The following is a 57,671-nucleotide window of genomic DNA, read 5'->3' as shown; positions in this document are numbered from 1 at the left end:
ATTTTTGCCAGATCGCATTCAAAAAAGAAGAAGATAAGGAACTAAACAAGGCTTTAAGTTTGCTCGTAGATTTAGAAATGGATGTGGTGTATCCGCTATTATTGGAGCTTTATAGCGATTGTAAGGATGGCGTTTTATCCAAGCAGGATTTTATCCGTATTATCGCTTTAACAGAGAGCTATATTTGCAGAAGAGCGGTGTGTGGGCTTAGATCAAATGGTCTCAATAAACTCTTTGTCTCTTTTATAAAAAAGATTGACAAAAGTCAATACCTTAAAAGCGTGGAGGAGCGTTTTGGGTCGCTAACAGGAGATAAAAGATTTCCAAACGATTTGGAATTTAAAGAACTTTTTATCACGAGAGATTTTTATGAATTTAAAAAAATACATACTTTCTTGACAAGGTTAGAAAATTCTGACACAAAAGAGCCGGTCAATACTGAGGGATGCAGTGTAGAACATATAATGCCTCAAACCCTTACTTGGGAATGGGAAAGGGATTTGGGCGAAAATTTTAAGGAGATACATGAGAAATACCTCCACACAATAGGGAATCTCACTCTAACCGGTTATAACTCTGAATACAGAAACAGATCTTTCCAAGAAAAAAGAGATATGGAAAACGGCTTCAAACAAAGCCCGTTGAGACTCAATCAAAGTTTAAAGGATTTAGAATCTTTTGGCGAAAAAGAGATTGAAAAAAGAGCTAATGATTTAGCGGATTGGGCTTTAAAGATTTGGACTTACCCAATTCTAGAGGCAGAAACATTAGAGAAGTATAAACCCAAGAAAGAAAAAAAGGCTTATAATTTAAGCTCTTATAAGTTTGGTTCTCATTCAAGGGAATTATTTGATATTTTAAGCAAAGAGATTAAAGCTCTTGATGAAAGGATAACCGAAAAATTTAATCAACAATATATAGCTTATAAGTTTTTTAAAATAAATTTTGTGGATATTGTTGTGCAAAAAAATGGTTTAAAATTGTATTTAAATATGAAATTGAATGAATTGCAAGATGGAATAAAGGAAAAACTAAAGATCGAAGATGTTTCTAATATCGGTCGTCCATGCGTTGGAGGAATGAAAGTAGAGTTAGAATCAAAAGAAAATATCCCTTATTGTTTGGAATTAGTCAAACAGGCTTTAGAAAAGCAAAGGGGGTGGTAGAATAGGCAATAAAAACCCAACTTATTAAAATAAAGAGTATAATTACAAATTACTTAAAACTTAAAGGGGATATCATGAAGGTTCTATTACTAGAAGATGTGAAAAATTTAGGCAAAGCGGGTGAAGTGTGTGAGGTTAAAGATGGCTATGGGAATAACTTTTTAATCGCTAACCAAAAAGCCAAACTCGCCACTAACGAAGTGATCAACAAATACAAAGCCGAAGTCAAAAAGAAAGCGGAAAAAGAAGCCTTAGAAAAGGCACAAAAATTGCAAATGGTAGAAACTTTACAAACCATCACGCTGACTATCCATAAAAAAGTCGGCGCGAACGGCTCTTTATTTGGAGCGATCACTAAGGAAGAAATCACGGAGCGTTTGAAAGAACAGCATGCGAGTTTGAATTTAGATAAAAAAGACATTGAGCTCAAACACCCGATTAAAAGCACAGGGATTTATGAGATTGAAGTCAAGCTTGGATCGGGGATTGCGGGCGTGTTTAAAATTGATGTGGTGGCTGAGTAGAAAATGTTTGAAGCGACAACGATTTTGGGCTATAGAGGGGAGATGGGGGGCAAGAAGTTCGCGCTCATTGGAGGCGATGGGCAGGTAACTTTGGGTAATTGCGTAGTCAAAGCCAATGCGACAAAAATCAGAAGCTTGTATCACAACCAAGTTTTAAGCGGGTTTGCCGGAAGCACTGCGGACGCTTTTAGTTTGTTTGATATGTTTGAACGCATTTTAGAGAGCAAAAAAGGGGATTTGTTTAAAAGCGTGGTGGATTTCAGTAAAGAATGGCGCAAAGACAAGTATTTACGCCGACTGGAAGCGATGATGATCGTTTTAAATTTGGATCACATTTTTATTTTGAGCGGCATGGGCGATGTTTTAGAGGCTGAAGACAATAAGATCGCTGCTATTGGGAGTGGGGGGAATTACGCCTTGAGTGCGGCTAGGGCTTTAGATCATTTCGCTCATTTAGAGCCTAGAAAACTTGTAGAAGAGTCCTTAAAAATCGCAGGGGATCTTTGCATTTACACCAACACGAATATTAAAATTTTGGAGCTTTAATGTCTAAATTGAATATGACCCCACGAGAAATTGTCGCTTATTTGGATGAATACATCATTGGGCAAAAGGAAGCTAAAAAGTCTATCGCTATCGCTTTTAGGAATCGTTACAGGCGTTTGCAACTGGAAAAATCCTTACAAGAAGAAATCACGCCTAAAAACATTTTAATGATTGGTTCTACTGGCGTGGGTAAAACGGAAATTGCAAGAAGAATAGCAAAAATCATGGAGCTCCCCTTTGTGAAAGTGGAAGCGAGCAAATACACAGAAGTGGGTTTTGTGGGGCGCGATGTGGAGTCTATGGTGAGGGATTTAGTCAATAACAGCGTGCTTTTAGTGGAAAATGAGCATAAAGAAAGATTAAAAGACAAGATTGAAGAAGCGGTTATAGAAAAAATCGCTAAAAAACTCCTACCCCCCTTGCCTAGTGGCGTGAGCGAAGAAAAAAAACAAGAATACGCTAACAGCCTTTTAAAAATGCAACAAAGGATCGCGCAAGGCGAGTTGGATAGTAGAGAAATTGAAATTGAAGTGCGTAAAAAAAGCATAGAGATTGATTCTAATGTGCCGCCTGAAATTTTAAGGGTTCAAGAAAACTTGATTAAGGTTTTCCATAAAGAACAGGATAAAGTCAAAAAAACTTTAAGCGTTAAAGAGGCTAAAGAAGCCCTAAAAGCAGAAATCAGCGACACGCTTTTAGATGGCGAAGCCATTAAAATGGAGGGTTTGAAGCGTGCGGAAAGTTCAGGGGTGATTTTTATTGATGAAATTGATAAGATCGCTGTAAGCTCTAAAGAAGGAGGCCGTCAAGATCCCAGTAAAGAGGGGGTTCAAAGGGATTTGTTGCCGATTGTAGAGGGGAGTGTGGTGAATACGAAGTATGGCTCTATTAAAACAGAGCATATTTTATTCATTGCAGCCGGGGCTTTTCATCTTTCTAAACCAAGCGATTTGATCCCTGAATTGCAGGGCCGTTTCCCTTTAAGGGTGGAGTTAGAGAATTTAACTGAAGAAATCATGTATATGATTTTAACCCAAACTAAAAACTCTATCATCAAGCAATACCAAGCCCTTTTAAAAGTGGAAGGCGTAGGAATTGCGTTTGAAGACGATGCGATCAAAGAGTTAGCCAAACTTTCTTATAACGCCAATCAAAAAAGCGAAGATATAGGCGCTAGAAGGTTGCACACCACTATTGAAAAAGTGCTAGAAGACATTAGTTTTGAAGCGGAGGATTATTCGGGGCAAAAGGTTACTATCACTAAAGAATTGGTTCAATCCAAGCTAGGGGATTTAGTGGCTGATGAAAATTTGGTGAAGTATATTTTATAATGAAAACTAAGGCGGGCTTTGTAGCTCTCATAGGCAAACCAAATGCTGGAAAAAGCACTCTTTTAAACACTTTATTAAACGCTCATTTAGCTCTCGTTTCGCATAAGGCTAATGCGACCAGAAAATTGATGAAATGCATCGTGCCTTTCAAAGATAAAGAAGGGTATGAGAGCCAAATCATTTTTTTAGACACACCAGGGCTCCATCATCAAGAAAAATTACTCAACCAATGCATGCTCTCACAGGCTTTAAAAGCGATGGGCGATGCCGAATTGTGTGTTTTTTTAGCTTCTGTGCATGATGATTTAAAAGGCTATGAAGAGTTTTTAAATTTGTGCCAAAAACCCCATATCTTGGCTTTGAGTAAGATTGACACCGCCACGCACAAGCAGGTTTTACAAAAATTACAAGAGTATCAAAAATATTCATCGCAATTTTTAGCCCTAGTGCCTTTGAGCGCGAAAAAATCTCAAAATTTAAACGCGCTTTTAGAATGCATCAGCAAGCATTTAAGCCCTAGCGCATGGCTTTTTGAAAAGGATTTGATGAGCGATGAAAAAATGCGCGATATTTATAAGGAAATCATTAGGGAGAGTTTGTTTGATTTTTTGAGCGATGAAATCCCTTATGAAAGCGATGTGATGATTGATAAATTTATAGAAGAAGAACGCATAGACAAGGTGTATGCGCACATCATCGTAGAAAAAGAAAGCCAAAAAAAGATCGTGATAGGCAAAAACGGGGTGAATATCAAACGCATCGGGACTAGCGCACGATTGAAAATGCAAGAAGTGGGCGAAAAAAAGGTTTTTTTAAACTTGCAAGTGATCGCTCAAAAATCATGGAGTAAGGAAGAAAAGAGCTTGCAAAAACTGGGCTATATCCATAAAAGGGGTATGGATTGAAAAAAATATTACCGGCTTTGTTAATGGGGTTTGTGGGATTGAATGCTAGTGATCGTTTGTTAGAAATCATGCGCCTTTATCAAAAACAAGGCTTGGAAGTGGTGGGTCAAAAGCTGGATTCTTATTTAGCGGATAAATCTTTTTGGGCAGAAGAGCTTCAAAACAAGGACACGGATTTTGGCTATTATCAAAACAAGCAGTTTTTATTTGTGGCCAATAAATCCAAGCCTAGTTTAGAGTTTTATGAGATAGAAAATAACATGCTTAAAAAAATCAACAGCTCTAAAGCCCTTGTAGGCTCTAAAAAGGGCGATAAAACTTTAGAGGGCGATTTGGCCACGCCTATTGGGGTGTATCGTATCACGCAGAAATTGGAGCGCTTGGATCAATATTATGGCGTCTTGGCTTTTGTAACGAATTACCCTAATTTGTATGACACTTTGAAAAAACGCACTGGGCATGGCATTTGGGTGCATGGAATGCCTTTAAATGGCGATCGGAATGAATTGAACACCAAGGGCTGTATTGCGATTGAAAACCCGCTTTTAAGCTCTTATGATAAAGTGTTGAAAGGCGAAAAAGCGTTCCTTATCACTTATGAAGACAAGTTTTCCCCCAGCACTAAAGAGGAATTGAGCATGATTTTAAGCTCCCTTTTCCAATGGAAAGAAGCTTGGGCTAGGGGCGATTTTGAACGCTACATGCGTTTTTATAACCCCAATTTCACTCGCTATGACGGCATGAAATTCAACGCTTTTAAAGAGTATAAAAAAAGGGTGTTTGCGAAAAATGAAAAAAAGAATATCGCTTTTTCTTCTATCAATGTGATCCCTTACCCCAACTCTCAAAACAAACGCTTGTTTTATGTGGTGTTTGACCAAGATTACAAAGCCTACCAGCAAAACAAGCTCTCTTATAGCTCCAATTCTCAAAAAGAACTCTATGTAGAGATTGAAAACAATCAAGTGTCTATTATAATGGAAAAATAAGAAAAATAAGGCTCTGTTTTAATTAGGGTAATCTAAGCGGATTTTTCTAATCCTTAAAGCTTTGATACAAGTTTGATTAAAAACTACAGAGCTTCCATGGCTTTTTCATAGCCAAATTCTGCGGATTTTTGCAGGAATTTTTTAGCCCTACTTTTTTGTTTTCTGGTGCCAAGCCCTTCTTTATAAGCGATCCCAATTCTATAAAGGATTTCCCCCATTTGTTGTTTGAGTAAAATAATATTGCTTGAAATTTCAGCAATATCTTCCCAAAGAAGTGTCTTATCTTTGATTTGAGTGGATTTCTTAACAAGTATTCCAAATTTCTTTCCAAATTTTATAGGATTCGCGCTCAAACCTGAAAGATCAATGAATCGCGATCCAATAAGCATACTAGTGAACACAAGGTTTGGTAATCTAAAATTGTTAGCAAAATAATTTGTGCTTTTATTAGAAAACATGCGAACCACATGCCTGTAAGTCTTAAGCGCTTGTTTCAAATCCTTTTTCATCCCTAAGCCTTCTGCTTGCATGCGTCCTAAAATAAGAGCACCCCCTAACAACCCGCTCCCATACCCTTTGATAGCGTTTTGTGCATAGAATTGCGCTTTTTTGTAATCCACTTTCACGCCCTTTCCCTCCAAATACATTTTGGCTAAATAAACGCTGCCAAGCCCGATGCTGTATTCTTGCGCCAATTTAAAATCCTTAAAGGCTTGTTTGTATTGGCCTTGATTAAAATGGTCTAAACCATTTTCAAAATAATATGTCTTATGATTTCGCGCAATTTCATCCCATTGATTTCGCGCCCTTTCATCCCAATCATCACTGATGCTAATATATTCATCAGCTATACAAAGTGAAAACGGCAACAATAAAACTAGTAAAAGCAATAAAGGCTTTAAAAAAGAGAGGGTGGTGCGATAAAAATCTTTAAACATGTCAAGTCCTTTTACAATTTGAGCCATTCTTTAGCTTGTTTTTCTAGCCAGATCACATCGCCGCTCGCATGAAATTCCACTTTAGGGAATGCGTGTGCATTTTTTTTAAGGGCGTATTTTTGCTGCAAATATTCCACAATGGCATCGCCCGAATGGATGAGTAGGGGGGGCGTTAAAAGGGCAAAATGCTCCATAAAATAGCCCTCAATTTTTTGAGCGATCAAGGGAAAATGCGTGCAACCTAAAATAATCACTTCAGGTAAAATCTTTAATGGGGCGAAATAATAACGCATGCAAGTCTCTAACAATTCGCCCTCTAAAATACTTTCTTCAATCAAAGGCACAAAAAGGGAAGTGGCTAAATGCGAAACATTCAAATAGCCTTGTTGTTTCAGGGCGTTATCATAAGCGTTGGATTGAATCGTCGCTTTTGTCCCTAGCACTAAAATAGGGGCGTTTTTATCTTTTACTTGTTGCTTGATCGCTAAAATGCTTGGCTCAATCACGCCCACAATAGGGATTTTGGAATGCTTTTGCATCTCTTCTAAAGCCAGAGCGCTCGCTGTGTTGCATGCCACAATCAATAATTTAATCTGGTGCGGTTTGAAAAAATCCAAAGCCTCTAAGCCAAATTGCTTGATCGTGGTGGGGTCTTTAGTGCCATAAGGCACTCTAGCGCTATCGCCATAATAGATGATTTCATCAAATAGTTGCGCTTTTAAAAGGCTTTTTAAAACGCTAAACCCTCCCACACCGCTATCAAAAACGCCTATTTTCATGACACTTTTTTTAATTTAATGGGATTTAATGAGGATTTTTATTTTTCATTCATTAAATTTAAAAATTCTTCATTGTCCTTAGTTTGTTGCATTTTAGAATACACAAAGCTTAAGGCTTCTATGTCGTCCATTTGTTGCATCACATTCCTTAAAACCCACACTTTAGTCAAGCGGTCTTTGCCAAGCAAGATATTATCTTTTCGTGTGCCGGATTTTAAAATATCAAAGGCCGGATAAATGCGCCTGTCTGCAATATTTCTCGCTAAAACGATTTCGCTATTCCCGGTGCCTTTAAATTCTTCAAAAATCACCTCATCCATTCTAGATCCCGTTTCAATCAACGCCGTAGCGATAATCGTCAAGCTCCCGCCTTCTTCAATATTCCTTGCGGCTCCAAAAAAGCGCTTGGGTCTGTGCAAGGCGTTCGCATCCACGCCCCCACTTAAAACCTTACCGCTTGAAGGCGTTACAGCGTTATACGCTCTGGCTAAACGGGTGATAGAATCCAATAAAACCACCACATCTTTACCCATTTCCACTCGCCTTTTAGCCCTTTCTAAGACTAATTCAGCGATTCTTATGTGATTATTGGCGGGCAAATCAAAAGTGGAGCTAAAAACTTGACCTTTAACGCTTCGTTGCATATCCGTAACTTCTTCAGGGCGTTCATCCACTAAAAGGATAATCAATTCCACTTCAGGGTGGTTAGAAGTGATGCCTTGGGCGAGTTCTTTCATCAGCTCTGTTTTCCCGGTTCTTGGTGGCGCAACGATCAAAGCCCTTTGACCTTTCCCCACAGGGCTGAATAAATCCAGCATCCTGCCGGTAACTTTAGTGGGTTCGTATTCTAATTTGATTTGTTCATCAGGGAATAGGGGGGTTAGATTGTCAAATAAAGGGCGGTTTTTAATCTCATCTGAAGGCAAGTAATTGATGGCTTCTATTTTTAAAAGGGCGTAGTATTTTTCTTGATCCTTGGGGGATCGCACTTGACCGGTAACAATATCGCCATTCCTTAAAGCAAAACGCCTGATTTGAGAAGGGCTGACATAAGTGTCATTATGCCCGTCTGAAAAACTCCCATCAAACCCTCTTAAAAAGCCATAGCCATCAGGCATGATTTCTAAAATCCCGGTAAAAAGAATGTATCCGCCTTGCGTAACTTGGGTTTTTAAAATTTCAAACATCAAGTCTTGTCGTTTGAACTCTTGGGGGTTTTCCACTTTGAGCTTGTTAGCGATTTCTAAAAGCTTTTCAGTAGGGTAGGTGCGTAAATCTTCAATGTGATAACCGCTCACTGGCGTGTGTGTTTTGACTTTGTGCGAACTCTTATGCGTAGGCGCGTTTTCGTTCATTAAATTTCCTTTTAATTAAAAAGAGGTTTCTAGTTGTTTCAATTAAGATGAATACAAAAAGCTAAAGCATTCTTAAAAAATTAGTGTAACCAAAAGATGCTAATAAGTGGAACATGCCACAAGTGTTGAATTTCGTAATGCTTCGCTATGCTATCATAATTTTTTTAACAAAGTCAAATTTTATTTTAACTTTAGAGTGGTTTTAATTTATTGTTACTTATGCTATAATTTTAAGTTTAAATTTAAGAATAAAGGACACTTAATGAAAAAAGGCATCCACCCAGAATACATCCCATGCAAAGTTACTTGCGTAACGAGCGGGAAAGAAATTGAAGTTTTAAGCACTAAACCTGAAATGCGTATTGATATTTCTAGTTTTTGCCACCCTTTCTATACCGGTAGCGATAAAATCGCTGACACTGCAGGGAGAGTAGAGAAATTCAAGCAACGCTACAACTTGAAGTAACTCTTTTAAAAAGCGTGGCTTTTTGTGCTGTATTTTTTGCCCACTCCTATAGGTAATCTCGCTGACATTACGCTACGCACACTAGAAGTTTTAGAGCGTTGCGAGGTTTTTTTATGCGAGGATACAAGGGTGAGTAAGAGGCTGTTGCACTTGCTTGCAAAAAACCCTATTATTAGCCATTCTTTCCCTAATATCGCTACTAAAAAAAGGGAGTTTATCGCCTTCCATTCGCACAATGACCAGGAATTTTTAAACCAAATAGAGCTTTCTTTTTTTGACAAAGAAATCGCTGTGATGAGCGATGCAGGCATGCCAAGCTTGAGCGATCCAGGCATGAGTTTAGCCGCTTACGCTTTAAAACACAACCTCCAATACGATGTTTTGCCCGGGGCTAACGCGCTCATTACGGCGTTTTGCGCGAGCGGGTTTTTAGAAGGGCGGTTTTTTTATGCTGGCTTTTTACCCCATAAGAGCAAGGAAAGGCGTTTTAGGATTATTAAAATTTTAAACGCTTTGGCGTATTTAGAAGAAAAAACCCCGGTGGTTTTTTATGAAAGCCCGCACCGATTGTTAGAGACTTTAAGAGATTTAAAAGATCTAGCTCAAGGCATGCATTTGTTTGTGGCTAAGGAGCTTACTAAACTCCACCAGCAGTATTATTTAGGAGAGGTTTCTCAAATCATAGAGCGGTTGCAACAAAGCAATATCCAAGGGGAGTGGGTTTTAGTGCTTTTGAATGAGAAAAAAATAGAGCCTTGCATGGGGCTATCAGCGTTATTGGAGTTGGATTTACCTCCTAAAATTAAGGCTAAAATTGAAGCCGCTATGACGCAAAAAAACGCTAAAGAGCTTTATTTCCAGCGTTTGTTAGAAGAAAAAGATCAATAAAAGGGGTTTAGCATGCAAGCAGTAATTTATGGCAAGCAGGTGATTACGCACCTTCTAAACTCTCACAAAGAAAAATTGCAAGAAATCTATCTTTCTAAAGAAATAGACAAAAAGTTTTTTTTCGCACTCAAAAAAGCATGCCCTAATATCACCAAAGTGGATAATAAAAAAGCGCAAAGCTTGGCTAAGGGGGGGAACCATCAAGGGGTTTTAGCTAAGGTGGAATTGCCTTTAGCGGTTTCTTTAAAAGAGGTTAAAAAAGCTCAAAAACTTTTGGTGCTTTGTGGCATTACGGATGTGGGGAATATTGGGGGTATTTTTAGGAGCGCGTATTGCTTAGGAATGGATGGCGTTATTTTGGATTTTGCTAAAGAATTGGCTTATGAGGGGATTGTGCGATCCAGCTTGGGGCTTATGTATGATTTGCCTTTTAGCGTTATGCCTAATACGCTGGATTTAATCAATGAATTGAAAACGAGCGGGTTTTTATGTTTGGGCGCGAGCATGCAAGGCTCTAGCCAAGCAGGAAATCTATCCTTAAAAAAATGCGCTCTTTTTTTGGGGAGCGAGCATGAGGGGTTGTCTAAAAAAATCCTTGCTAAAATGGATACTATATTGAGCGTAAAAATGCGAAGAGATTTTGATTCGCTCAATGTGAGTGTGGCAGCAGGGATCTTAATGGATAAAATCAACTAGGTGGTCAATTGAATGGAACAGAATAAAAAAAGTTTAGAAAATTTAGATCTTTCTAATATTCAAAACATTTCTAAAGATATTTCTGGTGCGGCTTTAGAAGAATTATCGCTTAAAAATTTAGATAAAAATTTGCAGATTTTAAAAGAAGTTGGAGTGGCAGAAATTTGCAAGGCGACTAAAATCGCTTCTAAAAATATCCATTCTATCTTGGAAAAACGCTATGAGTCTTTATCAAGGGTGCATGCTAGGGGATTTATACAAATTTTAGAGCGCGAGTATAAAATTGATTTGAGCGCATGGATGAAAGAATTTGATAAGGCGTGCACTCTTAAAGAGGGAGTGGGAGAAGAGCAAAATCAAGAAACAGACCCTGAAGAAACAGCAAAAAAGCCCCTTAAGGTTGAATTGGATTACAGCATCAATCAGGCCAATACTTCATTATCCAAAAAATCTTCCAAATGGAAACCCTTTGTTTTGGTTTTAGGGGTGATTGTCATTATTTTAGTGGTCGTTATCATTCAAAACAGCTATTCTTTAAAAGAAGAAAGAGAGCAAGAAAGCGCTATTAAATCCGGCACTAAAAAGAGTTCTTCCAATAAAGCTAATCCTACAGAAGAAAACAAGCCAGAGCCAACGCCTAAACTAGGAGAAAAACTAAAAGAACAAGACAAGCAAGAAAAAGAAGCGATCAAAGAAGATCCTAATACCATTTATATTATCCCTAAAAAAGATATTTGGGTAGAAGTGATTGATTTAGATGAGAAAAAAAACTCCTTTCAAAAGGTTTTTAAAAAAATTATTCTTTAGAAACCAAAAACCACCGCTTGTTGTTGCGTTTTGGGCATGGGCATCTTAGCCTTAAAAACAACCATCAAGAACAAGAATATAACGATGGCAAAACCAAACGATTTTTATACGAGCCAAATAAAGGCTTAACGCTCATCAATGAGGCCCAATACAAAGAACTCCAGCAATGAAAAACCTTTTTTTAGCTTTTATTGTTGGGGGAACGCTTTTAAGGGCTGATGCTTTAAACGATAAGGTTGAGAATTTAATGGGGGAGCGAGCTTATCATACGAACAAGCTTTTTTTAGAGCGTTTGTTTAAAAATCGTAAGGCTTTCTATGTAATGGGGCGTTTGGATTCCTTGAAACTGCTCAACACTCTCAAAGAAAACGGGCTTTTGTCTTTTAATTTTGACAAGCCAAGCATGTTAAAAATCACTTTCAAGGCTTCAAGCAATCCCCTAGCGTTTGCCAAAAGCATCAATAATTCTTTAAGCATGATGGGGTATTCGTATGTTTTGCCCATTAAAATGCAAAGCTCTTTGGGCGAGAATGTTTTTTCATACGAGCTTAAAACGGAATATGTTTTAGACCCTAACATTTTAATAGAGACGATGAAAAGGCATGGTTTTGATTTTGTGGATATTAGGCGCATATCCTTGAAAGAGTGGGAATACGATTTTTCTTTACAAGAAGTCAAGCTCCCTAATGCGAGAGCCTTAGTTTTGAGTAGCGAACCTGTGGAGTTTAAGGAAGCGAGCGGGAAATACTGGCTGAGCGTGAATCAAAACGCGTATTTAAAAATAAGCTCTAATAACCCTTTGTGGCAACCCAAAATCATTTTTTATGATGAAAACTTAAAGATCATTCAAATCATTGCTAAAGAAAACAGACAACAAGAAATCGCTCTTAACTTGCTTGATGGCGTGCGTTTTATCCATATCACTGACGCGAAAAACCCTATCATTTTAAAAAATGGGATCAGCGTGGTTTTTGATGCGATGCCTTAAGTAGGGATAACCCTTATCCAATTGATTGGAATATGAGAAAATACGCTTTCAGGCTTGAAAAAAAGAGAGCCTTAATAATAGCGATCCACCCAATATTTACCAAAAAAAATCTTTTGTATCACACAGCCCACCAATAGCCCAGCTCCCGCTTCTATAAAAAGGACAGCCCACCAATTAATAAAACCAAACCATACAAAAAACAAATGCGCTGGTAAAGCGCCAAGCAATAGTGAAACGCCGCTCACAATAGAAATTCCAAAGCGGGTTTTAAGGATTTTACTTTTTTTGCCAAACGCCATGTCTGCTACAAATTCCCCACTAAAAGAAATCAAAAACCACCCAATCAAATGTTCAGGCATCAATAACCAATCCACTGTGCTACTTCTATTAACCGCTGTAATGATAAAAAGTGAGAAAAAATACACGCTTGAAGATGCAAAATGCCTGCCCCTATCCCTTAAAGACCAATTCCTAGAAAAGCGGCTTTTGATTTTTTCATGTGTAACCATAGGATTTCTTTCTTTTTTAAAATACCATTAGACCTAGCTTTTGTATTGTAAAATAAGAATGCTTTCATTCAATACGCTGATCATGATGATTGTCTTTTTATATTCAAACAAAAGGAGAGAATAGCAGATTGGTAACACAATGATGTTTTTTATATTATTTTACAAACTATGTGAAATATTATCCTTTTTCTAAAATGATAGCAAGTGGTGAAAAATTTGGCTTTGTTTTTATTGAGCGTTGGTTATAAAAAAAATATTGCATTTTTTAAGATTGGATAGTAGAGAGCTTGATTTTATTCAAGCGGTATTTTTAAAGCGGTCTTTAGGGGGGATTTTAGTTGGGGAATTATTTCAAAATACCCCTTATTTCCTTAAAAAAATGGGTTTAAAATAAAGTTTAAAAACACAATTTTAAAAATTAAAGAACCAGTTATCAAGTTTTCATTAAGGCAAAGTTTTTTATAGATCTAATTCATGCCCTCCACAAACGAACCAAGCGACATCAATTTTTGATAGCGGTTGTCAAGGAAATGAGGGTCTTGTTGGATAGTCCTTAGAGCGTCTAAAAAATACTCTTTGATCGTGTTAGCCGCTGAAAATTTGTCTCTATGAGCCCCTTTGCTAGGCTCTAAAATAATATCATCAATAAGCCCCGCCTCCTTTAAGTCTCTAGGCGTGATTTTCATCGCTTTAATAGCCACTTCAGTCTTGCTAGGGTCATCCCAAAGAATCGCTGCGCAACCTTCTGGGGATATAACGCTAAAAATGGAATATTCCATCATAGCCAATTTATCAGCTACCGCAATCGCTAACGCACCACCACTGCCCCCTTCACCGATAATTACAGAAATAGTAGGGACTTTTAAAGAAGCGAACTCTTGGAGATTTTTAGCGATCGCTTCACTCTGGCCTCTTTCCTCTGCACCAATCCCCGGATACGCCCCGGCTGTATCCACAAGCATTAAAATAGGCAAATTAAACTTTTCAGCAAACTTTGCCATTTTCAAAGCTTTACGATAGCCACAAGGGTTAGGCATGCCAAAATTTCTTAAGAGCTTGTTTTTAGTCCCTCTGCCTTTTTCTTCTCCGATCACCACAACCGGAACATTATCAATTTTCCCTATAAAACACACGATCGCTTTATCATCGTTATAGTGCCTATCCCCAAAGACTTCATACTTATCTTTTAAGATGAGATCAATGTAATCCATAGCGTAGGGTCTGTCAGGGTGTCTTGCTAACTGGAGTTTTTGAAAATCAGTGAGATTGGAGTAAATGCTTTTAACTTCCTTATCCAATCTTTTTTCTAAGATTTCTTTAGCGTCCTCATCGCCTCTAATAAGGGCTAATTCAATTTCATTTTGAATCTCTTTAATATGATTTTCAAAATCTAAATAAATGGCCATTCAAAATCCTAACTTTGTAAAACTAGGCTTTTTTGAAAATCACAACACCATTAGTGCCACCAAAACCAAATGAGTTACTCATCACCGCATCCACTTGTTTTTCTCTGGCCGTATTAGGGATATAATCCAGATCGCATTCTGGGTCAGGCGTTTCTTGATTGATGGTAGGAGGTAAGATCCCTTGATTCATGGCCATGATAGAAATAACGGCTTCTAACGCACCCGCAGCACCCAAGCAATGCCCAATCTGCCCTTTAGTGGAGCTAACAGGAGGGACTTTTTCTTTAGAACCAAACACATTTTTTAAAGCGATGCTTTCATACCAATCGTTATAATGCGTGCTTGTCCCATGAGCGTTCACATAGCCTACTTCCACTTTCGCCATCTCTAAAGCCATTTTCATGGCTCTAAAAGCCCCTTCGCCCTCAGGGGCCGGGGCTGTGATATGGTTAGCATCGCCACTCTCGCCATATCCGGCAAACTCTGCATAAATTTTTGCCCCTCTTTTTTTCGCGCTCTCGTATTCTTCAAGCACCAAAGCCCCAGCGCCTTCGCCCATCACAAAACCATTGCGATCCTTATCAAAAGGTCTTGAAGCTTTTTTAGGCTCATCATTCCTTGTAGAAAGGGCTTTAATGCTCGCAAACCCCCCAATCCCTACAGGACAAATGGTGGATTCCGCTCCCACGACTAGCATTTTATCAGCCCCATTAAGCAAAATGGTTTTAACCGCTTCAATAATGGCATGAGTGCCTGCTGCACAAGCCGTTACGCTAGAGAGATTAGGCCCTTTAATGCCAAACTCAATGGAAGTGAAACCACCAATCATATTCACTAACGCAGAAGTGATAAAAAAGGGATTGACTTTTCTAGGGCCTTTTTCAAAACAAAAAATGGAATTCGCTTCAATATTGCCTAACCCGCCAATCCCAGAGCCAGAGCTTACGCCCATGCGGTTTGCCAATTCTTCAGGGCATCTATTGTGAGCGTCTAAAATCCCACTATCTTTCATCGCCTCTCTTGTGGCTTTCAAGGCTAATTGAATGAAACGACCCGCCTTTTTAACATCTTTGGGATTCATCACCTCTGTAGGGTCAAAGTCAGTGATTTCTCCAGCAATACGCACAGGAAACGCGCTCGCATCAAAACTTTCTATGTGTTTGATACCGCATTCCCCTTTAGCGATCGCTAAAAAAGAATCTTCTTTATTTAAACCTAGCGAATTGATCATTCCCATTCCAGTTACTACAATCCGACGCACCAATAGCTCCTCATTTCAAAAACTTTCATTCAATAAAACTAGATTTTAGCTAAAGCTAAATTTTTACTAAAACCTGGAGACAAACGCTCCAAGTTAAAAAGATTAAGCTAGTTTATTGTCCTCAATATACTTCACTACATCGCCCACATTGACGATTTTTTCCGCTTGTTCGTCAGGAATCTCAATGCCAAACTTTTCTTCTAACGCCATGATTAATTCCACGACATCTAAAGAGTCCGCACCCAAATCCTTCACAAATTCCGCCTCTGGCGTAACTTGCACCGTATCCACATTCAACTGCTCAGCAATAACTGCCTGAATATCTTCAAATAAAGCCATAATTAAAACTCCCTTGTCTTGTAAAAATTAAATCAACCATTATTGGAGCGTTTATTTTTGCTCCAAAACATCTAAAATCCTATACAACAAATAAATTACAATGAGAAACAATATTAAGTAAATAATCCCCATTTGATAATAACCTCTTTGTTTTAGAATAACCTCATAATGTTAGCATGATTTTTGCTACTTACAAACTTTTATCGCTAAAAGAATCCTTTGTTTAGGACTACATATAAAGCCCGCCATTGACTTTGAGAGTCTCTCCAGTGATGTAACTAGAGTGATCGCTCAAAAGAAACGCTACCGTTTCTGCTACTTCCTTAGCAGACCCTAGCCTGTTTAAAGGAATGTTTTTAACATAATCCGCTTTGAGTTCGTCTTTCAAAGTGGCGTTCATGTCGGTTTCTATAAAGCCTGGTGTTACAGAGTTGAAACGAATATTCCTTAAAGCTCCCTCATAAGCAAAGGACTTGCTCATCGCAATCATCCCCCCCTTACTCGCTGAGTAGTTTGTCTGCCCCATATTGCCTCTTTCACCAATGATAGAAGCGACATTAACCACGCTCCCAAAACGACTCTTACTCATCACCTTTAAAGCTTCTCTGCAACCTATAAAAGCTGAAGTGAGATTATTTTCAATGACATGGTGAAAATCTTCTGTTTTCATTTTGATCGCTAATTTATCGCGTACCACACCGGCGTTATTCACCAAGTAAGACAAACCCCCATCGCTTTGGACAATGGTTTGTATCGCTTCAACAAAACCGCTTTCAGAAGTCGCATCAAATTTAATGACAGCCGCTTTATAGCCTTTTTCTTCAAGCTCATTTTTCAAAGCGTCAGCCACTTCAGCATTACTGCGGTAATTGATCCAAACTTTCAGCCCCATAGAAGCGAGAGTTTTGGCGATTTCAGCCCCAATGCCTTTAGAAGCCCCAGTAATGAGAACATTTTTCCCTGTGAATTGCATTATTCAATAATCCTTAAATTTTAAATTCGTTCAAGTTCTTATAGTCTTGATTCATAACGCCTTAACATATAAAGACGCTTTAAGACTTTCTTTTTAGCGCTGATTTTTTGTTTTTTGCGTTTTTCGGTTTTAGACTCAAAGAACCTTCTAGCACGGCATTCTGTTACCACCAAATTGCGATCGGTTTGCTTTTTGAATCTCCTATAAGCTTCATCAAACGCATCGCCTTCTCTAACCTTAATCCCTGGCATACTGCTATCACCTCTTTTCCATAGCTTAAAATCATTGCTTAACAATGGCTACAAATGAAACAGCATTATATAAGACGAATTAACTGGTTGTCAAGAATTTTCACTTTTTTCTGGCAATTTTGTTAATAAGGTTATAAGGATCAAAGGCAACCGTCATATACACTTGGTAAGATTCTGACCAAGGCAAGCTCCTATCAAAGCCCCCACGCATCGCATTAAGCACGAAGTTGATGCGGACCGATGCGAAGTCGTTTTTCCAATTGTAATAAAAATCAAAACGATTATACATGTTGGCTTGAAAGAATGGCACGCCACGATAAATAGGCGTGGGGCAATACGAAGGCGTGCAATACATTTCAACATACTGGTATTGGTTATAAAAAGGCATCTCTGGGGTCTTGGCGAAGAAAAATAAATTGTGGATGCCAAAGCCTTTGTATTGGATCTCCACATCCAATTGCCCGCCCACGCTGTTCATAAAAGGCACATTGTTGTGAATTTGCCTTAATCGGCTTGATTCAGAAACCATGCCAAAACTGGCGTTGAGTTTTTCCATAAAGGGGGCGATGTCTAAAAGGCTTGTCCCTATGTAAGCATTAAAGTAGAGGCGATCCATAAGATAAATATTATTGTTGTCAATCGCTTTTTTTTCATTAAACTGCATGCCATCAGCGCCATTTAAAAGGTATTTGTCTTCGTTATGGAACAAGACAAAATACCCTCCAATACCCAATAAATCCTTAAAGAAATTATAAGCGACAGAGCCGTTCATTTGAAACCTGTCCATTGCGTTCCCATAAGGGTTTCTCCCGAATTTACAAGTGTTGTAACAATTGCCTCCAAACCAATCTAGCATAAACTCCGCATGCCCATAATAGGGTTTTGAAGGCGAATAATGGTTTTGAAATTGCAATAAAAACCCTCTAGCGTTGGGATCTATAAACCAATAATAAGGGGCAAAAATATTCAAACCATACCTCCCTAAGAGGTTTTTCCTAGGGAAAATCCCTCCATAAAAAGTAAAACGTTTTCCCCTAGCCTTATAATACATAGTAGGCCCCCAACGGTAGGGAAAATTGGTGCTGTAGTTATGGAAGTTTTGAAAAAAATACGCCCCCACAGTCAAGCTTTGCTCCACACCTCTTGTATAAAATTGGATCCCAAAATTTGGAGTCAAACGGGTTTTAAGATTGGTGTTAGTATTAACCCAATAAGGCGTTGAGCCTTCATGGTCCATGATAAACATATTGAAACCCAGATTGTATTTAAAAATATTCCAATCAAAAGCGTAAGAATTAACCGCTAATAAACAGATTAAAAAAGAATGTTTTAAAAAGGTGTTTATTGCCACTTGTTACCCCTATGTCATCATCATTTTTGATAAAAAAGCTTATCTTGTAACAAATGGGTATTCTAGCACATCTAAAAATATTTTTCTTTAGATTTAATATAAAATGGCGTTTATTTCATGTTAGAATAACCGTCATGATATTACTACACACTAACTAAAAAAGGAAATTTTAATGGAATTAGGAAATAAAAATATAAAACCCGGTCGCAAGCGTGTCGCTGTAGATGAGTTGAAACGCAATTTTTCAGTTACCTTTTATCTCTCTAAAGACGAGCATGATGTTCTAAGACGATTAGCGGATGAAGAAGTAGAAAGCGTCAATTCCTTTGTCAAACGCCACATTTTAAAAACAATCATTTACAAAAAAGGCGCTAACCAAGATCCTTCTATTAATTGTGATTCTTCTAGTAGGCTTTAAGCCTACTTTAAGGTATTCGCTCTTTAAGAGCAACACCCGCTAGAGCATTTAGTCTTAATCCCTACCGATGAGCGATCCATCAAGCAAAACCCTTTCCCCTCTAAATAGCGTTTCGCATCAAACCCTGCCACAAACAAGCCTCCAGCAAATAACGCCAAGTCTTTAACCACTAGCCTTCCAGCCCCAGAAAGCCATGGGAAATGCTGATTGACAAACACTTCTGGCGTTGTGAATAAAAAAGATAGAGTCGTGATCGTCATTCCAGCGACAAGCAAGCCCCCAATCACGCCCATTAAAGGCATCCAAAGCCCTAAAAGCACCAAAATACCTAGGATCATAATCGTGATCCCTAAACCTTCAGCCACTAAATAAGTGCGGTTTTCTTTATGCCATTCTTTGTTTTCAACGATTTTAGGGTCATCTTGCATTTCTTCTTGCATGGATTGGGATTCAGACATTTTGTGTTGTTTGTATGCGGGCTTTTCAAATTTATACATGAAAGAAAAGAAAGGGGAATTAGCCACAAAAGGAGCGATCCCTTCGGCTTCATACGGCACAAACTTAAGCCCTCCAATCCAAATAAAAATGATGAAAATAGCTATATGCATCAAATAGCCGCCTAAATTTTGAAGTTTTGTAATCACTTCAAGCAATGATTTTAACGCTTGCATGGTTTTATTCCTTTAGGATATTTTTTATATTGCTAAAAACAACTCGCAAATGATAGCGCATTATGTTTAATTACGACAAAATCATTTTGATTACTACTATAAGAAATAATGATCAAAAACACCCATTTTCAAAAACACTGCCCAAAACGCTCATGCCAATATAACGAACGATTCCTTTATAAAAAATTTCATCATTTTTTAAAGAAAGCTCTAAAGATTCGTTGCTTTTAGGGATGAGAGTGGCTTTTTTAGGCGTGTTATAAAAAATGCGCGCGGCGATAAAAACCGCTGCCATGCCTGTCCCGCAAGCTAGCGTGAAATCTTCAACCCCCCTTTCATAAGTTTGTAAAAAAATCGTCTCTTTATTTTCTATAAAAGCGATGTTAATATTAGCGTTAAACTCATGCCTTAAAGCCCTTAATTCCAGCGTGTTGAGGGAATTTAACCCCTCTTTATTTTTTACAAATCCCACCAAATGCGGCACTCCTGTATCTATGAGATAGAAAGTAAGGATATTTTCTAAAACGCTGTCGCTTGAAAAAAATTTTTTGCATCTTAAGGCGGGTATGGTGTCTAGGATTTTGTAGTTACCGAGATTGCTCTCTATGATATTGGGTTCTTCTATGCGAATAGAAATCTCTCTTTTCCCGGCTAAAAAAACATGCTCTTTAGGGGCTATAGCATGTTGGTAAGCAAATAACCCCACGCAACGGCTCGCATTACCGCACATGCCAGCTTTAGAGCCGTCTGAATTGTAAAAATCCCATTCGTAGTTATAATCCTTACTTGGTAAGACGACTACAAGCCCATCAGCCCCAAAACCCTCATGCCTATGGCACACCTGTTTGGCTAAATTGGAAAAATCTTTTTTTTTAAAACTTTGCGTGATTAAAAAATCATTCCCGCTCCCTGAATACTTGTAAAACACCATCTGTAAAAGCCTTTTTGATTTTAATTATAAGTTAAAAGAGGTTTTTTATCCTTAAAAGAGCGTTTTTTAGCTAACATTTGATAATTTTTGGTTCAGTTTAATGGGGATAATTTCATGAAAGCTCAGTATTTCTTTTGGATTCTTTTTTTGATTGGTTTTTATTGGATGATCTATCTGTATCAAGATTTTTTAATGGATGTGCTGATTGCTGGGCTTTTGTGCGTGGGGTTTTTTCAAGTGAAAGTTTTTTTAGATAAGCGTTTTTTCAATGTTGTCAGTTCGTTTTTATGCGTTTTAATTTTAGCGAGCGTTTTGATCGTGCCGTTATATTTTATTGTTTATAAAAGTTCTAATATCATTTTTGAAATCAATTTTGAAAAATTTTCAGCCCTAATCAAATGGCTTAAGGGGACAATCACCGAAAATTTGTCGCATTTTCCTGCCATTCATGATGGGGTTAGCAAGTTTTTAGAAAATTTTAGCGCCGCTTCCATCACGGGCTATTTGTTGAAAGTAAGCAGCTATGTGGGAAGATACAGCTTGAAACTCATTACAGACGCTTTGTTTATCTTGGGGCTGTTGTTTTTCTTTTTTTATTATGGGGAGAGATTTTATCGTTATTTTTTAGGGGTCTTGCCTCTTGGAATCAATCAAAGCAAAAAGATTTTTGAAGAAGTGGCTGGGATTTTACGCATCGTGCTTTTAACTTCTCTCATCACGGTTATTTTAGAGGGCGTGGCGTTTGGGGTGATGATCGTATGGTTTGGGCATGACGGCTGGTCTTTAGGGATTTTATACGGCCTGGCGTCTTTGGTGCCGGCTGTTGGGGGGGCTTTGATTTGGATCCCTATAGCGATTTATGAGCTTTATCATGGGCATGTGAATGAGGCTATTTTTATCGCTCTATATTCCATTTTATTGATTAGCGTGTTGATTGATAGCGTGATCAAGCCAATTTTAATCGTCTTCATCAAAAAAAGAATCTTTAAAACCACCCTTAAAATCAATGAAATATTGATTTTCTTTTCTATGATTGCTGGGATTTCTCAATTTGGTTTTTGGGGGATTATTGTAGGGCCTACTATCACGGCGTTTTTTATTGCGTTACTGCGATTGTATGAAAATTACTTTATCCAAAACGATCAAAAAGCATGCGAATGATATAAGCCCTATGACTCACAACGAAATTTTTAAAAATGATATATAAGAGTGAGAAATAACCATTCTTATGAAGAATTTTCAAACACCTCATTCAATGCGAACGCAAATTTAAACCCATATCTTATAGATAGATGCAAATTTTATTTTTTATAACGAATGAGAGGGTAGGAGCAGTTTTTGCATAAGAGTTCTAACGCTTCGCCCTTTAAAAAATGGGTTTTGATGGCCATAGCTTTTTGACTCTTTAAAACATCTTTTAAGGGCGTATGGTTTAAATCGCCAAGGTTGATATTAGCTTGCGTGTCCATGCAGCACGGCACGACAACGCCATTAGATAAAATAGCGATTTGCTTGATTAGGCCGTAACAATAGGGGATCTTTGATTCTTGGTTTAAAGGATTTGGAGCGTTCAAACTCGGCCATTTAAAGGTCTTTTGGATATTTAAAAAACTTTTTTTAAACAAACGAGCGCGGCCTTGCGATTTTAGAGTCTCTAAAGAAACGCATTCAAAGCTTTCTAAAAAAGGCTTGATCAAATTCTGGTGTTTTTCAAGGGTGCTATCTTGAATGCGTAAATTCAAAAACACTTCGCTATTTTTTTCACATTTGTAGCGGCAAAATTCTAAAATTTTTTGGATGTAGCGGTGCTGGTTGAGTTTGTTGTGATGGTCTAGCCCTGCGTCTAAAGAAATAGAGATTTGATAGATCACATCTTGTAAAAGCGTCTCAAAGTCGCACCAATACGCCCCGCTAGTAACCAAATCCACTTTCAAAGAAAAGCGTCTAGCGGCGCTTAAATAGTGGTTTAAATTTTTGAGCTTGCAAGGATCGCCTAAGACATGCAGGGTGATAATTGGGGTTAAGGGGGCCACTTCTTTGCAAACTTTTTCAAATAATTCTAAAGGCATCACGCCTCTGATATTTTTAGGGTTAGGGCAAAAACTGCATTGCAACCCGCAAATATCGCTTAATTCTATATAGATCTTTTTAAAAGGTTTCTTGTTGGGTGTCAATTCTTATGAGAAAATAGTAACGAAGAGAACTAGACATTGAAGCGAAAATGCAACACATCGCCATCTTGAACGATATAATCCTTACCTTCAATGCGTAACGCTCCCTTTTCTTTCGCCCCGGCTTCGCCCTTATAAGCGATAAAATCGTCATAACTGATGGTTTCAGCTCTAATAAAGCCTTTTTCAAAATCCTTATGGATCACCCCAGCAGCCACAGGCGCGCTAGAGCCTTTTTTAATCGTCCATGATCGCACTTCCTTGACTCCAGCGGTAAAATAATTGATCAAGCCTAACTCCTTAAAACTCAAACGAATGGTTTTTTCTAGCCCGCTTTCTTCTACGCCCAAACTTTGCAAAAATTCTTTGACTTCATCTCCACTCATAGAAACCATTTCTTCTTCCAATTTAGCGCACAAGGCAACAAACTCGCTATTTTGATCTTTGGCATAATTTTGGACTTTTTTGGCATGCTCACTGAGGGCGTTTAAATCTTCTTCGCCCACATTAGCAACATAGATCATTTTTTTATGAGATAAAAAACGCAATTCCTTGTCCAATTCTAAAAAAGCCTCGCTTGTATTCAAGGGAAAAGTTTTCGCCGGCTTTAATTCTTCTAAATGCGTTTTTAAACTCAAAGCGCATTCTAAAAGATTTTTAGCGTCTTTTGAGCTTTTTAAGGCTTTTTGCAAGCGATCGATCCTTTTGTCTAAAGTGGCAATATCCGCTAAAATCAACTCCAATTCAATGGTCTCTATATCATTTAGGGGGTCAATTTTATCGTTCACATGCGTGATATTGTCATCTTCAAAACAGCGCACCACTTGCAAGATCACTTCGCATTCCTTGATATTGGCTAAAAACTGATTGCCTAAACCCTCCCCCTTGCTCGCTCCCTTAATCAATCCGGCAATATCCACAAATTCCACCACAGAATGCAAAATGCGTTCAGGCTTTACGATTTGAGCCAACGCATCAAGCCGCCTATCAGGCACATTCACGATGGCTTTATTGGGTTCAATGGTGCAAAAAGGGTAGTTCGCACTTTGGGCGTTTTGGGTTTTAGTGAGCGCGTTAAAGGTGCTGGATTTGCCCACATTAGGCAAACCCACAATGCCTACAGACAAGCCCATTTCAAGCCTTTTTCAAAAACTCTTCCACAAAAGCTGTGCAAGCTCTCACTCCAGCCCCACTCGCTCCAAAGCTATTCACATCCCATTCTTTTTCCACATAAGCAGGGCCTGCAATGTCAATGTGTAGCCATTTGTCTTTAAAATCATCTCTAATAAATTCATTTAAAAACAAGCCCGCCGTGATCGCACCGCCATAGCGTGAAGAAGAAATATTGCACACATCAGCGATTTTAGATTCAATCAATTTCTTTAAATGGCGGTTAAAGGGGAGTTTGGCTAATAATTCACCGGATTCTAACCCTGAAGTTTCAAAGAGGTTTTTCAATTCTTCATTATGCCCCATGATCGCTGAAGTGAATTCGCCTAAGCCTACAACGCATGCCCCAGTAAGGGTCGCAAAATCCACGATCACATCAGGGTTCAAGTCTTGAGCGTAGCTCAAACAATCCGCTAAAACCAAACGCCCTTCAGCGTCGGTATTACGGACCTCTATGCTCTTGCCTTCTTTGGAGATTAAAATATCATCTGGTTTATAGGCAGCTGGGCCTATCATGTTTTCTGTAGCCCCAATAATGCCATGCACTTCAGCCTCCACGCCTAGTTTGGCTAATGCGTTTAAAAGCCCGATCACCGCAGATCCACCGCCTTTATCCGCTTTCATGGTAACCATGTAATCGGCCGGTTTCAAGCTCAACCCTCCGCAATCATAAGTCAAGCCCTTACCCACTAAAGCGATTTTTTTCTTCGCTTTTTTGGGTTTATAGACTAAATGGATCAAGCGAGGAGGATTGACGCTAAGAGAGGCTTTATTGACCGCTAAAAAGGCGTTCATTTTCTTTTCTTCTAAAAATTTTTCATCATGAACATGGATTTCTAAATGGTTTTCTTTAGCCACTTTTTGCGCCACTTCAGCCATATAAACCGGGGTGCCAATCATAGGGGGGGTATTGACTAGATCCCTAACGATATTCAAGCTTTCTGTCATGATTTCAGCGTATTTTAAAGCTTCTTTAGCGCTCTTTTCTAAAGAATTCGCGCAAGTTTTTTCGCAAGGTTTGTGCAATTCTAAAGCGACAATGGCTTCTTTTAAAACGCTTTCTTTTTTGTTGGATTTAAAAGTGTCGTATTCATACAAGCCCAATTTTAAGCCCAAAAACAACGCTTTCAAGTTTTCTAAAAGCGCGTTATCTTTAGTATGCGTTCCGCAAGTATAAACGCCCACTTTAACGCTTTTAAAAGCGAGTTTTTTAAGGGTGCGAACGGCCAAACATGCGCTCTCTCTCAATAAATGCACATCATCTTCTTTAACGCCCACATACAGGATTTTATTTTCTTGGTCTAAAAATACGCCTTCGCCTTCGTATTTAAAGGTTTCTAGCAATTCTTTATTTTTGACCCAAGCATGATCAAAATCCTTATTGACAATAAAAACTAAACTGCATTCAGCTTTTGCGTTTTCAAAAGTGGTTTTTTCTAATTTGATTTTTAACATAAAGTCTCCTTTTTTAATTTCATATCTTTCAAGAATTGTATTGCACTCTAGCGGTTTTTCTTACTATAGTATTGGAAATACCATAGAACCAACGCCAAGAAAGATACTAATAGTAATATTAGCGCATAAGGGTGTTTTTTAAGCCACCCTAACGCATGCAATAACTCTTCTCCTAAATACCACGCTAGAATAATGGTAATGCTCGCCCACACCATCGCGCTAATGAGGTTGATGATAGCGAATTTTAAAGCGCTATAGCGTGTTAAACCGATGCTAATAGGAATGATAGTGCGCATGCCATACATGTAGCGTTGGATGAAAATGATAAACCAACCGTGTTTTTGCAACAATAAATGGGCTAGGGCTAGTTTTCGGCGTTGTTTTTCTAGCTTTTTTTGGATGTAAGCTTTATTGGTGCGGCCGATGTAAAAATAGATTTGATCCCCCACAAAACCCCCAATCCCTGCGACTAAAATAGCTAACCCTAAATGCATATGACCGGTATAGCTAGCGATCCCGGCTAAAATGAGTCCGATCTCGCCTTCTAAAATGCTCCACCCAAATAAAATAAGATACCCCCAAGTCGCTACATGCTGATCCCATAAGTTAATGATGTATTCTTCCAAAACTCACCCTTTTAGCACTCTAACAAACAAAAAGTTTTCACTCGTTCTTCTAAAAGTTGGAGGCCCGGTAATTCTTTTAAGCCTATCAAAAAGCATGCTTCTATGCATTCAGCTTGTAAGGCTTTGATAAGTTCAAGGCTCGCTAAAGCCGTGCCTCCAGTGGCTAATAAATCATCAATTAACACCACCCTTATCCCCTTAACCCCCCTAAAAGCGTCAGAGTGGATTTCTATACTATCGTTCCCGTATTCTAGGCTGTAGCTTTGAGACAGGGTGTGTGCGGGGAGTTTGCCCTTTTTCCTCACAGGCACAAAACCCACCCCAAGCGCATAAGCGAGAGCCGATCCTAAAATAAACCCTCTCGCTTCAATACCCACGATAAAATCCACATTGAGAGGGGCGTAGCGCTTTTTGAGCGCATCAATAAGTTTGTTAAAAAGTTTAGGGTAATTGAGTAGTGTGGTAATATCTTTAAACAAAATCCCTTTTTTGGGGTAATCTTTCACTTCTCTGATGTTTTGTAAAAGTTCTTGTTTGAGCGTTTCATTCATTTGAATATCCTTATAAGTATAACTGATTGGTTGTAGAATTTTGATTTATTATAGCGTTTTTAAAGGAGAGCTTCTATTTTTTGCTCCAATTCTTTAATACGATTTTTATATTTATCCGATTCGCCTTTGTATTCAGAGTTGCGCTGTTTAAGGGCTTTTAGTTCTGTTTTTAACGAACTCATTTCTTGGGTGAGAATATCAATATTACCCAAAGCTCTTTGGAGTTGCAATTGGTGTTTTTGGATCAAAATTTCAGCTTCTTGTAAGGTGAGTTTCATGGAGGCATTGGTGCGTTCTTGCCGTTTAGCCACGGTTTTAAAAAAGAAAGTACGCACACCCATATAAAGGATAAAAACAATAGCGATAGTGAGAATAAACCATTGGGTAAACATTCTATTAAAATATCCTTTTAGCGAAACGATGTAATTATACTACATTAGGTTGATGATTTCAGCGATTCATCTAGCTTTTGGATGCGCAACACATGGCGGCCTTGTTCAAATTCTGTAGAGAAAAACGCTTCTAAAATGCTTTCTGTTACGCCGATACCGCTAATCTTTTCGCCCAAGCACAAGACATTGGCGTTATTGTGCAAGCGAGTCATTTTAGCCATGTAAGCATCAAGGCACAAAGCGGCTCTAATACCTTTAAAGCGATTAGCACCCATGCTCATGCCTATCCCTGTAGCGCACACTAAAATGCCATAGCTTTGTGCATTTTCTAAAACCTTTTGGCACACTAATTTGGCGTAATCAGGGTAATCCACCCTTGTAGTGGGTAAAAAAGCTTGGATCTTAAAACGCTTGTCTTCTAAAAAATGTTTAACAAATTCTGCAAGATGCAACCCTGCATGATCGCTTCCTATAAAAACTTGAGCAATATTCAAAGGCTTATTCATCAGCCCTCCTTGATAAAAGATTAAGAAAGGAGTAAGGAAAATAAAAATCTTGTGGGCGCATGGATAAAAAACTCCGATAAAGGGGGGATAAATAAAAAGACAAACACTACCAACATGCCGTAGCGTTCCATTTTAGAAAACCATTCTAATAGAAACGCGCTTTTAAAATGCAACGCCAAAAAGCCTAACGCTTTGGAGCCGTCTAAAGGCGGGATAGGGAGGCTATTGAAAACGCCTAAGACAAGATTATAAAGAATGCCTTGAATGAGAAAGGTTACTAAAGCGAGCTGATAAAGATTCAATTCATCAATGCTTAAAGCGTTGATCCCTAGTTTTTGGAAACTCCAATGCGTGATGGAAGCGAGCAGAACGGCCAAGGTGAAATTATAAGCCACCCCGGCTAAACTCACCACTACGCATGCTAGAGAGCCTTTTTGAGAGACAATGTAGCGCATATCCACAGGCACGGGTTTAGCCCACCCAAACAAAAAAGGGGCTTGAAAAATGAGTAATAAAGCCGGTAAAAGCACCGAACCCATCATGTCTAAATGCCTGATAGGGTTTAAACTCAAACGATTAGCGTCTTTAGCGCTCCTATCCCCGAATAAAAACGCGCTCAAACCATGCATGATCTCATGCCCTATGATAGCGATTAAAAGGGCTAGGATTTTCATTAAGGTGGTAATAAAACTTTCTAAAGAGAAATCAAAAAATTGCACAAAAAACCTTAATGCGTTGCGTTTTCTTTTTTAATGATTTTTTCTAAGCCTTCAACGCTTTTAAACATGCGTTCCCAACGCACCAGATAGCGTTTTTTAGGGTTATTTTCTGCATCCATTTCCAGGCTATTTTTTAAACTCAAACTGAAATAAACAAACCAAGGCGAACCCACGATATTTTTATAAGCCACACTCCCCCAAAAGCGCGAGTCGCTAGAATTATCCCTGTTATCGCCGATCATGAAAAATTCATCGTCATTGATTTTTTTATAAAACACCTTTTCGCCCTCCATTTGAATGAGTTGCATGCTGATATTAGCTTCCGCACCTTGAGTGGCTAACTGCTCCATTAAATGGAAGGTTTCATTGTCTTTTTGGTAATGGATACCCGGATGCTTACTTTTATAAGGGTTTAAAACAAAAATTTTACCCATAAATTCTTTAGTCATAGCATCTGGGTAATGTTTAGCGATGTAAGTTTTGTCCGTGCCGCTCTCAAAAGGGTGCAAATAAAACCCCTCACTAGTGAATAACACCTCATCGCCCCCAATAGCAAAATTCCTTTTGACATAGTAAGATTTTTTTTCATGGGGAGGGATAAACACCACCACTTCGCCGCGCTTGGGGCGATCCCCCTCTATCAAATGCCCGTTATTTTTAAAATCAGGCATAACAGGAAGCTCAATCCATGGGATTTTAGGAATGGGTATGCCGTAAGAAAATTTTTTGACAAAGAGCATATCGCCCTCATAGAGCGTGCCAACCATAGAGCGAGAGGGAATGATAAAGGCTTGCGCGATAAAAAAGATAACCAACAGCACGATAATAATCGTCCCCACCCAACTGGAGCAAAATGCATAAACAGAGCGTAAAAATTTCATTTAAAATCCCTTCCTTTGTTGTTTTTCAAAAGCGATTAGAGTGTTTTCTAAAAGCGAGACAATCGTCATAGGCCCCACGCCTTTAGGCACAGGGGTGATAAAACCGGCAACTTTTTGTGCATTTGTGAAATCCACATCGCCCACGATACGCCCATCGTTCAAATGATTGATCCCAATATCCACCACTACAGCCCCTTTTTTTAACATGCTCGCTTTAATCAAATCAGGCTTGCCCACGCCCACGCAGACAATATCAGCATTTTTGGTGTAAAAACTAATGTCTTTAGTCAAAATATGGCACACGCTCACGCTAGCCCCAGCGTTTAGCATGAGCATGCTTAAAGGTTTGCCAATGATATTGCTCGCCCCAATAATCGCCACATCCTTACCCTTGATCTCAATATGATAATGCTCTAAAAGCCGCATCACGCCCATGGGGGTGGCTGGCAGAAACGATTCTTTTTGAGTGCAGAGCTTGCCGATATTAAGGGGGTGGAAACCATCCACATCTTTGTTTGGGTCAATGGCTTCTAAAATCATTTTAGAATCAATGTGTCTGGGCAAAGGGAGCTGGACTAAAACCCCTGAAATGTTTTGATCAGTATTGTAATCTTTAATCAAGGACAGCAATTCAGCTTCGGTAATGTTCTTCTTGAGGGTTTTCAAATCAAAATCCATGCCCACCCTTTCGCATGCTTTGATCTTCATATTGACATAAGTGATACTAGCGGGGTCTTTTCCTACTAAAATCACGGCCAATTTGGGGCGTTTGTGCGTTTGTGTATGGATTATTTGGATTTTATGTTTCAAATCTTTTTCTATATCATAAGCTAACGCTTGCCCGTCTAATAAAACAACGCCCCTATTTGGCATGCCCATTTATCCTTTATATAATTAAAATCCTACTATTGTAGCAAAAATCATGCGTTTAATGGAATTAAAAAACTCCCTTTAGCTTGTCAATCTTTAAGATTAGCCCCATGATAGAGCAAGTAATAACTAAGGGCTTTCAAAGATTCTAATTGCTGGTAAAACTTGGAAGCTTCTATTTTGTCGTTTTGTTTATCCTCTAGCTCTTTAGGGTTTTCATTCAAATACCTTAACCCTGAACTCGGGTTATAAAAATAATCTTTGGTGGCGATCGCTTCATAGCCTAGCGCGTAATTGGGGTGGCTTGGAGGGTTTGTTGTGTTGTTAGAAAATAAAGGCTTTCCAAAACTCACGAATTGAAAACCTTTAGGAGCGACTAATTCAACAATCGTAGGGGCGATGTCTAAATGCGATCCGACTTGACTGATTTTTTTAGGCTTTAAAGTGGGGGCATATAAAATAAGCGGCACGGATTTAATGATATACAAATCGTTTTTAGCGTATTCATAGCTCCTGTCAAAATGATCTCCTGTGATGATAAAAAGCGAGTTGGGGAATTTTTGGCTGGCTTTTTTGATGAAATCAACCACCACTTTGTCATACCAGTAAATATGCCCTAAAGAATTAGCGTCCGGTAAATTTTCTGATTTGGGGGTTTTTTCCACAAATTGTTGGATTTTTTCTAAAGGCACGCCAAAGGCTTTGAGATTCACGTTTTTGATCGCATGGTTGCTTAAAGTCATGACCATGCTGAAAGTTTTTTCATGGGGGTTGGTGTTTTCTAAAATATAGTCAAATAGAATATTATCATGCACTCCCCAGTTGCTCTCTATGGGTTTGGGGTAGGGCTTGTTTTTAACAAATTCTAAGAGATGATTGTTAAAATAAAGGGCGTGAAAACCTTGTTTTTTGGTGAAATTGGTTAATTTATTCCAAATCCCGCTGCCTCCATAATAAAAGTTGTTTTTATAACCTAAAGTCTTCATGATATTGCCAATCGCCATAGGAAAGCTAGGGAGGATCACCCCTGAATTGACTAAGTTATTATCATTGATATAGGGCAAGCCTGTGATCTGAACATCTAAGCTTTTAACGGTTCGTGGGGCGCTTTCAATAAAAGCAGAAAGCATGTGAGCATGCTCTTTTTTAACCAAATCTTGTAAAGCGCTCGTTAGCCCTATGGAATCAAATTTTTTATCAAAATGCCATGAGCTTAGGGACTCTGAAACGATATAAAAAACATGCTGAATGGTTTGAAGAGAATTGTTGTGGCTTGTTTGAGAAAGCAACTCATAGAGGTTGTTTGAAGGGTTTTCTTTAAGATTGAAATAATTTTTCGCCACTTCTAAAGGCGTTTCTTTAGCAAAATCGCTGAATTTAAGGTTATGGCTTTGTCTGTAATTGCGCGCCAAAAGATAAAGATTGCGAAACGCCCCGGGGGTGATTTTCATTAAAAAAGGATCTTTGGCTGGCTCTATGCTGAGATCTAAAGACGCGCCAACAAAGCTCAATTGCGCGTTAATGTAAAACATTTGCGTGAGCGAAAAAAGAATGAATAAAATGAAAGTTTTAAGGGGTTTGGTGTGGGTGGCTTGATACACATTTTTGGGTTTAAAAAGGGCGTTTTGGAGTTTGAAATAGATAAAAGAGGTTAAAACGCTAAGGATTATAAAGAGTGAAAAACTAGAAAAAATAGGGTATTCCCCACTCATTTTTAAAATCGTGAGCGTGTCTTCATGCAAAAATTCCAATAAATTTTCATCAAACACATTCCCATAAATGCCATAATAAACAATGTTTGCAATGTTTAAAAACAGGATAATAGCGATAGAAAAATACGCCACAATATTAAGCATTTTGGTTTGGTGTTTAGGGGCAAATAACCCCAATAACCCGATGATGATAAAAAGAATCGCCAAGCTTGAGACCACACGATTATCGTATCTGGCTCCATTGAATAGGGTTTTGATGATTTCATCAAAAACAGGGTTTTTTAAAGCATGCTTATAATAGCCTGTATAAAGGATAAAGCCGATACGATTAAACACAAACAACAAGCTCATAAAAAAGGTGAAATAAAAACCTTTTAAAAAGAGCGAAAAAGGGGCATGGGATAGGGATTTCATAAGCGTTAATACAACCTTTTTTTAACAAGAGATAAAGTCTTAAAAAAGACAAAAAGAAGCAAGGGGAAATCCAATAAAGAATCTAAGATTTGAAAATTAGAACGCATTAAAAGCGAACTGGATAACGCTACTAAAGCGATCACGCCCAATAAGGGGCTGCTCAAAAACAAACTGCCACAAAAAAGCGCGCTAAAAATCAGAGAAGCCATGAAATGATGGTAGATTGAAAAAGGCAAAAACCCTAAAATATCTGTCAAAAGCAACAGATTGAAAAACAGCATGACGCTATAAGATTGCAAGGTTTCTAAAGGGGGCTTTTGGAGGAGACGGCAAGAAAAGAGTGCATAAGCAAGGATCAAAAGACAGCTAAAGGGGCTTAAGGGGGCTGTAAAACTGCTTAAAAATTCATTGAGCGATAGAGAATCTTTAAAAGCGATATTGCTTAAAATCACGCTTATTAAAGAGAGCGAAAACCTCAAACTTAACGCCTTATTTTTGAAAAAAAAGAAAATTAAAAAAAACCATACAAAACTCAGCGTGTAAGAAGAATACATAAGCATCATTAATCACTTGAGAAGGGATTTTAAATAAGCCATATTAAAACGGATGTGTTTGATATGAGAGCGGTTGTAGGTATAGACAATATCTATAAAATGAGAATTAATACTATAGCTTGGGTAACTCACTTCATTGGCTTTGTCTAAAATTTTTAAGGTTTTAAACGAGTTGGAGTTTTCCAATTTAGAAAGCCAAAGTTCTTTACGACGCAAAGATAAATCGCTAGGGTTGTGGATCAAAAACAATTCTTTGTTTAAATTGATCAAATTCAAAGCGTCATTCAAGTTTTTCAAATTCGTAAGTATGGGTTTTTGCCAAATAGTAGGGGTTTTACAGGTTTCTAGCATGAGACTATCTTTAAAAGAATGGTTCCTAAACGCCATGATGGCGCAATCTTTAAAGGGGGTTAGGCTTGGCTGGAGCTGGTGGTTTAGGGCATTAGGTCTTAAAAGCTCTCTTGGGTTATTTTGTTGGTCAAATTTCAACAACAAGGGGTATTGGGTGGCTAATTCATGATAGAGCGGTAGCATAAAACCGCCATCAGTTGTGTTTAAAGGCTTATTTTTTATCAAATGGCTTAAGTTTAAAAAAGGGCTTAAAGAGAGTTTTCGTGCAAACTTAAAATGAATCGGCTCTAAAGCGCTTTCAAGTTGATAGATTTTAGAAGTGGCCCATCCACCCATGCTCACCCCTACGACAAATAACAAAATTTTATCGTCATGCAAAAAAAGCAAGGGGTTACCCAGTTTTTTGATGTATTCATGCGAATGATGAGAAAGATCTTCTTTGGTTAAAATAGTGAAGGCTTTGCTCCAGCGATTAGTTTTGCTGTCAAAAAGATTCGCGCTGATTTTCACATCCCTTGCCCCTTCTTTAGTGCCGCTAAAATAAGCGCTCAAGAGGTTATCATTAGGCAAGCTGATTAAAGAGCTCGCATGCACGCTTAAAGCGTCATTTGGTTTAGGGATAGTGAGTTGCGTGAAATAGGGGGGGCTTTGAGTAACAAGGGTTTGATTGTGCGTGAAAGCATAGGGGGGGGTTTGGCGCTTCATTGCAATTAAAAATAAAACAATAAAAAGCCCCACAAAAAAGGCGGCATGTTTTAGGCGATTTCTTGAAGGTTCCAAGATAGCGTTTCGCCCCCTCTTAAGATAGCAATTTTTTCATTCAAGCAAAGCGTGTGTGTAGGGACTATAAAGGGTTTTTTAGACAGATGCACTTTTTTATTAGGCAAATTGTCTAGCGCATAGATTTTTTTAGCGTTATCGCTGATAAAGGCTTGCAAGTTTTCTAAAGCGTTGTGTTTTTCAAAAAGTTCACATAACGCAGGCAATAAAATAGGGGCAGAAAAGATGCCCGCCGGGATGCTAGCGCTATGCTTTTTAGAGATAAAATGTGGGGCGCTATCAGATCCAAAAGAGATTTTAGGGTGGGCTTTTAAAGCAAGGGATAAAAGCCTTTCTTGGTCTTTTTTGGTTTTGATTAAAGGTTTGCAAAAACAATGCGGGTCCAAATTCTCCCCTAATAAGTCATCTAAAGTCATGCTGATATGGTGTAAGGTCAAAGTCGCATAGAGGTTGGCATGCTTTTCAATCAAAGCGATACTGCGCCAATCGCTCAAATGCTCTATAATGATTTTGAGTTTAGGGAATGAAAGGGCGAAAGTTTCTAAAACGCTATGGCATAAAAATTCTTTATCCAAACAAAACCCAGCTTGTTCTGCATGGATGCATAAAATAAAGCCTAATTTTTGGGCGTTTTCTAAAACCTCTAAAGTCTTTTCACCCAACAAATCCGAAGTGCCGTTTTGCGCGTTTGTGGTCATGCCTTTGGGGTAGAGTTTTAAAAATTTAATGCCTTTTTCGTGAGCGCGTTGCAATTCTTCTAAAGTCAAGTCGTCATTGAAATACAAACTCATTAAAGGCTTGAAGTTTGAAGAATGGTTTAAAATTTCTTCTTCATATTCTAGGGTGGTTGGAGTGTCAATCAAGGGCTTACTGAGGTTTGGCATGATCACCGCCGCGCTAAAAGGCTCGCTAGAATATCTTAATACCGCTTTTAAAAGAGCGTTTTCTCGCACATGCAAGTGGGCATCTATGGGGTCAAAAAGCGTGATTTCCATTTTTTAATTGCCCCCTAAGAAATAACGCACTCTAATGCGGATTAAAGTCTTAGTTTTAGGGCGTGGGTAATCTTTATAAGCGATTTGAATGGTTTTTAAGGTGTTGTCATCAAGCATTTTATACTCAGAGCCAACAATGATTTTAAGATCGGTAATATCGCCATTAGGATGCAAGTAAAATTCTACCGCATTCGTCCCATCTTGCCCTAAATAAGCGGCTACTTGAGGGTATTCTAAATATTTTTGCGTGATGCGCCCAATATCCCTTAAATTATTCCTAATGAAATCTTTTTCGGCTGTGCCTAGATCCCCAAATTCTTCGCCATACAATTCATCAATATCCCTTTTAGTTTGATTGTCTAAGCCCTTATTGTTTTCTTGTCTGGGTGGTGCAACTTCTTTAGGCAAGAAAGAAAGCTGGTTAGGGTCAAATTCTTTTTTAGCCGGTTTTTTCTCTTCCACTTTTTTATGCTCTACTTTTTGTTCCACCACCTTTTTCTCTTCTTTTTTCTCCTCTGCTACTTTTTTCTCTTCCACTTTTTCCACTTTTTTAAGCGCCTTGTGTTTGTGATTGGGCTTTTTGGGTTCTGGTTTGGGTTTAGGCTTTGGCTCAGGTTTGGGTTTAGGTTTTTCTATAGGTTTTGGCGGAGTTGGGGGTGTTGGTGGAGTGGGGGGTGTGGGTGGCGTTGGGGGTCTTTGGGGGCCAGCCAGCGTGGGTTTAGGAGCGCCCGGGTTGTTTTTACTGGGATCTTGCGAATGGCCTCTTTTTAAAACCAATAAATTTTCAGGATTTAATTTAACGAGCTTGGGTTTTGAAGGAAAAAAATCTTCTCTGTGTTCAAATAAAAAATAAATCAACCAGTGTAACAATACAGACAGAATGAGAGAAAAGAAAAAATTCCTGTTAGAATGATCCACAGGGTCAAAATTTTTCCCTAATTTAGCAGGTTGTAGTTTAGAATTTTCCGGCATATAAATTTCCTAATTTTGAATTCTTTATATTATTTTCAGCTTCTTTAATCAGTTCTTCTTTAGATGTTTTTGGGCTTATTTTGTCTAAAAGCAGGCCGTATTTGTCGCTTAGTAAGACCAAGTAACGCTCCTTATTGGTTTCTATTGAGATGATTTTATGGTTCGCACCAACACGACCCAAAACACTAATTTCTAACTTAAAATCTTTTGCAGAAAAAGACCCTTGTGTGGGAACAACTTTTTTTTTGATTACATACAATATTAAAAGTAGGGCAGCAATAACCGCTAACCCCTTGTAAGCATGGCTTAAATCCAGTGGGGGTTTTAACTCTAGAGCGTTTGATGGGTTTTTGGCTCGCTCTTTTTCATCTTGGCTTGCGAGATTGGCATGCTGAGATTTTTCTTTCAGGCTAGGCGGTGGGGCTAAATGAAAACCTTTAGGCAAAAAAAGAAAGCGGAGTTGTTTTTTATCCTTGCTGTTTGAAGCTTGGATTTCTAATTCCGCTTTAGCTTTTTTAGACAAGAGGTAGATGTCATTTTGGTAGGAAAACATTTCTAAGGCATTCAAAGAGGCTTCTTTAAAATCCATCATTTTTTTAGAATCCAATTGAACATTTTTTAAAACGATCACTTTTTGCCCTTCAACTTCCATGATTTTAGGCGTTTTGTTAAAAGGCGTTTCAAAAGTGAGCGTGGTTTGCACGGCCTTTATAGGTGGCGTTGCCGGAGCGTTTGAATCGGGTTGGACTTCTTTTAGTGCATTTTGCCAATGAACCAGTTTAATGGGGGCGTCATCGCTTAGAGGTATTTTTTCTTCAGCCAGTAACATCAAAGTAGCGCTCAATAACAAGAATAACAATCTCATGAATTTTTAGCGAGATAATACACAATGGCGTTAGAATCAAGGATTTCATTCAAACGAATGGCTAAATTCCTTTCAAAAACCATCACCTCACCCTTACCGATAACCCGCCCGTTCACAAAAGTATCCACGCTTTCTCCGGCGGGCTTTTGCAAATCAATCACAGAGCCTTTTTCAAAACGCAAGATTTGCAATAAAGGGATTTGCGTGGAGCCAAGTTCCGCGCTAAAAACAATCTCCATGTCCAAAAGATTTTTATAATCGCAAATGAGTTCTTCTAAATAAGTGGAAAGCTCTAGTTCTCTTTCTTTATTCGCTTTCTCTTTTTCTTTTTCGGCTATTTTTAACTTATTAGCTTCTGTTTCTAGCATAAAACTCTACTCTTTCAAGAATGATTTGACTTTGATTATAAAATCTTAATTTTACTATAAATTTTATAACAAATAAAGCCACTACGCCTTAAAGCTAGCTTTAGAAACGCAAAATTCTTTTAAAAAACACGCACCGCATAAGGGGTTTTTAGCCTTGCAGGTGTAGCGGCCAAACAAGATTAAGGCATGGTGGAGTTTGGATAGGTTGTCTTTAAAAAGATCGCTGAGTTCTTCTTCGGTTTTAATAGGCGTTTTAGCGTTGCTTAAGCCTAAGCGGTGCGTCGTGCGGAACACATGGGTATCTACGGCTATGTAATTTGCATCAAAGCACACTGAAAGCACCACATTAGCGGTTTTTTGCCCCACGCCATCCAGGCTCATCAATTCTTTTTGCGTAGAGGGGATAACGCCCTTAAAATCCTTAACCACTTTTTGCGCCATATTGATTAAATGCTTGCTTTTGTTGTTGGAATACGAAACGGATTGGATGATCTCTTTAACCTCTTCTAAAGAAGCGAGGGCTAAATCGTTCACGCTGGGGTATTTTTCAAACAGCTTGGGCGTTATTTGATTCACTCTAGCGTCCGTGCATTGAGCGCTTAAAATGGTCGCCACCAGCAATTCATAGGGGTTTTTATGGCGCAATTCGGTGGTTTGGTTGGGGTAATGTTTTAAAAGCAGCTCTTTGATTTGTTGGGCTTTTTTAGCGCGTTTCAAGCTCATTCTTGCACGCTTTCTTTGATGATAAGGTATTGCGCTTCATGGGATCTTAAAGCCACTTGAATGCGGTTGATTTTAATTGAAAGCGTGGCCTTTTTCATGGAAGAATGTAAAAGGGTGCATTGAACCCCTTCATGAATACCAAAAGAGAGAAAGCGTTTTTTAAGGGCTTCATCGCAGTTAGCGATTTCTACAATTTCATAAGTTTTGTCTTTAATGGCTTCATTGAGCGTCATTTTAATTTCCTTTTTGAATCAATGTTTTTTTTGACTTCATCCACGATGATGTCAATGGGCGTGAAAATACGGCGCAAGATCTTAAAAGGCGCTTGGATAATATCTGACGCTAAAGTTACTTGGGTTTTAGGCTTATCCAGCGTGCCTTTGACATTCACATTAGTGGTGATTTTACCTTCTTTTCCTAAAACGAGATAGCCCACGATAGGGATTTTATTTAAAACATTACTCAAAGCCTTGATAGTGGAAACTTCTAAATTCAAATCTAATTTGTTTTTGTCCAATTCAATGATCCCATTGCCAGCAATATCAAGCGTTTTGCCGACAAGATCAATTTTTTCTAACCCTAAATATTCTTTAGTGATCCCAAAAACAACGGAGCCGGTTTTGATCTGATAGCCATTAGCCCCTAAATGAGGGTTTCTAAAGACAATGAGGGAGGGAATGGTGTTGATGAGATTGATCATGTTTTGCATGAGGGCGAAATTCTTTAAGCTTGTGTTTTGGAATTTCAATTCGCCATTGAAAACCTGATCTTCAAGAGCCCCAATAAGCGTGAATAAGCCTCCTTCTACGAAATCTTTTTGAAGAATGGTGTTGATATAATCCCCGCTAAAATTATGAGCCTTAAGATACAAAGCCCCATGCACTAAATCCGCCATGATCATGCCGTTTTTATAATTGCCATCAATTTTCACTCTGTCGTCTTGAGCGACAATATCAAGATTTTCTAAAGGAAAAGGCATTTTTTTATAGATCAGCACGACATCTTTAGCATGGATGCGTGTAGAGATAGGGATAATTTTGTGGGCTTTTTCATAGCGTTGTTTGGCGCTAATGAAAATATCTTCATCTTGGATTTCTTTAGAGCTAGGCTTTTCTTTTCGTTCTTTTGAGAATAATCCCGCAATAGCTGGCATCTTACTATCTAAGAAATCATCAATACTCAAATCAATGTTATTAAGGGTAATATCCTTTTGATCCCCCTTAACTTTTATGGATATGCTTTTGCTTGGAGTATAGACAGAAATTTCATCTTTATTGATAGAGCCAAATAAAGAGAGGGAATTAAATTGCCTGCCGTTGCTATGATAGATGGGTAAAGTGATTTTCAAATCTTTAGCAAAAAAATCAATATTGACAAAATCGCTCGTAGAAACTTCTAAAGAGCCATCTTCTAAGGCGAAATACTTCATAATAGGGGAATAGGGCTTGATTTTTTTCAAATCTTTGATTCTAAAAACATAGGCGTTATCTTTAAATTCGCCCTCTAATAAGAGTTGTGGAACGCTCCATTGCATGTGGTTGGGGTTAGAAAAATCAAAATTCAAAGAAAGGTTTTTAAGGGTGTCTCCTGTAGCGTAGAAAACATCTTTAGTGAATTTGTCTTCACTTTGGGCTTTAATGGTGTCTATGATTTTTCTTCTAAACACCTCTGAGTTTTCACCCTCTTGAATAACAGAATGCAAGCTTTTTAAATCTAAAGAAAACTTAGTGGGTTGTGGGTTATCTTGGGCGTTATTCAAGCCATAAGAACGCATGTTGATATTATTGTTAGTGTTGAATCGTATTTTATGGACTAAAGAATCCAAAGAAAGGATTTTTTTATTCAAGTCTAAAGCGATCTTAGCGTCTAAATCCAACATGTTTTCATAGCGCGTGTGGGTAGTTTCTATGTAAATGTATTGGTATTCTTGGGTAATATCTAGGCTTATATTAGCGTTTTGCGTATAAAGGGGGATATTATAGAGCGAGAGGGTGCCTTCTTGCAAATTAACATTGCCTTGAACGCTAAATAAGGGGGCGGTGTTTTTTAGAAATTGTAAGGTGAGTTTCAAATCCGCGCTAGATGGCGTGCTGATTTTATCCAAAGGTAAAACGACTTTATAAGCGCTCAATAAATCCTTAATGCTATCGCCATAATAATTAGGGGTCGTTTTTAAAAAAATCTCCAATTTAGGGGCTTCTAACAAATTGGAAAAAGTGGCGTAAGAGCCGGTTAATTCCATGGTTTCATAAGTGATTTTTTGGGGCTGTATGAGGAGCTGTTTGTTTTTGAAAATCAATTCGGTTTTATCCATTTTAATGGGCGATAAGCCATCATTAAAAACGACTGAAGGTTTAATCAAAGTGGCTTTAACTACAGAATTTTCCAAAAGCGATGGGATAAACTCGCTAGGAGTGAAATTGGCTTTAATTAAAGCGTTATCAATCTTAAAGCTAGCAAATTGGATCTTGTCAAAAATCCATGTTTTTAAATTTTTTTGCGATTGGCGTTGGAAAAGAGGCTTTAAAAACGCTAGGCTTTTCATTGGAGAAGTGTTAATTTTTAATTCTATGGTTTTTAAATCGGTTAGCCCTTGCAAATAAATTGCAGCACTGGGTTCAATTAAAGGCTTGACAATCAAATTGAACGCCATTTTCCTAGCTTTAGGTGAATAGTGGGCGTTGCCATCTACTTGGACTTTAATGTCTTTAAAAAGCAAATTGATGATTTTAAGCTTGATATTTTTATCGTCTTCTAGGGAAAATTCCCCTTTGACTCCTGGAAATTCTAACTCGTATTTATTCCCATCAAAAAAGATATTGGCTTTGTTTTTATCATCTAAAATGATTTCTTTGACTTTAAGTTTTTCAAAATAAGACACCGCCCAAATGCCATAACGGATATTTTTAATCAAATCAGAAACTTCTAAACGCTTTTTAGTGGGTTTTTGATGGAAGAAAGAAGAGAGATCAATGCGTTCAACTTCTAAAGAAAGCTTGTTGTTAAGTTTTAAGTATAATTCAGAAATGCCAAGCTTCCCGATTTTTAAATTTTGTATGTGAATGCCGTTTGAAAGGGTTTTGTGAATGACGACTAAAAGAGTGAATACTGCCACAAACAAGATAATGACATTAAATACTTTCTTGGATACATGTTTTCTTTTATTCATCAGTATTCTTTTTTATTTAAGTATACCAATTTATCCTAACAAAGTGGTGGTTGTCCCGCAAGGTTCGCTCAAAAAAGTGTTTTTTTCTTTAAAAGATCAGGGCGTGGATATTAACGCTTTGGATTTGCTTTTTTTACGCTTAATGGGCATGCCTAAAAAAGGCTATATTGATATGGGCGATGGGGCTTTAAGGAAGGGGGATTTTTTAGTCCGTTTGATTAAAGCGAAAGCGGCGCAAAAAAGCGCGACTTTAATCCCTGGAGAAACCCGCTATTTTTTCACGCAAATTTTGAGCGAGACTTACCAACTAGAAACAAGCGATCTCAATGAAGCTTATGAAAGCATTGCGCCACGATTAAACGGCTCTGTGATAGAAGATGGGGTGATATTACCAGACACTTATCATTTGCCTTTAGGGGAGGACGCTTTTAAAATCATGCAAACTTTGATTGGTCAATCCATGAAAAAACACGAAGCTTTAAGCAAACAATGGCTTGGATACTACCATAAAGAAGAGTGGTTTGAAAAAATCATTCTCGCTTCCATTGTGCAAAAAGAAGCCGCTAACACTGAAGAAATGCCCTTGATTGCGAGCGTGATTTTTAACCGCCTAAAAAAAGGCATGCCTTTACAAATGGATGGGGCTTTGAATTATCAGGAATTTTCACACGCTAAAGTAACCAAAGAGCGCATTAAAACCGATAACACCCCCTATAACACCTATAAATTTAAGGGCTTGCCTAAAAATCCTGTAGGGAGCGTGAGCCTAGAAGCGATTAAAGCCGTAGTTTTCCCTAAAAAAACGGATTTCTTGTATTTTGTGAAAATGCCGGATAAAAAACATGCTTTCAGCGCGACTTATAAGGAGCATTTAAAAAACATTAATCTTTCTAATAATCATTTTTAAAATTAAGGTTAATGGGGCGTTTTTTCTTTTAAATTGAGTAAAAAGTGTTTAGTATTTTCTCATTTCAATTTTAAGTTCTTACTATTAAAGCATTTTAGATTTTATTAAAAAAGGCTTGCTACAATTTTAGGCAAATTTTGATTGCTAGGGCTTTAGAACAGCTTTTAGCACAAAGGAGAATGAATGGCTAAAATGAGCGCTCCAGATGGGGTTGCCGTTTGGGTGAATGAAGACAGGTGTAAGGGTTGTGATATTTGCGTATCGGTATGCCCTGCTGGGGTTCTTGGCATGGGGATTGAAAAAGAAAGGGTGCTTGGAAAAGTGGCCAAAGTAGCCTACCCAGAGAGCTGTATCGGTTGCGTGCAATGCGAGTTGCACTGCCCAGATTTTGCGATTTATGTGGCTGACAGGAAGGATTTCAAATTCGCTAAAGTTTCTAAAGAAGCCCAAGAAAGAAGCGAAAAGGTTAAGGCCAATAAATACATGCTCTTAGAAGAGACTATTTTAGAAGGGAGAGGCAAATAATGCGTGAGATTATTTCTGATGGGAATGAATTAGTCGCTAAAGCGGCGATTGAAGTGGGGTGTCGGTTTTTTGGGGGCTATCCTATCACGCCAAGTTCGGATATTATGCATGCAATGAGCGTGGCGTTACCCAAATGCGGCGGTCATTTTATCCAAATGGAAGATGAAATCAGTGGGATTAGCGTGTCTTTAGGGGCGAGCATGAGCGGGACGAAGTCTATGACAGCAAGCTCTGGGCCTGGTATTTCTTTGAAAGTGGAGCAAATCGGCTATTCTTTCATGGCTGAAATCCCTTTAGTGATCGCTGATGTGATGCGTTCAGGCCCATCAACCGGAATGCCCACTCGTGTGGCTCAAGGCGATGTGAATTTCTTAAAACACCCCATACATGGGGATTTTAAAGCCGTCGCGCTCGCTCCTGCAAGTTTGGAAGAAGCTTACACCGAAACCGTTCGTGCGTTCAATTTGGCTGAAATGCTCATGACTCCTGTGTTTTTGCTCATGGACGAAACCGTGGGGCATATGTATGGCAAAGTGCAAATCCCGGATTTAGAAGAAGTGCAAAAAATGACTATCAATCGTAAGGAATTTGTAGGCGATAAAAAAGACTATCAGCCTTATGGGGTCGCGCAAGATGAGCCGGCTGTTTTAAACCCGTTCTTTAAAGGGTATCGCTACCATGTTTCAGGCTTACACCATGGGCCTATTGGCTTTCCTACTGAAGACGCTAAAATCGGTGGGGATTTGATAGACAGATTATTCCATAAGATTGAATCCAAGCAAGACATTATCAATGAAAACGAAGAAATGGACTTAGAAGGCGCTGAAATTGTCATCATCGCTTATGGTTCGGTTTCGTTAGCGGTTAAAGAAGCTTTGAAAGACTACAACAAAGAAAGCAAGCAAAAAGTCGGCTTTTTCAGACCCAAAACCTTATGGCCAAGCCCGGCTAAACGCTTGAAAGAAATAGGGGAAAAATACGAAAAAATCCTTGTGATTGAATTGAATAAGGGGCAGTATTTAGAAGAAATTGAAAGGGCTATGCAAAGAAAGGTGCATTTCTTTGGGCAAGCCAATGGGCGCACGATTTCGCCCAAACAAATCATCGCAAAGTTGAAGGAGCTTTAAAATGGCGTTTAATTATGATGAATATTTGCGTGTGGATAAAATACCCACTTTGTGGTGTTGGGGCTGTGGCGATGGCGTGATTTTAAAATCCATTATCCGCACGATTGACGCTTTAGGTTGGAAAATGGATGATGTGTGCTTGGTGAGTGGGATTGGTTGCAGCGGGCGCATGAGTTCGTATGTGAATTGCAACACCGTTCACACCACGCATGGTAGGGCTGTGGCGTATGCGACAGGGATTAAAATGGCTAACCCTAGTAAGCATGTGATCGTGGTTTCTGGCGATGGTGATGGCTTTGCGATTGGAGGCAATCACACCATGCATGCATGCAGAAGAAACATTGATTTGAATTTTATTTTAGTGAATAATTTCATTTATGGTTTGACCAACTCCCAAACTTCGCCCACCACGCCTAATGGCATGTGGACGGTTACGGCTCAATGGGGCAATATTGATAACCAATTTGACCCATGCGCTTTAACCACCGCTGCCGGGGCGAGTTTTGTGGCTAGAGAAAGCGTTTTAGACCCTCAAAAATTAGAAAAAGTGCTTAAAGAAGGTTTCTCGCACAAGGGCTTTAGCTTCTTTGATGTCCATAGTAATTGCCATATCAATTTAGGGCGTAAGAATAAAATGGGCGAAGCGTCTCAAATGCTAAAATGGATGGAAAGCCGATTGGTGAGCAAACGCCAATTTGAAGCCATGAGCCCTGAAGAAAGGGTGGATAAATTCCCTACAGGCGTTTTAAAGCATGACACGGACAGGAAAGAATATTGCGAAGCGTATCAAGAAATCATTGAAAAAGCACAAGGAAAACAATAATGGAAGCGCAATTACGATTTACGGGCGTTGGAGGGCAAGGCGTGCTGTTAGCGGGAGAGATTTTAGCTGAGGCTAAGATTGTGAGTGGGGGCTATGGCACTAAGACTTCCACCTACACTTCGCAAGTGCGCGGAGGGCCCACTAAGGTGGATATTTTGCTAGACAGAGATGAAATCATTTTCCCTTATGCTAAAGAGGGCGAGATTGATTTCATGCTTTCAGTCGCTCAAATCAGCTACAACCAGTTTAAAAGCGATATTAAACAAGGCGGTATCGTTGTCATTGATCCCAATCTAGTAACCCCCACTAAAGAAGACGAAGAAAAATACCAGATCTATAAAATCCCCATTATCAGCATCGCTAAAGATGAAGTGGGTAACATTATCACGCAATCTGTGGTGGCGTTAGCCATTACCGTGGAGCTTACTAAATGCGTAGAAGAAAATATCGTGCTAGACACCATGCTTAAAAAAGTCCCTGCAAAAGTCGCTGAAACGAACAAAAAAGCCTTTGAAATTGGCAAAAAACATGCTTTAGAAGCTTTGAAAGTTAGGGCTTAATGGCTCTAAACTCTTGTTTTGAATTGATTTTCTTAATAAATTTTTGAGAACTTGATTGTAATGGGTTCAAGATAACTCAAGCTCTAAAAAGGGGCTTTGCTTTTTTACCCATTTTAGATTAAGACGCTCGCAAACACCAAAGGCAAAAACACCAATGATTTTTGAAAAGCAAGACTACCAGCAAGAGTGTATTAATAACATTATCACGCTTTTAGATGGCTTTGATTTTAAGCACCACGATGCCTTAAATCTAAAAGATTGTTTAAATCAATTTCACGCCGCATGCGAAATTCCTGTCAAAAATTTAAGCGGCAAGCTCAATGTTGATGTTTTAATGGAAACAGGCACGGGCAAGACTTTCACTTACTTGAATTTGATCTTTGCGCTCCATAAGGCTTACAAGCAAAATAAATTCATCATCTTTGTCCCACGAAAACCCATTTTAGAATCAGTTAAGCAAAATATCCGCCTTACGAAAGATTATTTTTATTTAGAATTCAAACGCCACCTGAAAACCTACACTTATGAAGGGGATAAATCGCCAAGCAACATTATCAACCATTACATTAAAAACCAAGATGAACTGAGTGTCTTGCTCCTCACTAACAGCGCGATTGACAAGGGCGAAAAAAACATACTCAATAAAAACAGCGAAAACCTTTTTAACACCAAAAGCATTTTTGAAAATATCGCTGATTTAAAGCCTATTTCCATCATAGACGAGCCGCATTTGCTTAAGGGTGAAGCGTTTGGTAAGTATTTTAGTAAAATAGGTGTGCTTTATTTTCGCTTTGGGGCGACTTTTGCCAAAGAAAAAGAGCATGCTTTAAGCAATGTAGCCTTTTGTTTGGATTCAATCAACGCGTTTAGAAATTACCTTGTCAAACAAATCCGCATCCATTCTGTCAAGCAAGATACACAAAGCCCGGTTTTGCTCAATGCGGATTCAAAAAGCGCAAAAATTGCCTTTTACAAAGCGGGCATTCTTAAACAAATCACGCTTTCAAAGGGAGAGGATTTAGGCAAAATTGGGGCTCAATTTAACGGCGTTAGCTTGGTTAAAACCACCAAAGACAAGGCTTATTTGAGTAATGGCGCTACGCTTGAAAAGGCTTCTTATAAACTCACGCAAGATGAAATCAGCACTCTTTTAGAAAAAGCCATTGACTTGCATTTTGAAAAAGAGGCGTTTTTATTTGATCAAAATATTAAAGCGTTAAGCCTGTTTTTTATCCCAAAAATTGAGGATTTTAGGCAAATTGATAACAAAGGCACGCCCTTTATTAAAACCGAATTTGAAAGGCTTTACAAACTCAAACGCGCTTCAATTCTAACAAAGGAAAATTTATCGCCAAGCTATAGAGAATATTTGAAAAGAGATTTTGATGAGAGCGGTAATTTACGCGTCCATCAAGGCTATTTTAGCGGCGATAGCATAGCGTTCAATAAGGGCAAAAAAGAAAGCAGCAAAGAAAATATTGAAGCCAACGACATTAAAATGATTTTAAGCGAAAAAGAAAAACTGCTTTCGTTTCAAACGCCTTTGCGTTTTATTTTTAGCGTGTGGGCTTTGCAAGAGGGTTGGGATAATCCAAACATTTTTACCCTTATTAAACTGGCAAATTCCACCAGTGAAACAAGCCGCCATCAGCAAGTGGGGCGCGGGTTAAGGATCGCGCTTAATCAAGAGGGCAAGCGCGTTACGCATGGATTTTTAAAGGCAAACGACGACGCTTTTTATAAAATAAACCACCTTGACATGCTAGTGAGTGGCGAAGAAGTGGGCTTTATAGAGGGTTTGCAAAAAGAGATTGAAGCGAGCAGCTTTATTGGTGGTGGCAGTGCGCTAGACAGAGAGATTTTAGCCAGGTTAGGGCTTAATGAAAGAAAGATCAATCAATTTTGCGATGCATTAGAAACATTAAACGCCGTAGAATTTGACGAAACAAACAACGCTTACAAAATCATCGCACCCATTTATGAAACGATGCAAAACAACGAAGAAAGGATAAAAGACTTTTTAAGCGATGAAGAATATCACGCCGTTTTAAGCGCCTTTAAAATGGCTGAAGATCCAACCAACAAGCGCGATCAAATTATAAACGCTAACCAACCTTCAGAAAAAGTCAAAATCCGCCAAAATTTAGCTAAGGAATTTAAAGAGTTGTGGCAAACCATCAACGCGCAAAGCCAATTAAGCTATCAAAATATCCAAAAAACCAAGCTGATAGAATCTATCGCCAAAGCGTTTAATGAAAGCCATGTGATGTGTGAGGCAATCATTTTTGAAAGCAAAAGGTATGACCCACAAACCAACAGGATCATCACAGAGCAATCAAGCACCTTAAAAATCAGAGACTACGCTAACGCCTTACAAAAAGAAATAAACGCGCTTCTGCTTGACTTTGCCAAAGATGAGCGCTTACCCTTAAAATTCACGCTTGAACTCTACAACGCTTTAAACAAAGAGCATTTTACAAACTCACCCAAAAAAGCCTTTAAATTGCTTAAAGGCATCATTAAAGATAAGTTGCATGAAAACTTGCTTTCTTGCGTGAGTTATGGATTTTGCCAAAACGCCTTTTCTAACACGGCTTTTGATGAAACCGATCCGCTTTATTTTGAAGATGGCTCGCCCAAAAATGAGATTGAAAAACACAAATTAGGCAAATACAAAAGCGTGCAAACTCCAAGCCAAAACTATCTTTATGAGACGATCATTTATGATTCTAAAATTGAAGAAGAAGTGAGCAAAGAATCGGTGCAAAAAGTGGAAGATAGAAGCATAGAGGTTTTTGCCAAGCTCCCTAAATTTGAAATCCCAACGCCTTATAAAAACTATGAGCCTGATTTTGCTTATTTGATTAAAGATGAAAAGGGTGCAAAAATCTTTTTTGTTTGCGAAACCAAAGGTTATGAAAAAGAAAGCGATATCCCGCCAGATGAAAAGCGTAAAATGGAATACGCTAAGATCTTTTTTGAAACGCTATCTCAAAATTTAAAGAACGCGAAAAAAGAAATACGAGTCGTTTTTGCCACACGCATTAACAAACAAGATTTATTGAGCGCGCTTAAAGACGCATTAAAGGAAACGCCATGACAGACAAAAATCAAGCCAAAAAAATGGGTATCAACATTATCCAAAGCCAGCAAGAAAATAACCCCCTTTTTGACATGCTTTTAAAGAACTTCCCGCAAACGATAAAAGACGGACAAGTGAGCTTGAGCGCTATCAAAATGCTTTTAGGCTTTAATGAAAGCATGAACGATATAAGCGGCTATGAGCTCACTTGGACGGGTAAAGGGCTTGCTAACGCCCTTTATTCTGAACCTTGCCAAAAACAACTCAAATTACAAGAAAGCTTTACGCCCCAAACTTCAGCCAACAAACACCCCAACAACGCTATTATCGTAGGTGACAATCTTGATGTGCTCAAACTTTTAAAATCCGCTTACAGCGAAAAAATCAAAATGATTTACATTGATCCGCCCTACAACACGCAAAGCGATGAATTTATTTATCCGGATAATTTCAGGCAAGATTATCAAAAGATTTTAAGAGAAGTGGGCTTAATGGAAATAGATGAAAACGGAAAAGAAACAGAAAGCGAGAGCTTGAAATTTTTTAAAAACATTCAAGGGAGTAGGAGCCATAGCGGTTGGCTTAGTTTCATGCTGCCTCGCTTAAAACTCGCGCGCGATTTGCTTAAAGAGGACGGCGTGATTTTCATCAGCATTGACGATAACGAATGCGCCCAACTCAAACTTTTATGCGATGAAATTTTTGGGGAAGATAATTTTGTTGGAGACTTTATCCGTAAAACAAAATCCACAACAAATGATGCAAAAATTGGATTAAATTATCAGCATGAGTTTTTGCTCTGTTATGCGAAAAATAAAGAATTTGTCAATCTCTTGGGGGGAGAAAAGAATTTAGAAAATTACAAAAACCCCGATAACGACCCTAATGGAGCATGGATTAATGATAATCCTAGCGCAAAAAGTGGGAATATGAAAACGGGGTATTTTGGAGTTACTAACCCTTACACAAACAAAGTGGATTATCCGCCTGTGGGTATGTTTTGGCGTTTTTCACAAAATACGATACAAAAACACATTGATGAGGGGCGGATTTGCTTTAAAAAAGAGCATAAGGATAATGAAAGGGGCTTTATTTACAAACGCTATTTGAAAAATTTAAAAACCACAAAAAAGACTTTTGATAGTTTAGTTTTTACAGACAATCTTTATATGAACCAAGTGGCGACTAAAGAACTTTTAAATTTGGGAATGGGAGAATATTTTCCTTATCCAAAAGGCGTAGAATTTATGAAAAAAATCATTTTGCATTCAATTTCTACAAACTCAAACGACATCATCTTAGACTTTTTTGCTGGGAGCGGGACAACCGCTCATGCGGTGATGGAATTAAACGCAGAAGATAAAGGCAATAGGGAATTTATTTTAGTTCAAATTGATGAAGAGATAAAAGAAGATGAAAACGCTTATGATTTTTGTAAGAATGTTTTAAAAAGCGCAAAGCCTGTCATTAGCGATATTACCATAGAAAGGGTCAAAAGAGCCGCTCAAAAAATCATTCAATCTTCAAAAGATAACGATTTGGATTTGGGTTTTAAGGTTTATACCTTACAAGACAAAGCGCAAATTACAAACGACAAAGAAGAAATAACGCTTTTCAACCATTCCATTTTAACGCCCTTTGACAAAGCCCTAAATTTAGCCTTACAATGCGGCAAAACGCTCAATTGTGCACTAGAAACTACCATTAAAGACAAACTCTACAAATGCGAAGACGCTTACTTTTGTATCGTGTGCGATAAAGAAGTGCAAGAATATTTAGCCAAAAGTAAAAACGAAATGATATTTTTAGACGGCTATGAAGAGATTGATTTAGAAGCTTTTCTCAATCTCAACGCCAGCTTTAAAGAGCGTTTAAGCGTGGTGTATTGATTGGAAATAAAAGGGATTAAAAACCGCTTGAGTGGTCTTGTCTCTCATTTTTCATTTATCCAATAGTTTGTTTTTGAGTATAATCCTACGAAAATTTTAAGGAACGGCATGGAGTTTTTAGGACTGCTTTTAAGTCTAGCCGCTATTTTGATAGCGTTTAAAAAGCCTGAAAAAGAAAATTGGGCGTTTGGGATTTTGATGGTGGTGTGGTTAATGGAGCTTATTATTTTTATAGCCCACAGCTCTAGCGTTTTGCCTAACATGAATCTATAAGGGGGATGCATGGATAAAGAAACCCGATTTTACAATCTTTTTTCTTTGGCAATTTTAGGGATTTTAATCTTTCCTGTGGGTTTGGCGAATTTTTATTTTGGCTATGTTTTGAAAGATTCGCCTTGTATTTTTTGCTGGGCGCAACGCATCAACATGATTTTAATAGGGGCGGTGGCGCTTTTGGTGGTGCGTTTTGGGTTTAAGCCTAAATACATTGCCTTGCTATTATTCATGGCTAGTAGCGGGTTGTATGAGAGCTTTTATCATACCGGTAGCCATGCCTTAGAAGATGTGGGGCAGGGATTCGCGCTCGCTATTTTGGGCTTGCACACGCAGTTTTGGGCGCTTTTTGTCTTTTTTAGCGTGGTGGCACTTTTAGCGGTTTTGCTCTTTTTTGCCCCTAATGCCCAACCTTTTAAAGATCGTTTGTTAAACGTGCTCCAAAAAGGCGCTTTTTATGTTTTCTTTATTGTGGTGGGTTCTAATGCGATACAGGCGTTTGTTTCTACCGGGCCTTTCCCTTACATAGGGCAAAGCGATCCGGTGCGGTTTTCGTGGAATTTGAAAGAATCGGTCTGGTCTATGGAGAATTGGGATCATTTGAAATTCCCAAGAAGCGTTTTAGGCAGGAGAGATGTGGGTGAGCCTTTGAAATTGAGCGCTTTGCCTAAAGATAATGATTATGAGCGTTCGCCTTTAGAAATTACAAAAGCGTTGAAGATTGAAAAAAAAGAAGAGCTTTTTTTAAAACTGAATGGAGCGATCACGGATTTGAGTTTCAATGAAGACAAGGCAATCCTTACCACAGAAAACCAAGGGCTTTATCTTGTAAGTAACGATTTAAAAACCATTCATAGCCATATGGTGTTGGATAGTTATTATAGCGCGACGGTGGGGGCGTTCGTGGGGGCGGATTTTAACGAAGATGAAAACATTGTGATCATGGGCAATAATAAAACGAGCGTAGAAATCACTCCTAACAAAAACGCCAACGCGCTTAAAAACTTCCCTTATTTTTTAGAAGGGGCTGACTCTTTTGATGAAGTGGAACGCAGCCGCTTAAAAACTTCTAGGGCGAAAAACTATTATGTTAGCGTTGCAAGAAGAGGGGCTAAATTCACTTATTTGATCACCGCTCCTAACAAGCGTTATAAGGATTTGATTATTATTTCCATGCTTAATAGCGACAAACAGGTGCATGGGGAGTTCTTGCTTGAACTGGGCAATGCCAAACTTAAAGAAAAAAGGAAACTGGGCGAGTTAGTCATCAGCGCGTTAGCTTTAAAGGATAATAAGCTTTATGCGTTCAGTAAGGAATTTAACACGCTTTTAGTCATAGACCCCACAAAAGAAGAAATCCTTGAAGTTTATGGCTTGCCTAAAGAGATTAAAAATATCAGCGCTGGGGGGTTTAGGGATAATGAGCTTATCCTTGTGAGCTATGAGAATACTAAAAATATTCTCTATACCCTTAATTTTTAAACTCTTTTAAAGCTACTTTTTTCTAATATATTAACGCATTAGAAGATGGTCGCTATTTTAGAATAGAGGAAAGTCCGGGCTACATTAGACAAAATTCCATCTAACGGATGGCTAGCGCAAGCTAAGGGAAAGTGCCACAGAAAGCAAACCGCCTTTTTAAGGTAAGGGTGAAAGGGTGGGGTAAGAGCCCACCAGAGCTGAAGCAATTTAGCTTGTTTGGGCAAACCCAATTTGTAGCAAGAAGCGCATGGTAAGTCTAAATTGATACACGCTTCGCTTGAGGAATATTGCAAAATATTTCCCAGATAAATGGCCATCCATTGACAGAACCCGGCTTATTCTAATGCTTAACTGCGTGTTGATTTTTTAAATAAAGTTTCAATCATTTTATTTTTTTATTTTTTTACCTAATTATTGTTTAAAATCTTAAAGATTTGTGTTACACTCTGTAAAATCAAAATCAAAGGGGATAGCGTGTTAGAAAAATCTTTTTTAAAAAGCAAGCAATTATTTTTATGCGGATTGGGTGTTTTGATGCTGCAGGCTTGCACTTGCCCAAACACTTCACAAAGGAATTCTTTCTTGCAAGATGTGCCTTATTGGATGTTGCAAAATCGCAGTCAGTATCTCACGCAAGGGGTGGATAGCTCGCACATTGTAGATGGTAAGACAACTGAAGAGATAGAAAAAATCGCTACCAAAAGAGCGACAATAAGAGTGGCGCAAAATATTGTGCATAAACTCAAAGAGGCTTACCTTTCCAAATCCAACCGCATCAAGCAAAAGATCACTAATGAAATGTTTATCCAAATGACACAGCCCATTTATGATAGCTTGATGAATGTGGATCGTTTAGGGATTTATATCAATCCTAACAATGAGGAAGTGTTTGCGTTAGTGCGCGCGCGTGGTTTTGATAAGGACGCTTTGAGCGAAGGGTTGCATAAAATGGCCTTAGACAATCAAGCGGTGAGTATCCTTGTGGCTAAAGTGGAAGAAATCTTTAAAGATTCTATCAATTACGGAGACATTAAAGTCCCTATAGCCATGTAGGCTTAGAACAACAAGCGTTCCTCGCTATCGTCTGTTCTTTTGGGGGTGGGGGTGATGGAATTGGGGGTTGAATAGTAGGGGATTTTATCCACGATTTCTTTACGCAAGCCTTTGGGGACATCAAACTTTCTTTTTAAAGAGGGTTCAATCGCTAAAATATTACGCATGAAATACGAATACACAGGTGCGCTCACAACGCCTCCTGTCGCTCCTTTGCTAATAGGCGTGTTATCGTCCCTCCCAAACCAGATCACGCTTTGTAAGGTGGGGGTAAAGCCAACGAACCAAGCGTCAATATTGTTGTTAGAAGTCCCGGTTTTACCGGCGATTTCTAAACCTTTAATGCGAGCCAAACGCCCTGTGCCGTTTTCTACCGCATTCATCAGCACTGAAAGGGTTAAAAAAGCTTGTTCTTTGGAGGTGATCTTTTTGGTTTCAATGGGCGTGAAAGTTTTGACATCGTTTTGTTGGTTAGTGATGCTTTCAATGAGCATGGGTTTGAGCATGGTGCCGTAATTAGAAAATAAAGAATACTTTTCAGCCGCATCAATGGGCGAGATAGCAAAGCTCCCTAACACAATAGACAAGTCTTTAGGGAGGTCTTTAAACCCCATATCGCTTAAAGATTGATAAATTTTTTCAAATCCAAGCTGATCGCTTAAATTGATCGTGGCTAGATTTAACGAATGACTCAAGGCTTCTTGCAAGGTTACAAGCCCTAAAAACTTGCGAGAATAATTGCTGGGGTGCCATGCGTGGTTTTGCGCGCTGTTTTTACTATAATTGCCATTTTCAAAATTTCGCGCGGTATCAGGGATTTTAGAAGTCGTGGAATAGCCATTATCAAAGGCGATTTGATACACAAAAGGCTTGATCGCGCTCCCAAATTGCCGTTTGGCTTGCGTGGCGCGATTGAAAGCGCTTTTTTTATAATCAATCCCCCCCACTAAAGCTAAGATCTTACCGGTGCTCGTGTCTGTAACTATCATGCTGGCGTTCAAGTTGTCTTCATCTTCATTAGATGCGTTAGTTTTTGGCTTTTCTTTAGCGATTTTTTCTAAGATTTTTTGATGCCCAAAACGCAAGGACTCTAACGCCAAGCGTTGGTAATCCAAATCTATCGTGAGCTTTATGGTATAGCCTTGAGTTTTTAACCCGTCTAATTGATCCAATTGCTTCAACACTTCATCTACGACATAGGGGGCGATGTTTTGCGTGGAGGTTTGGTTATAAACGATTGGCACTTCATTGAGAGCGCCTTTGAGCTCGTTAGAAGAAATCCAGCCTAAAGAATACAACCGCCTTAAAATATCATTAGCCCTAGAGAGTGAAAATTCTAAATTTTTGGTAGGATCATAAAAACTCGGAGCCCTAGGCAAGGCGACTAACATGGTGATTTCTTTAAGCGTGAGTTTGTCAAGGGGTTTTTTAAAATACCCTAAACTTGCGGTTTTCACGCCATAATACCCATGCCCAAAAAAAGTTTGGTTCAAATAACGCTCTAAAATTTCTTCTTTGCTTAAGACTTTTTCAATGCGTAAAGAAATGATCGCTTCTTTGAGTTTTCTGGTTAGGGTTTTTTCTCGTGTGAGCACCATGTTTTTAACGAGTTGTTGGGTTAGGGTGCTACCCCCTTCAGTGTAACGACCGCTTTTAGCGTTTTTAATCATAGCGCGCATGATAGCGTCTAAATTGATCCCCCCATGTTCAAAAAAGAGGGTGTCTTCTACCGCTAAAAGGCTTTCAATAAATCGTGGGGGGATTTCTTCAAAACGCACATAAAAACGAAATTCCTTATCATAAATATTAGCGATCAAACGCCCTTTTCGGTCTAAAATCTGTGAAGCGACGCCCGGGCGATAATCTTTAATTTTAGCAATATCTTTATCCGTAGTTACCCAAACTTGAGCGATAAGAATGGCTAACAACCCCATGACAATCAAAAATAAAACGATAAAACCATAAAAAATCTTTTTTAGCATTTAATCACTCTTAAAAGAAGATTGTATTTTAGAATAATTTAAAAGGGTGTTCGCAAGCTCTTTAGTGTCTTCTAAGCTGTTTTTGAGGGACAAAGAGACGCGCAAAAGGGGTTTAGAAACCGTAGGGGGGCGGATAGCACCCACTAAAAACCCTTTTTCTTTCAAAAAATGATGGGCGTTTAAAAGAGCGGGATTGCTTTCAAACTCTAAAGTAAAAAATCCTGCGAGCGTTCTAATACCTAAGGTTTCAAAAATAATCTGTTGGTGTTTGCTAAGCTCATTTTTTAATTCTTGTTTTTGCGCGATAAAGTATTCTAAATGGGCTAAAGTTAAAGCGGTGTCTAACAGGCTTAAAGCGGTGGTGTAAATCACGCTTTTAGCGCGATTGGTTAAAAACTCTATGGTTTGTAAGGGGGCTAAAACACACGCCCCATAGCTCGCAAGCGCTTTAGAAAAAGTGCTGAGTTTAATGATTTTGTCTTTTTCTTTGATGCGATAATATTCTAAAAAACCCAATAAATTCTCGCCGATAGTCCCAAAACTATGGGCTTCATCTACGATTAAAAAAGCGTTAGGAATCTCTTGAGTGATTGCATAAAAATCATAAGGAGCGACGCTCGCATCCATAGAATAAACCCCCTCAATGGCTATGAATTTGAGTTTATTTTTAGGGGCGTTAAAGAGTTTTTGTTTCAAATCTTTAATATCATTGTGCGAGAAAAAGATCACTTGATTAGGTTTAGTTTTGGTGCTAAAAATCCCGCTTGCATGGTAGTGTTCGTCCATGAATAAGAGGGCGTTTTTGACTAAAAGGGTGTCTATTAAAGCCAGATTGCCCAAAAAACCACTCCCCACTAAAAGAGCGCTTTCAAATTCTAATAAATCCGCTAGTCGTTCTTCTAATTCTGCATGCAAAGGGTGGTAGCCATTCACTAGCATGGAAGCCTTGGGGGAATGAGTGCCAAAGGATTGGAGCTTATTAAAAGCGTTTTCAAGCAAATCTTTTTTAACGCTCAAACCCAAATAATCATTAGAAGCGTAATCCTTTAATGAAAGGTCAAACAACTCTCTTTTGCGGTAGCGTTTGGCATGGTGTAGGGCTTCTAAGGATTTAGAAAACATCAAAACACTTCATTGAATGGAATCATTCGCCTTTTTGAATTTTTTCAATGATCTTATTGAGTTCATCTTGTTTTTCGTAAAACATCTTATCAATATTTTCTTTGACATGTTTAGCACTATCTTCCATTAAATGCACTTTATGCTCTAGGTATTTTAAATCGGTAATGTGGTCTTCTTGAACGGCTTTAACCAAATCATTGGCTTCAGCATGCACGCTCGCATGGTGGCTTTCTAAAGCTCTATAGCCTGAAGTGTTGGAAAAATTCTCTTTGCCCGCGCCCTCATAATACCATTTGCCTAAGCGGCAATTCTTATGGCTGGTGATGTCAAAGGAGTTGAGGCCAAAAATCATGCCGTAAAGATTGTTTTTAAAGACCACATGATCAAGTTTGGCCAAACCGCAAAACACCCGGTTATTGGTATTGTAGATGGTGTATTTTGCGGCTTGCGCGACAATCATGTTATTTTTCACGGTGGATTTAAGCTCTTCTACATCGCCCTTAATAGAGCCTACAATAGAATTAATATCGTGGGTGTTGGTTTGAATATCGTTCGCTTCTTGTTGCATGCTTTTAACCACAACGGCGATTTCTTTAGTGGCTTTTTGGGTTTTTTCAGCGAGCTTTCTCACCTCATCAGCCACCACCGCAAACCCTCTCCCATGCTCGCCCGCTCGTGCGGCCTCAATAGCGGCGTTTAGGGCTAAGAGATTGGTTTGTTCTGCAATATCATCAATCAAAGAAATGACTTGAGTGATTTCATTGCTCCGTTGGTTTAGGGAGTCCGCTAGCGAAGTGGCATTTTGCATCTTTTCATAAAGCGATTCAATGTCTTGACCCGTTTTATTAACGGTCCCTAATCCTTCAGTAGAATGCGCTTCGCCATTTTTAGCCGCATTCAAGAGCAAGCCGGTTTCTTGATGGAAATACTGCATGCTTTCTTGCGCGTTCTCTAAGCCTTCTTTTAAGCTCGCGCAAAAAGTCTTAAACAAATCATTTTTATGGTATTCCCCCACACAACCTGTTTTTTTAGCCAATGAAAAATACTGCACGCCATCAATATTTTGGCTTTTCAAAGAATAAGAAACGCCTTGTAAATTAACGCTCTCTGCGTTTTCTTTAAAATGAACGCTTTGTTCTTCTAAATTGTTTAAGCTTGCAAGATTCCCGCTTTTAAAAACGACTTTATTATTTTTAATACCTACAAAACCTTCATGCAAGCACAAATTTAAAAGGCTTTGATAGAGATTGACTTCCTTTTTTAACTCCGCAATCTCAGAATCTTTCTGACTGATTTGAAGTTGCAACTGCTTATTCCCAAACATGGTGGCATTCCTTATTTAAATTTGAATCTTTTGGGATTATACCCAAAATTACCAAACATTTTAAGCGCTCGCTAGTATTGTTGTTTCAAAAACAATTCGTAAAATAATCCCTGTTTTTTTATAAGGGTTTCAAAGTTGCCCTGTTCTATCAGTTTGCCTTGATCTAACACGATAATTTCATCAGCTTGCTTGACACTATTCATGCGGTGTGTAATGATTAAAGCCATCTTAGATTGCGATTTTTTAAAAATAAAATCTAAAAACTCTTTTTCTATAATGGGATCAATAGCACTGCTTGGCTCATCTAAAACAACACAATGACTTGGTTTTAAAAAGGCTCTTATAGTGGCTATGCGTTGCTTTTGACCTAAAGAAAAATCTATTCCATTATATTGCGTTCCAAATAATGCGTTGCTATAATCATTAAGACAATTTTGAAAATTTTCATCAAAAGATTTTAGCATTTCTCTCTTTTGCTTTAATTGCTCTCTTGTAGGGTTGTTTTGCATGAAAAGATTATCATTAATGCTATACCCAGCATAAAGAGAAAAATCTTGGAATATGGCACTTATTTGTTGGTGGTAGCTGTTTAGCTCTAAATCTTGTAACGAGTATTTGTTATTGATAATAATTTGACCTGAATTTGGGGTATAAAACCCTAGTAATAATTTAATCAGCGTGGTTTTTCCGCTAGCATTCTTGCCGACTAATGCATAAATTTTATCAGAGTGTAAAGAGAGATTAAAGTTTTCAAAAATAAGTTTTGAATTAGGATAAGAGAAACTAACAT

General features: G+C 38.5%; 57 protein-coding genes, 1 other RNA gene and 2 pseudogenes (1 of these 60 running past the window's edge). 24 read left to right on the top strand and 36 right to left on the bottom strand.

Annotated elements, in window-relative coordinates:
- The 6 genes and pseudogenes from QT76_RS06305 to csd6 form a co-directional block, all read left to right on the top strand.
- A pseudogene (locus tag QT76_RS06305) lies at positions 1-1,166 on the top strand (GmrSD restriction endonuclease domain-containing protein) (it extends 907 nt beyond the left edge of the window).
- A 74-nt stretch (positions 1,167-1,240) separates the two neighbouring features.
- Positions 1,241-1,690 carry a 50S ribosomal protein L9 gene (gene rplI / locus QT76_RS06300; RefSeq protein WP_000866289.1) on the top strand — a complete coding sequence of 150 codons (450 nt, stop codon included), beginning with the start codon at positions 1,241-1,243 and terminating at the stop codon, positions 1,688-1,690.
- 3 nt (positions 1,691-1,693) lie between these two features.
- Positions 1,694-2,236, top strand: a complete 543-nt coding sequence (hslV, locus tag QT76_RS06295; protein WP_000461046.1) for an ATP-dependent protease subunit HslV — start codon at positions 1,694-1,696, stop codon at positions 2,234-2,236.
- A complete protein-coding gene (hslU, locus tag QT76_RS06290; RefSeq protein ID WP_033617055.1) occupies positions 2,236-3,567 on the top strand; it encodes an HslU--HslV peptidase ATPase subunit in 1,332 nt (443 codons plus the stop codon). Before hslV ends, hslU begins: the two co-directional genes overlap by 1 nt.
- The gene (era, locus tag QT76_RS06285) at positions 3,567-4,472 is read left to right on the top strand and encodes a GTPase Era (protein WP_033617054.1); all 906 of its coding nucleotides are present in this window, start codon (positions 3,567-3,569) and stop codon (positions 4,470-4,472) included. The genes hslU and era overlap by 1 nt, the downstream gene beginning before the upstream one ends.
- Positions 4,469-5,461, top strand: a complete 993-nt coding sequence (gene csd6, locus QT76_RS06280) for a cell shape-determining L,D-carboxypeptidase Csd6 (protein ID WP_033617053.1) — start codon at positions 4,469-4,471, stop codon at positions 5,459-5,461. Before era ends, csd6 begins: the two co-directional genes overlap by 4 nt.
- Before the next feature lie 83 nt (positions 5,462-5,544).
- Here the strand turns inward: csd6 and QT76_RS06275 are convergent, their stop codons facing one another.
- Genes QT76_RS06275 through rho form a run of 3 tightly spaced genes read right to left on the bottom strand, consistent with a single transcriptional unit; the run spans position 5,545 to position 8,533 of the window.
- A complete protein-coding gene (locus QT76_RS06275; RefSeq protein WP_033617052.1) occupies positions 5,545-6,399 on the bottom strand; it encodes an SEL1-like repeat protein in 855 nt (284 codons plus the stop codon).
- A gap of 11 nt (positions 6,400-6,410) precedes the next feature.
- Entirely contained in the window at positions 6,411-7,178 is a 768-nt protein-coding gene (murI, locus tag QT76_RS06270) for a glutamate racemase (RefSeq protein ID WP_033617051.1), read from the bottom strand.
- Between the two features lie 38 nt (positions 7,179-7,216).
- Complete coding sequence (rho, locus tag QT76_RS06265; RefSeq protein ID WP_001004709.1) at positions 7,217-8,533, bottom strand: transcription termination factor Rho; 1,317 nt, start codon at positions 8,531-8,533, stop codon at positions 7,217-7,219.
- 262 nt (positions 8,534-8,795) lie between these two features.
- Between rho and rpmE the strand changes: the two genes are divergently transcribed.
- The 5 genes and pseudogenes from rpmE to QT76_RS06240 all read left to right on the top strand — a co-directional run bounded on the left by rpmE (position 8,796) and on the right by QT76_RS06240 (position 12,378).
- Complete coding sequence (rpmE, locus tag QT76_RS06260) at positions 8,796-8,999, top strand: 50S ribosomal protein L31 (RefSeq protein WP_000715278.1); 204 nt, start codon at positions 8,796-8,798, stop codon at positions 8,997-8,999.
- Positions 9,000-9,023: 24 nt separating this feature from the next.
- Positions 9,024-9,887, top strand: coding sequence for a 16S rRNA (cytidine(1402)-2'-O)-methyltransferase (gene rsmI / locus QT76_RS06255; protein ID WP_033617050.1), 864 nt, complete (start codon positions 9,024-9,026; stop codon positions 9,885-9,887).
- A 12-nt stretch (positions 9,888-9,899) separates the two neighbouring features.
- The gene (gene rlmB / locus QT76_RS06250; RefSeq protein WP_033617049.1) at positions 9,900-10,583 is read left to right on the top strand and encodes a 23S rRNA (guanosine(2251)-2'-O)-methyltransferase RlmB; all 684 of its coding nucleotides are present in this window, start codon (positions 9,900-9,902) and stop codon (positions 10,581-10,583) included.
- 12 nt (positions 10,584-10,595) lie between these two features.
- Positions 10,596-11,560: pseudogene (locus QT76_RS06245) on the top strand (sialidase).
- The gene (locus QT76_RS06240; RefSeq protein WP_033617048.1) at positions 11,557-12,378 is read left to right on the top strand and encodes a hypothetical protein; all 822 of its coding nucleotides are present in this window, start codon (positions 11,557-11,559) and stop codon (positions 12,376-12,378) included. The pseudogene QT76_RS06245 and the gene QT76_RS06240 overlap by 4 nt, the downstream one beginning before the upstream one ends.
- Positions 12,379-12,449: 71 nt before the next feature.
- Here QT76_RS06240 and QT76_RS06235 read toward each other — a convergent pair whose 3' ends face one another.
- The 7 genes from QT76_RS06235 to QT76_RS06205 all read right to left on the bottom strand — a co-directional run bounded on the left by QT76_RS06235 (position 12,450) and on the right by QT76_RS06205 (position 18,468).
- Positions 12,450-12,887: a hypothetical protein gene (locus QT76_RS06235; protein WP_033617047.1), complete on the bottom strand. Its 438-nt coding sequence runs from the start codon at positions 12,885-12,887 to the stop codon at positions 12,450-12,452.
- 467 nt (positions 12,888-13,354) lie between these two features.
- The gene (gene accA, locus QT76_RS06230) at positions 13,355-14,293 is read right to left on the bottom strand and encodes an acetyl-CoA carboxylase carboxyl transferase subunit alpha (protein ID WP_001029385.1); all 939 of its coding nucleotides are present in this window, start codon (positions 14,291-14,293) and stop codon (positions 13,355-13,357) included.
- 22 nt (positions 14,294-14,315) lie between these two features.
- A complete protein-coding gene (locus QT76_RS06225) occupies positions 14,316-15,554 on the bottom strand; it encodes a beta-ketoacyl-ACP synthase II (RefSeq protein WP_001864351.1) in 1,239 nt (412 codons plus the stop codon).
- A gap of 102 nt (positions 15,555-15,656) precedes the next feature.
- Positions 15,657-15,893, bottom strand: coding sequence for an acyl carrier protein (gene acpP / locus QT76_RS06220; RefSeq protein WP_033617045.1), 237 nt, complete (start codon positions 15,891-15,893; stop codon positions 15,657-15,659).
- A gap of 229 nt (positions 15,894-16,122) precedes the next feature.
- Entirely contained in the window at positions 16,123-16,866 is a 744-nt protein-coding gene (gene fabG, locus QT76_RS06215; protein WP_033617044.1) for a 3-oxoacyl-ACP reductase FabG, read from the bottom strand.
- A 38-nt stretch (positions 16,867-16,904) separates the two neighbouring features.
- Positions 16,905-17,117, bottom strand: a complete 213-nt coding sequence (gene rpsU, locus QT76_RS06210) for a 30S ribosomal protein S21 (protein WP_001117778.1) — start codon at positions 17,115-17,117, stop codon at positions 16,905-16,907.
- A gap of 100 nt (positions 17,118-17,217) precedes the next feature.
- The gene (locus tag QT76_RS06205) at positions 17,218-18,468 is read right to left on the bottom strand and encodes a hypothetical protein (RefSeq protein WP_033617043.1); all 1,251 of its coding nucleotides are present in this window, start codon (positions 18,466-18,468) and stop codon (positions 17,218-17,220) included.
- 172 nt (positions 18,469-18,640) lie between these two features.
- On the opposite strand from QT76_RS06205, the gene QT76_RS06200 reads away from it, so the two are divergent.
- Positions 18,641-18,886, top strand: coding sequence for a ribbon-helix-helix domain-containing protein (locus QT76_RS06200; RefSeq protein ID WP_001922310.1), 246 nt, complete (start codon positions 18,641-18,643; stop codon positions 18,884-18,886).
- Positions 18,887-18,909: 23 nt separating this feature from the next.
- On the opposite strand, the gene QT76_RS06195 is transcribed toward QT76_RS06200, so the two are convergent.
- Positions 18,910-19,557, bottom strand: a complete 648-nt coding sequence (locus QT76_RS06195) for a YkgB family protein (RefSeq protein WP_001148296.1) — start codon at positions 19,555-19,557, stop codon at positions 18,910-18,912.
- Positions 19,558-19,669: 112 nt separating this feature from the next.
- On the bottom strand, positions 19,670-20,488 hold the full coding sequence (dapF, locus tag QT76_RS06190; protein ID WP_033617042.1) for a diaminopimelate epimerase: 819 nt from the start codon (positions 20,486-20,488) through the stop codon (positions 19,670-19,672).
- A 114-nt stretch (positions 20,489-20,602) separates the two neighbouring features.
- On the opposite strand from dapF, the gene QT76_RS06185 reads away from it, so the two are divergent.
- Positions 20,603-21,649, top strand: a complete 1,047-nt coding sequence (locus QT76_RS06185) for an AI-2E family transporter (protein WP_033617041.1) — start codon at positions 20,603-20,605, stop codon at positions 21,647-21,649.
- Positions 21,650-21,789: 140 nt separating this feature from the next.
- Here the strand turns inward: QT76_RS06185 and QT76_RS06180 are convergent, their stop codons facing one another.
- The 20 genes from QT76_RS06180 to QT76_RS06085 form a co-directional block, all read right to left on the bottom strand.
- Entirely contained in the window at positions 21,790-22,662 is an 873-nt protein-coding gene (locus QT76_RS06180; protein ID WP_033617039.1) for a radical SAM/SPASM domain-containing protein, read from the bottom strand.
- A 29-nt stretch (positions 22,663-22,691) separates the two neighbouring features.
- Entirely contained in the window at positions 22,692-23,792 is a 1,101-nt protein-coding gene (gene ychF / locus QT76_RS06175; RefSeq protein ID WP_033617038.1) for a redox-regulated ATPase YchF, read from the bottom strand.
- Between the two features lies 1 nt (position 23,793).
- Positions 23,794-25,284: a leucyl aminopeptidase gene (locus QT76_RS06170; protein WP_033617037.1), complete on the bottom strand. Its 1,491-nt coding sequence runs from the start codon at positions 25,282-25,284 to the stop codon at positions 23,794-23,796.
- Between the two features lie 47 nt (positions 25,285-25,331).
- The gene (locus QT76_RS06165) at positions 25,332-25,910 is read right to left on the bottom strand and encodes a DedA family protein (protein ID WP_033617036.1); all 579 of its coding nucleotides are present in this window, start codon (positions 25,908-25,910) and stop codon (positions 25,332-25,334) included.
- A gap of 11 nt (positions 25,911-25,921) precedes the next feature.
- A complete protein-coding gene (gene apt / locus QT76_RS06160) occupies positions 25,922-26,461 on the bottom strand; it encodes an adenine phosphoribosyltransferase (RefSeq protein WP_033617035.1) in 540 nt (179 codons plus the stop codon).
- A 59-nt stretch (positions 26,462-26,520) separates the two neighbouring features.
- The gene (locus QT76_RS06155) at positions 26,521-26,853 is read right to left on the bottom strand and encodes a hypothetical protein (RefSeq protein WP_000495094.1); all 333 of its coding nucleotides are present in this window, start codon (positions 26,851-26,853) and stop codon (positions 26,521-26,523) included.
- Between the two features lie 44 nt (positions 26,854-26,897).
- Positions 26,898-27,359: a ribose 5-phosphate isomerase B gene (gene rpiB / locus QT76_RS06150; RefSeq protein WP_001039812.1), complete on the bottom strand. Its 462-nt coding sequence runs from the start codon at positions 27,357-27,359 to the stop codon at positions 26,898-26,900.
- A 20-nt stretch (positions 27,360-27,379) separates the two neighbouring features.
- Positions 27,380-28,078 (bottom strand): site-2 protease family protein, encoded by a 699-nt coding sequence (locus tag QT76_RS06145; RefSeq protein WP_033617034.1) that lies wholly within the window; start codon positions 28,076-28,078, stop codon positions 27,380-27,382.
- A gap of 8 nt (positions 28,079-28,086) precedes the next feature.
- Positions 28,087-28,959, bottom strand: coding sequence for a signal peptidase I (gene lepB, locus QT76_RS06140; protein ID WP_033617033.1), 873 nt, complete (start codon positions 28,957-28,959; stop codon positions 28,087-28,089).
- On the bottom strand, positions 28,960-29,832 hold the full coding sequence (gene folD, locus QT76_RS06135) for a bifunctional methylenetetrahydrofolate dehydrogenase/methenyltetrahydrofolate cyclohydrolase FolD (protein ID WP_195741870.1): 873 nt from the start codon (positions 29,830-29,832) through the stop codon (positions 28,960-28,962).
- A gap of 86 nt (positions 29,833-29,918) precedes the next feature.
- Positions 29,919-31,955 (bottom strand): LTA synthase family protein, encoded by a 2,037-nt coding sequence (locus QT76_RS06130; RefSeq protein WP_033617031.1) that lies wholly within the window; start codon positions 31,953-31,955, stop codon positions 29,919-29,921.
- 5 nt (positions 31,956-31,960) lie between these two features.
- Positions 31,961-32,515, bottom strand: coding sequence for a 3-deoxy-d-manno-octulosonic acid hydrolase subunit 1 (locus QT76_RS06125; protein ID WP_033617062.1), 555 nt, complete (start codon positions 32,513-32,515; stop codon positions 31,961-31,963).
- Positions 32,516-32,521: 6 nt separating this feature from the next.
- The gene (locus tag QT76_RS06120; RefSeq protein WP_033617030.1) at positions 32,522-33,640 is read right to left on the bottom strand and encodes a 3-deoxy-d-manno-octulosonic acid hydrolase subunit 2; all 1,119 of its coding nucleotides are present in this window, start codon (positions 33,638-33,640) and stop codon (positions 32,522-32,524) included.
- Positions 33,616-34,635: a dihydroorotase gene (pyrC, locus tag QT76_RS06115; protein ID WP_033617029.1), complete on the bottom strand. Its 1,020-nt coding sequence runs from the start codon at positions 34,633-34,635 to the stop codon at positions 33,616-33,618. Before pyrC ends, QT76_RS06120 begins: the two co-directional genes overlap by 25 nt.
- A gap of 3 nt (positions 34,636-34,638) precedes the next feature.
- Positions 34,639-35,607 (bottom strand): energy transducer TonB, encoded by a 969-nt coding sequence (locus tag QT76_RS06110; protein WP_033617028.1) that lies wholly within the window; start codon positions 35,605-35,607, stop codon positions 34,639-34,641.
- On the bottom strand, positions 35,591-36,472 hold the full coding sequence (locus QT76_RS06105) for a hypothetical protein (RefSeq protein ID WP_033617027.1): 882 nt from the start codon (positions 36,470-36,472) through the stop codon (positions 35,591-35,593). Before QT76_RS06105 ends, QT76_RS06110 begins: the two co-directional genes overlap by 17 nt.
- A complete protein-coding gene (gene fliN, locus QT76_RS06100) occupies positions 36,469-36,840 on the bottom strand; it encodes a flagellar motor switch protein FliN (protein ID WP_000894324.1) in 372 nt (123 codons plus the stop codon). Before fliN ends, QT76_RS06105 begins: the two co-directional genes overlap by 4 nt.
- A gap of 81 nt (positions 36,841-36,921) precedes the next feature.
- On the bottom strand, positions 36,922-37,563 hold the full coding sequence (gene nth / locus QT76_RS06095) for an endonuclease III (RefSeq protein ID WP_033617025.1): 642 nt from the start codon (positions 37,561-37,563) through the stop codon (positions 36,922-36,924).
- Entirely contained in the window at positions 37,560-37,796 is a 237-nt protein-coding gene (locus tag QT76_RS06090) for a FeoA family protein (protein ID WP_000174110.1), read from the bottom strand. Before QT76_RS06090 ends, nth begins: the two co-directional genes overlap by 4 nt.
- The gene (locus QT76_RS06085) at positions 37,793-40,732 is read right to left on the bottom strand and encodes a DUF3971 domain-containing protein (protein ID WP_033617024.1); all 2,940 of its coding nucleotides are present in this window, start codon (positions 40,730-40,732) and stop codon (positions 37,793-37,795) included. Before QT76_RS06085 ends, QT76_RS06090 begins: the two co-directional genes overlap by 4 nt.
- Here QT76_RS06085 and mltG point away from each other — a divergent pair.
- The 11 genes from mltG to QT76_RS06030 all read left to right on the top strand — a co-directional run bounded on the left by mltG (position 40,650) and on the right by QT76_RS06030 (position 52,453).
- Entirely contained in the window at positions 40,650-41,639 is a 990-nt protein-coding gene (mltG, locus tag QT76_RS06080; protein WP_033617023.1) for an endolytic transglycosylase MltG, read from the top strand. The two genes, QT76_RS06085 and mltG, sit on opposite strands and share 83 nt — an antisense overlap.
- A gap of 183 nt (positions 41,640-41,822) precedes the next feature.
- Positions 41,823-42,164, top strand: a complete 342-nt coding sequence (locus QT76_RS06075) for a 4Fe-4S dicluster domain-containing protein (protein ID WP_001096895.1) — start codon at positions 41,823-41,825, stop codon at positions 42,162-42,164.
- Positions 42,164-43,291, top strand: coding sequence for a 2-oxoglutarate synthase subunit alpha (locus QT76_RS06070; protein ID WP_033615416.1), 1,128 nt, complete (start codon positions 42,164-42,166; stop codon positions 43,289-43,291). Before QT76_RS06075 ends, QT76_RS06070 begins: the two co-directional genes overlap by 1 nt.
- Before the next feature lies 1 nt (position 43,292).
- Complete coding sequence (locus QT76_RS06065; RefSeq protein ID WP_000885323.1) at positions 43,293-44,114, top strand: 2-oxoglutarate ferredoxin oxidoreductase subunit beta; 822 nt, start codon at positions 43,293-43,295, stop codon at positions 44,112-44,114.
- On the top strand, positions 44,114-44,674 hold the full coding sequence (locus QT76_RS06060; protein ID WP_000388056.1) for a 2-oxoacid:acceptor oxidoreductase family protein: 561 nt from the start codon (positions 44,114-44,116) through the stop codon (positions 44,672-44,674). The genes QT76_RS06065 and QT76_RS06060 overlap by 1 nt, the downstream gene beginning before the upstream one ends.
- Positions 44,675-44,828: 154 nt before the next feature.
- Positions 44,829-47,774 (top strand): restriction endonuclease, encoded by a 2,946-nt coding sequence (locus tag QT76_RS06055; protein ID WP_033617021.1) that lies wholly within the window; start codon positions 44,829-44,831, stop codon positions 47,772-47,774.
- Positions 47,771-49,645 (top strand): site-specific DNA-methyltransferase, encoded by a 1,875-nt coding sequence (locus QT76_RS06050; RefSeq protein WP_033617020.1) that lies wholly within the window; start codon positions 47,771-47,773, stop codon positions 49,643-49,645. The genes QT76_RS06055 and QT76_RS06050 overlap by 4 nt, the downstream gene beginning before the upstream one ends.
- 108 nt (positions 49,646-49,753) lie before the next feature.
- A complete protein-coding gene (locus tag QT76_RS06045; RefSeq protein ID WP_033617019.1) occupies positions 49,754-49,918 on the top strand; it encodes a hypothetical protein in 165 nt (54 codons plus the stop codon).
- A 9-nt stretch (positions 49,919-49,927) separates the two neighbouring features.
- Positions 49,928-51,400 carry a disulfide bond formation protein B gene (locus tag QT76_RS06040; protein ID WP_033617018.1) on the top strand — a complete coding sequence of 491 codons (1,473 nt, stop codon included), beginning with the start codon at positions 49,928-49,930 and terminating at the stop codon, positions 51,398-51,400.
- 35 nt (positions 51,401-51,435) lie between these two features.
- Positions 51,436-51,751, top strand: an RNA gene (rnpB, locus tag QT76_RS07825) — RNase P RNA component class A.
- Between the two features lie 123 nt (positions 51,752-51,874).
- Positions 51,875-52,453: a tumor necrosis factor alpha-inducing protein gene (locus QT76_RS06030; RefSeq protein WP_000890854.1), complete on the top strand. Its 579-nt coding sequence runs from the start codon at positions 51,875-51,877 to the stop codon at positions 52,451-52,453.
- 2 nt (positions 52,454-52,455) lie between these two features.
- Here QT76_RS06030 and pbp1a read toward each other — a convergent pair whose 3' ends face one another.
- The 4 genes from pbp1a to QT76_RS06010 form a co-directional block, all read right to left on the bottom strand.
- Complete coding sequence (gene pbp1a / locus QT76_RS06025) at positions 52,456-54,435, bottom strand: penicillin-binding protein 1A (RefSeq protein ID WP_033617015.1); 1,980 nt, start codon at positions 54,433-54,435, stop codon at positions 52,456-52,458.
- Positions 54,436-55,557 carry an aminotransferase class I/II-fold pyridoxal phosphate-dependent enzyme gene (locus QT76_RS06020; RefSeq protein WP_033617014.1) on the bottom strand — a complete coding sequence of 374 codons (1,122 nt, stop codon included), beginning with the start codon at positions 55,555-55,557 and terminating at the stop codon, positions 54,436-54,438. It abuts the gene before it with no gap.
- Between the two features lie 22 nt (positions 55,558-55,579).
- Positions 55,580-56,881, bottom strand: coding sequence for a chemotaxis chemoreceptor TlpD (gene tlpD / locus QT76_RS06015; protein WP_033617013.1), 1,302 nt, complete (start codon positions 56,879-56,881; stop codon positions 55,580-55,582).
- Positions 56,882-56,952: 71 nt separating this feature from the next.
- On the bottom strand, positions 56,953-57,671 hold a 719-nt coding region (locus QT76_RS06010), incomplete at its 5' end, for an ATP-binding cassette domain-containing protein (protein ID WP_033617010.1).

It is taken from the genome of Helicobacter pylori SA37A (assembly GCF_000476015.1).
Classification (GTDB): domain Bacteria; phylum Campylobacterota; class Campylobacteria; order Campylobacterales; family Helicobacteraceae; genus Helicobacter; species Helicobacter pylori_DB.
This window is presented reverse-complemented; position numbering and strand designations above follow the sequence as displayed.

Excerpts from the sequence above, each read along its gene's own strand:
- rplI (WP_000866289.1), top strand. The coding sequence starts at position 1,241 with ATGAAGGTTCTATTACTAGAAGATGTGAAAAATTTAGGCAAAGCGGGT.
- hslV (WP_000461046.1), top strand. The coding sequence starts at position 1,694 with ATGTTTGAAGCGACAACGATTTTGGGCTATAGAGGGGAGATGGGGGGC.
- hslU (WP_033617055.1), top strand. The coding sequence starts at position 2,236 with ATGTCTAAATTGAATATGACCCCACGAGAAATTGTCGCTTATTTGGAT.
- era (WP_033617054.1), top strand. The coding sequence starts at position 3,567 with ATGAAAACTAAGGCGGGCTTTGTAGCTCTCATAGGCAAACCAAATGCT.
- QT76_RS06275 (WP_033617052.1), bottom strand. The coding sequence starts at position 6,399 with ATGTTTAAAGATTTTTATCGCACCACCCTCTCTTTTTTAAAGCCTTTA.
- murI (WP_033617051.1), bottom strand. The coding sequence starts at position 7,178 with ATGAAAATAGGCGTTTTTGATAGCGGTGTGGGAGGGTTTAGCGTTTTA.
- rho (WP_001004709.1), bottom strand. The coding sequence starts at position 8,533 with ATGAACGAAAACGCGCCTACGCATAAGAGTTCGCACAAAGTCAAAACA.
- rpmE (WP_000715278.1), top strand. The coding sequence starts at position 8,796 with ATGAAAAAAGGCATCCACCCAGAATACATCCCATGCAAAGTTACTTGC.
- rlmB (WP_033617049.1), top strand. The coding sequence starts at position 9,900 with ATGCAAGCAGTAATTTATGGCAAGCAGGTGATTACGCACCTTCTAAAC.
- QT76_RS06240 (WP_033617048.1), top strand. The coding sequence starts at position 11,557 with ATGAAAAACCTTTTTTTAGCTTTTATTGTTGGGGGAACGCTTTTAAGG.
- QT76_RS06235 (WP_033617047.1), bottom strand. The coding sequence starts at position 12,887 with ATGGTTACACATGAAAAAATCAAAAGCCGCTTTTCTAGGAATTGGTCT.
- accA (WP_001029385.1), bottom strand. The coding sequence starts at position 14,293 with ATGGCCATTTATTTAGATTTTGAAAATCATATTAAAGAGATTCAAAAT.
- acpP (WP_033617045.1), bottom strand. The coding sequence starts at position 15,893 with ATGGCTTTATTTGAAGATATTCAGGCAGTTATTGCTGAGCAGTTGAAT.
- fabG (WP_033617044.1), bottom strand. The coding sequence starts at position 16,866 with ATGCAATTCACAGGGAAAAATGTTCTCATTACTGGGGCTTCTAAAGGC.
- rpsU (WP_001117778.1), bottom strand. The coding sequence starts at position 17,117 with ATGCCAGGGATTAAGGTTAGAGAAGGCGATGCGTTTGATGAAGCTTAT.
- QT76_RS06200 (WP_001922310.1), top strand. The coding sequence starts at position 18,641 with ATGGAATTAGGAAATAAAAATATAAAACCCGGTCGCAAGCGTGTCGCT.
- QT76_RS06195 (WP_001148296.1), bottom strand. The coding sequence starts at position 19,557 with ATGCAAGCGTTAAAATCATTGCTTGAAGTGATTACAAAACTTCAAAAT.
- dapF (WP_033617042.1), bottom strand. The coding sequence starts at position 20,488 with ATGGTGTTTTACAAGTATTCAGGGAGCGGGAATGATTTTTTAATCACG.
- QT76_RS06185 (WP_033617041.1), top strand. The coding sequence starts at position 20,603 with ATGAAAGCTCAGTATTTCTTTTGGATTCTTTTTTTGATTGGTTTTTAT.
- ychF (WP_033617038.1), bottom strand. The coding sequence starts at position 23,792 with ATGGGCTTGTCTGTAGGCATTGTGGGTTTGCCTAATGTGGGCAAATCC.
- QT76_RS06170 (WP_033617037.1), bottom strand. The coding sequence starts at position 25,284 with ATGTTAAAAATCAAATTAGAAAAAACCACTTTTGAAAACGCAAAAGCT.
- apt (WP_033617035.1), bottom strand. The coding sequence starts at position 26,461 with ATGAATGAAACGCTCAAACAAGAACTTTTACAAAACATCAGAGAAGTG.
- QT76_RS06155 (WP_000495094.1), bottom strand. The coding sequence starts at position 26,853 with ATGTTTACCCAATGGTTTATTCTCACTATCGCTATTGTTTTTATCCTT.
- rpiB (WP_001039812.1), bottom strand. The coding sequence starts at position 27,359 with ATGAATAAGCCTTTGAATATTGCTCAAGTTTTTATAGGAAGCGATCAT.
- lepB (WP_033617033.1), bottom strand. The coding sequence starts at position 28,959 with ATGAAATTTTTACGCTCTGTTTATGCATTTTGCTCCAGTTGGGTGGGG.
- folD (WP_195741870.1), bottom strand. The coding sequence starts at position 29,832 with ATGCCAAATAGGGGCGTTGTTTTATTAGACGGGCAAGCGTTAGCTTAT.
- QT76_RS06130 (WP_033617031.1), bottom strand. The coding sequence starts at position 31,955 with ATGAAATCCCTATCCCATGCCCCTTTTTCGCTCTTTTTAAAAGGTTTT.
- QT76_RS06125 (WP_033617062.1), bottom strand. The coding sequence starts at position 32,515 with ATGCTTATGTATTCTTCTTACACGCTGAGTTTTGTATGGTTTTTTTTA.
- pyrC (WP_033617029.1), bottom strand. The coding sequence starts at position 34,635 with ATGGAAATCACGCTTTTTGACCCCATAGATGCCCACTTGCATGTGCGA.
- QT76_RS06110 (WP_033617028.1), bottom strand. The coding sequence starts at position 35,607 with ATGCCGGAAAATTCTAAACTACAACCTGCTAAATTAGGGAAAAATTTT.
- QT76_RS06105 (WP_033617027.1), bottom strand. The coding sequence starts at position 36,472 with ATGAGATTGTTATTCTTGTTATTGAGCGCTACTTTGATGTTACTGGCT.
- fliN (WP_000894324.1), bottom strand. The coding sequence starts at position 36,840 with ATGCTAGAAACAGAAGCTAATAAGTTAAAAATAGCCGAAAAAGAAAAA.
- nth (WP_033617025.1), bottom strand. The coding sequence starts at position 37,563 with ATGAGCTTGAAACGCGCTAAAAAAGCCCAACAAATCAAAGAGCTGCTT.
- QT76_RS06090 (WP_000174110.1), bottom strand. The coding sequence starts at position 37,796 with ATGACGCTCAATGAAGCCATTAAAGACAAAACTTATGAAATTGTAGAA.
- mltG (WP_033617023.1), top strand. The coding sequence starts at position 40,650 with ATGACGACTAAAAGAGTGAATACTGCCACAAACAAGATAATGACATTA.
- QT76_RS06085 (WP_033617024.1), bottom strand. The coding sequence starts at position 40,732 with ATGAATAAAAGAAAACATGTATCCAAGAAAGTATTTAATGTCATTATC.
- QT76_RS06075 (WP_001096895.1), top strand. The coding sequence starts at position 41,823 with ATGGCTAAAATGAGCGCTCCAGATGGGGTTGCCGTTTGGGTGAATGAA.
- QT76_RS06070 (WP_033615416.1), top strand. The coding sequence starts at position 42,164 with ATGCGTGAGATTATTTCTGATGGGAATGAATTAGTCGCTAAAGCGGCG.
- QT76_RS06065 (WP_000885323.1), top strand. The coding sequence starts at position 43,293 with ATGGCGTTTAATTATGATGAATATTTGCGTGTGGATAAAATACCCACT.
- QT76_RS06060 (WP_000388056.1), top strand. The coding sequence starts at position 44,114 with ATGGAAGCGCAATTACGATTTACGGGCGTTGGAGGGCAAGGCGTGCTG.
- QT76_RS06055 (WP_033617021.1), top strand. The coding sequence starts at position 44,829 with ATGATTTTTGAAAAGCAAGACTACCAGCAAGAGTGTATTAATAACATT.
- QT76_RS06050 (WP_033617020.1), top strand. The coding sequence starts at position 47,771 with ATGACAGACAAAAATCAAGCCAAAAAAATGGGTATCAACATTATCCAA.
- QT76_RS06045 (WP_033617019.1), top strand. The coding sequence starts at position 49,754 with ATGGAGTTTTTAGGACTGCTTTTAAGTCTAGCCGCTATTTTGATAGCG.
- QT76_RS06040 (WP_033617018.1), top strand. The coding sequence starts at position 49,928 with ATGGATAAAGAAACCCGATTTTACAATCTTTTTTCTTTGGCAATTTTA.
- pbp1a (WP_033617015.1), bottom strand. The coding sequence starts at position 54,435 with ATGCTAAAAAAGATTTTTTATGGTTTTATCGTTTTATTTTTGATTGTC.
- QT76_RS06020 (WP_033617014.1), bottom strand. The coding sequence starts at position 55,557 with ATGTTTTCTAAATCCTTAGAAGCCCTACACCATGCCAAACGCTACCGC.
- tlpD (WP_033617013.1), bottom strand. The coding sequence starts at position 56,881 with ATGTTTGGGAATAAGCAGTTGCAACTTCAAATCAGTCAGAAAGATTCT.